At 36.6% G+C, this 43,890-nt stretch carries 35 protein-coding genes; 16 read left to right on the top strand and 19 right to left on the bottom strand.

Going from position 1 to position 43,890, the window contains the following annotated elements; all coding sequences use genetic code 11:
- Positions 1-180 precede the first annotated feature (180 nt).
- Positions 181-1,356, top strand: a complete 1,176-nt coding sequence (locus tag MUN53_RS12875) for an McrB family protein (protein WP_243325858.1) — start codon at positions 181-183, stop codon at positions 1,354-1,356.
- 2 nt (positions 1,357-1,358) lie between these two features.
- Positions 1,359-3,713, top strand: a complete 2,355-nt coding sequence (locus tag MUN53_RS12880; RefSeq protein WP_243325860.1) for a DUF2357 domain-containing protein — start codon at positions 1,359-1,361, stop codon at positions 3,711-3,713.
- Between the two features lie 876 nt (positions 3,714-4,589).
- Here the strand turns inward: MUN53_RS12880 and MUN53_RS12885 are convergent.
- From MUN53_RS12885 to MUN53_RS12940, 13 genes are all read right to left on the bottom strand, one after another.
- Positions 4,590-4,844 carry a hypothetical protein gene (locus tag MUN53_RS12885; RefSeq protein ID WP_394803080.1) on the bottom strand — a complete coding sequence of 85 codons (255 nt, stop codon included), beginning with the start codon at positions 4,842-4,844 and terminating at the stop codon, positions 4,590-4,592.
- 373 nt (positions 4,845-5,217) lie between these two features.
- Positions 5,218-7,281 carry an AAA family ATPase gene (locus tag MUN53_RS12890; RefSeq protein WP_243325862.1) on the bottom strand — a complete coding sequence of 688 codons (2,064 nt, stop codon included), beginning with the start codon at positions 7,279-7,281 and terminating at the stop codon, positions 5,218-5,220.
- A gap of 3 nt (positions 7,282-7,284) precedes the next feature.
- A complete protein-coding gene (locus MUN53_RS12895) occupies positions 7,285-7,791 on the bottom strand; it encodes a hypothetical protein (RefSeq protein ID WP_154397853.1) in 507 nt (168 codons plus the stop codon).
- 61 nt (positions 7,792-7,852) lie between these two features.
- Positions 7,853-8,140 carry a hypothetical protein gene (locus MUN53_RS12900; RefSeq protein ID WP_243325864.1) on the bottom strand — a complete coding sequence of 96 codons (288 nt, stop codon included), beginning with the start codon at positions 8,138-8,140 and terminating at the stop codon, positions 7,853-7,855.
- 349 nt (positions 8,141-8,489) lie between these two features.
- Positions 8,490-8,903 (bottom strand): hypothetical protein, encoded by a 414-nt coding sequence (locus MUN53_RS12905; protein ID WP_243325867.1) that lies wholly within the window; start codon positions 8,901-8,903, stop codon positions 8,490-8,492.
- Between the two features lie 113 nt (positions 8,904-9,016).
- Entirely contained in the window at positions 9,017-9,142 is a 126-nt protein-coding gene (locus MUN53_RS18310; RefSeq protein ID WP_258885678.1) for a hypothetical protein, read from the bottom strand.
- Positions 9,143-9,252: 110 nt separating this feature from the next.
- Positions 9,253-10,398, bottom strand: a complete 1,146-nt coding sequence (locus MUN53_RS12910) for a helix-turn-helix transcriptional regulator (protein ID WP_243325869.1) — start codon at positions 10,396-10,398, stop codon at positions 9,253-9,255.
- 5 nt (positions 10,399-10,403) lie between these two features.
- Complete coding sequence (locus tag MUN53_RS12915) at positions 10,404-12,227, bottom strand: hypothetical protein (protein ID WP_243325871.1); 1,824 nt, start codon at positions 12,225-12,227, stop codon at positions 10,404-10,406.
- A gap of 11 nt (positions 12,228-12,238) precedes the next feature.
- Entirely contained in the window at positions 12,239-17,023 is a 4,785-nt protein-coding gene (locus tag MUN53_RS12920; protein ID WP_243325873.1) for a hypothetical protein, read from the bottom strand.
- A gap of 5 nt (positions 17,024-17,028) precedes the next feature.
- Positions 17,029-17,244 carry a helix-turn-helix transcriptional regulator gene (locus MUN53_RS12925; protein ID WP_243325874.1) on the bottom strand — a complete coding sequence of 72 codons (216 nt, stop codon included), beginning with the start codon at positions 17,242-17,244 and terminating at the stop codon, positions 17,029-17,031.
- Positions 17,245-17,368: 124 nt separating this feature from the next.
- Positions 17,369-18,130 carry a metallophosphoesterase gene (locus MUN53_RS12930; protein ID WP_243325876.1) on the bottom strand — a complete coding sequence of 254 codons (762 nt, stop codon included), beginning with the start codon at positions 18,128-18,130 and terminating at the stop codon, positions 17,369-17,371.
- Between the two features lie 8 nt (positions 18,131-18,138).
- Entirely contained in the window at positions 18,139-18,921 is a 783-nt protein-coding gene (locus MUN53_RS12935; protein ID WP_243325878.1) for a hypothetical protein, read from the bottom strand.
- On the bottom strand, positions 18,909-19,877 hold the full coding sequence (locus MUN53_RS12940; RefSeq protein ID WP_243325881.1) for a hypothetical protein: 969 nt from the start codon (positions 19,875-19,877) through the stop codon (positions 18,909-18,911). Before MUN53_RS12940 ends, MUN53_RS12935 begins: the two co-directional genes overlap by 13 nt.
- A 771-nt stretch (positions 19,878-20,648) precedes the next feature.
- On the opposite strand from MUN53_RS12940, the gene MUN53_RS12945 reads away from it, so the two are divergent.
- From MUN53_RS12945 to MUN53_RS12960, 4 genes are all read left to right on the top strand, one after another.
- Positions 20,649-20,969, top strand: coding sequence for a helix-turn-helix domain-containing protein (locus tag MUN53_RS12945; protein WP_243325883.1), 321 nt, complete (start codon positions 20,649-20,651; stop codon positions 20,967-20,969).
- Positions 20,970-20,972: 3 nt separating this feature from the next.
- Positions 20,973-22,247 carry a type II toxin-antitoxin system HipA family toxin gene (locus MUN53_RS12950; RefSeq protein ID WP_243325885.1) on the top strand — a complete coding sequence of 425 codons (1,275 nt, stop codon included), beginning with the start codon at positions 20,973-20,975 and terminating at the stop codon, positions 22,245-22,247.
- Positions 22,248-22,345: 98 nt separating this feature from the next.
- Positions 22,346-24,304 (top strand): DUF262 domain-containing protein, encoded by a 1,959-nt coding sequence (locus MUN53_RS12955; protein WP_243325908.1) that lies wholly within the window; start codon positions 22,346-22,348, stop codon positions 24,302-24,304.
- A gap of 8 nt (positions 24,305-24,312) precedes the next feature.
- Positions 24,313-26,736: a DUF262 domain-containing protein gene (locus tag MUN53_RS12960; RefSeq protein WP_243325888.1), complete on the top strand. Its 2,424-nt coding sequence runs from the start codon at positions 24,313-24,315 to the stop codon at positions 26,734-26,736.
- Positions 26,737-26,987: 251 nt separating this feature from the next.
- Here MUN53_RS12960 and MUN53_RS12965 read toward each other — a convergent pair whose 3' ends face one another.
- Positions 26,988-27,515 (bottom strand): type IV toxin-antitoxin system AbiEi family antitoxin domain-containing protein, encoded by a 528-nt coding sequence (locus MUN53_RS12965; RefSeq protein WP_243325909.1) that lies wholly within the window; start codon positions 27,513-27,515, stop codon positions 26,988-26,990.
- 534 nt (positions 27,516-28,049) lie between these two features.
- On the opposite strand from MUN53_RS12965, the gene MUN53_RS12970 reads away from it, so the two are divergent.
- Genes MUN53_RS12970 through MUN53_RS12990 form a run of 5 tightly spaced genes read left to right on the top strand, consistent with a single transcriptional unit; the run spans position 28,050 to position 34,852 of the window.
- Positions 28,050-28,259 (top strand): helix-turn-helix transcriptional regulator, encoded by a 210-nt coding sequence (locus MUN53_RS12970; RefSeq protein WP_195202987.1) that lies wholly within the window; start codon positions 28,050-28,052, stop codon positions 28,257-28,259.
- Between the two features lie 8 nt (positions 28,260-28,267).
- Entirely contained in the window at positions 28,268-29,452 is a 1,185-nt protein-coding gene (locus tag MUN53_RS12975; RefSeq protein WP_195202986.1) for a hypothetical protein, read from the top strand.
- 5 nt (positions 29,453-29,457) lie between these two features.
- Entirely contained in the window at positions 29,458-31,155 is a 1,698-nt protein-coding gene (locus MUN53_RS12980; protein ID WP_243325889.1) for an ATP-binding protein, read from the top strand.
- The gene (locus tag MUN53_RS12985) at positions 31,155-32,861 is read left to right on the top strand and encodes an ATP-binding protein (protein WP_243325891.1); all 1,707 of its coding nucleotides are present in this window, start codon (positions 31,155-31,157) and stop codon (positions 32,859-32,861) included. Before MUN53_RS12980 ends, MUN53_RS12985 begins: the two co-directional genes overlap by 1 nt.
- The gene (locus tag MUN53_RS12990; protein WP_243325893.1) at positions 32,861-34,852 is read left to right on the top strand and encodes a cobalamin B12-binding domain-containing protein; all 1,992 of its coding nucleotides are present in this window, start codon (positions 32,861-32,863) and stop codon (positions 34,850-34,852) included. Before MUN53_RS12985 ends, MUN53_RS12990 begins: the two co-directional genes overlap by 1 nt.
- Before the next feature lie 250 nt (positions 34,853-35,102).
- On the opposite strand, the gene MUN53_RS12995 is transcribed toward MUN53_RS12990, so the two are convergent.
- The 5 genes from MUN53_RS12995 to MUN53_RS13015 form a co-directional block, all read right to left on the bottom strand.
- Positions 35,103-35,678 carry a hypothetical protein gene (locus MUN53_RS12995; protein ID WP_243325896.1) on the bottom strand — a complete coding sequence of 192 codons (576 nt, stop codon included), beginning with the start codon at positions 35,676-35,678 and terminating at the stop codon, positions 35,103-35,105.
- Positions 35,675-36,676, bottom strand: a complete 1,002-nt coding sequence (locus tag MUN53_RS13000; protein WP_243325897.1) for a relaxase/mobilization nuclease domain-containing protein — start codon at positions 36,674-36,676, stop codon at positions 35,675-35,677. The genes MUN53_RS12995 and MUN53_RS13000 overlap by 4 nt, the downstream gene beginning before the upstream one ends.
- Positions 36,673-37,038 (bottom strand): plasmid mobilization protein, encoded by a 366-nt coding sequence (locus tag MUN53_RS13005; RefSeq protein WP_243325898.1) that lies wholly within the window; start codon positions 37,036-37,038, stop codon positions 36,673-36,675. The genes MUN53_RS13000 and MUN53_RS13005 overlap by 4 nt, the downstream gene beginning before the upstream one ends.
- Positions 37,039-37,204: 166 nt before the next feature.
- On the bottom strand, positions 37,205-38,260 hold the full coding sequence (locus MUN53_RS13010) for a DUF6371 domain-containing protein (RefSeq protein ID WP_243325899.1): 1,056 nt from the start codon (positions 38,258-38,260) through the stop codon (positions 37,205-37,207).
- 75 nt (positions 38,261-38,335) lie between these two features.
- Entirely contained in the window at positions 38,336-38,530 is a 195-nt protein-coding gene (locus tag MUN53_RS13015) for a hypothetical protein (protein WP_243325900.1), read from the bottom strand.
- A 585-nt stretch (positions 38,531-39,115) separates the two neighbouring features.
- On the opposite strand from MUN53_RS13015, the gene MUN53_RS13020 reads away from it, so the two are divergent.
- The 5 genes from MUN53_RS13020 (at position 39,116) to MUN53_RS13040 (ending at position 43,841) form a co-directional block, all read left to right on the top strand.
- Positions 39,116-40,324 carry an AAA family ATPase gene (locus MUN53_RS13020; RefSeq protein ID WP_243325901.1) on the top strand — a complete coding sequence of 403 codons (1,209 nt, stop codon included), beginning with the start codon at positions 39,116-39,118 and terminating at the stop codon, positions 40,322-40,324.
- A gap of 12 nt (positions 40,325-40,336) precedes the next feature.
- Positions 40,337-40,915 (top strand): RloB family protein, encoded by a 579-nt coding sequence (locus MUN53_RS13025; protein WP_117678346.1) that lies wholly within the window; start codon positions 40,337-40,339, stop codon positions 40,913-40,915.
- A gap of 13 nt (positions 40,916-40,928) precedes the next feature.
- On the top strand, positions 40,929-41,792 hold the full coding sequence (locus MUN53_RS13030; RefSeq protein WP_243325902.1) for a hypothetical protein: 864 nt from the start codon (positions 40,929-40,931) through the stop codon (positions 41,790-41,792).
- A 62-nt stretch (positions 41,793-41,854) separates the two neighbouring features.
- Positions 41,855-43,138, top strand: a complete 1,284-nt coding sequence (locus MUN53_RS13035; RefSeq protein WP_243325903.1) for an AbiH family protein — start codon at positions 41,855-41,857, stop codon at positions 43,136-43,138.
- A gap of 319 nt (positions 43,139-43,457) precedes the next feature.
- Positions 43,458-43,841: a hypothetical protein gene (locus MUN53_RS13040; protein WP_243325905.1), complete on the top strand. Its 384-nt coding sequence runs from the start codon at positions 43,458-43,460 to the stop codon at positions 43,839-43,841.
- The last annotated feature ends 49 nt before the right edge of the window (positions 43,842-43,890 follow it).

Consider the following 43,890-nt stretch of genomic DNA (forward strand, 5'->3'; position numbering starts at 1 on the left):
ATGGTGGCTACATATTGATGTTGTGCTGTTGCTTTTTACTGAAAGCTGCTACTAACGACTCATAAATCTACCCTTAATCGTGTATTGGATGATAGTTGCGGATTTTAGGTTCATGTTATAGACAATAAACTTGATGAATCTAGTTTAAATGTTGATGAGGTTTTTAAATCTTTGAATGATTTGTGTGAAGAGTATAAAAGGCTCTTTGAAAAGAAGATAGGAACAGTATTTGATACTAACCCACATGAAGTAGTTGAGCAGATTACATTTAATATGGATACTCTTATTAAAAGTATTAATGAAACAGGGCTCTTTTATGAATATAAATTTATTCAGCGTTATGTTTGTTCATTGATGACAAAGCCTTTTGTTATATTAAGTGGATTAGCAGGTTCTGGTAAAACACGGTTAGCATTGGCATTTGCTAGAGTTATGAGTGAGAATATTGATCAACAACTTTGTATTGTGCCAGTGGGTGCTGATTGGACAAATCGCGAACCACTTTTGGGCTATCCTAATGCTTTAAAACAGGGAGAATATATGTTACCGGAAAGTGGGGCTCTACAAATTATGATGCGAGCTTTAAGAAATCCACAAAAACCTTATTTCTTAGTGCTGGACGAGATGAATCTAAGTTATGTGGAACGATATTTTGCTGATTTCTTATCTGCATTGGAGAGCCATCAGGAGATTCCTCTTTGGGAGAAACCTGAAGAATGTGACTCAGAGGTGCCTGCAAAGATAGCTTTGCCCAAAAATCTCTTTATTATTGGAACAATTAATGTGGATGAAACAACTTACATGTTCTCTCCTAAGGTTCTTGACCGTGCAAATGTTATAGAATTTAAAATTTCGGATGATGAGATGAATAGATTCTTAAAGATGGATATGAATGTAAATATAGAAATAGCTAATGGATTGTGTGCAAATATGGGACAGGATTTTGTTGAGAAATCATCAGTTAAGAATCTAGAGAATAGTGAGTTAGCTCAGAAAACACTTATTAGTTTCTTTAAAGTACTAAAGAAAGTAAATGCTGAATTTGGTTATCGTTCGGCAATTGAGATTTATCGTTTTATAGCTAATGCTAAAGCATGTGCAGAAGGTATGACTGAAGATGAGATACTTGATGCGGCCATCGTTCAGAAACTGTTACCTAAGCTTCATGGTAGTCGCAAAAAATTGGAGCCTGTATTGAAAGCTCTATGGGGATTGTGTATGCAAAATGCACATACTGCAGAGGCTATTATACGTGAAAATGTGCAATATGCCAAGTTCCCAGAATCAGCTGATAAGATTCAGCGTATGATGCAGACTGCTCTTGAAAATGGATTTACAAGTTTTGCTGAAGCATAAAGATGCGAGTAGAAAAATTAGAAATACCAATATCAGGCAACTTTGGAGATATTAAGTTGTGTATTTATCCGGCTTCAAACAACGCTGTATTGTTTGAGGAGGAGGATGCTGTGGATTATGGAGAATCTAGATGGCAGTTACAAGAGGGATGCACGTATGAGTATGAGATTTTAGCAGATAATGGACATATGTATCAATTCACACAAGAGAATGATATTATACATTTTTCTCATTCTCCACGGCATTTGAATTCAGGCATGTTGAAGACGGGTATTTATGTAGGATCTCTTTCGCTTGTGATCAGAGATATAGAACTAGACTGTGAGGTTACTAATGTCAGTTTAGAAATCAAGTCTGTGAAAGCTGAATATCGTACTGACTATCGAAAAATGCTGGAGGATATCACAGCATATTATACGGACTTAGTATTAATGCAAGGAAGTCCAGTAACACAAAAATTGGAAATTGATAATAATACTTCACCGCAAACACTCTATCAGCGTTATGCTTTTGTTCGAAGTATTGTAGAAAGTTTGGCTTTTCAAGAAGCCATACATAAAATCATTACTAATCCTGTACGTAAATGGGAAGAAACAACGGTTGAACGTAACATTAGTAATGTAAAACGTTTGAGCCGAAGAAATATACATGAAATAATAACTTCTAGAGATCGTATACCTGTTCATAGCGGTTATGAATTAGGATTACCACTAGGGTTGAATTCTGTACCTCGTACTATGACAGTTACTTATAAACGTGATACTTTAGACAACCAAGAGAATAGGTTCGTGAAGTTTGTACTTCGTTCTTTTAGTTCTTTCTGTTCTGAGCTTCGTAGTAAGAAAAATGCTAATGACCGTTTGAAAACAGAAATTGACAAGACTATGGATGTGTTGAATGGACATTTGAACAACTTCTTTTTCAAGCAAATCTCTATGCCCTCTCAGTTAAATCTGAATAGTCCTGTGCTCCAACGCAAGGAAGGTTATAGAGAATTACTTCAAGCATGGCTGATGTTTGATCTTGCAGCTAAACTATCTTGGAAAGGCGGTGACAATGTTTATGAAGCAGGTAAGAGAAATGTGGCAGTTCTGTATGAATATTGGGTTTTCTTTAAACTATTGGAGGTTATAAGTCGTGTATTTGATATTAATCCAGTTAGTATAAATAAACTTGTTAAGACGGATGCAGACCAAATAAACCTAGAAATTCAGCAGGGAAAGATGATAATGATTGACGGATTGTATAATGCCGGAAATCGTAAATTTAATGTTAGGTTCTACTATAACCGTACATTTGCACATACATGTGAGAGTAAGGAAGTATATAAGTCTGGCTCGTGGACAATGAATATGAGACCAGATTATACTTTGTCTATATGGCCGGGAGAAATAAGTATGGATCAAGCTGAGCGTGAGGATTTAATAGTTCATATTCATTTTGGTGCAAAGTATAGAGTTAATAAGGTAGATCTTGGATTGGATGACTCAACAAATGAAGAACAAATGTCAAAGGCTCTTCTTAATGAAAAGAATGAACAGGAAGAAGGTATATACAAACGAGCAGACCTTTTGAAAATGCATGCCTATAAGGATGCCATTCGTCGTACGAGTGGAGCTTATATCTTATATCCTGGTACTGTTCAGTGTAGATTGAAAGGCTTCCATGAAATTATACCTGGATTAGGAGCATTCTGCTTAACTCCTTCTAATTGTGATGAAGAACTTATCACATTACAGGTGTTCTTATTGAAAATTGTGGAGCATATGCTTGATCGAACAAGTCAACGTGAGAGAATATCTTATTATATAAACAATGTATATAATACTCCTTCGAAATTTGTTAATGAACAGTTGCCCGAACCAATAGGAGAGAATCGTGATTTTCTTCCTGATGAAACTTGGGTGGTGTTAGGGTATGTGAAGAATGAGAAACATTTGGAATGGATTCGTAAGACAGGACTTTATAACTTTCGTACAGGAACACAAAATGGTTCTATACGATTGAACCGAAGTTTTGTTTCTAGTCGTTATATTCTCTTGCATTCTCAAGGTAAAAGTATAGAGTTCATAAGACTTGCAGATGAAGGACCACGAGTTTTCAAGCGTTCTGATTTACTTCGCATGGGATATCCACCTTCTACTAATGAAGAAAATAAAAAGGATGACATTTATATTGTATATCGATTAGAACCCAAACAAACAGAGCCAGAATGGGCACAATACAAGTGGAACATAAGTGAAGTATCTAATGCGAAAGGAAATCAAATTTCCTTACCTAAAGCTGTAAGGCTTTCTGAGTTGATATTGAATGCAAGAAGTGGGCAAGTAGTAAACTTGCATGAGTCACAAATTTAATAAATAAGCAAATGGTGTATTCTTAATTTCACCAGTATGTGTAGCGACCTACTTCGGTACCATCATATTTAAACTCATATAAATGACAAATATTGACAGTAGGCAACAAAAAAGGCGCTCGTAAGGAGCGCCATATACATTGTGTATTATTTCGATGCAGTTATTTAGAAAATCTCGACAAACATTGGTATTCAATAAGTTCAAAACTTGTTTGAAAAACTCAGATACACGTAAGATACAATATTACAGTGTTTAAAAATCTGATAATCAAAGTGTTAGAAATGCTTCGCAATTTCCGAAAGCCTTTGACTCTATACAAATGTATGAAAAAATGGTATATTTCCCAAACTTTTTCAATATTTTCTACAAGGTACAAAAAGTGGAGTATTCGTGTAGTTGTGTAGTACATTAATATATCAAGATATAATCTATATACTTTTATTTTATTGCGATATATTATCTCATATTTAATATGCTTTATAATATAGTTCACTGTTTTGTGATTATTTTTTTTGAATTCTTGTACTAAATTTAATATTTCCGTATATTTTACATGAAACAATAGTAGGGGAGTAGTGATAAATATACATATTGATAACATAATGAAAATTGGGATGATAAAATCTATTTATTTATTCAATATTGAATAATAATGATAAAAATAGGAATTCATGGATTATTTGGAATATAAATGTTACAATGGTTCTGTAAAATACAGCAAAAAAGATAATTGTCTTTGAGGTAAGGTGCAAAGAATGGATAAAAAGGTCTTAATTCTTATGAGGAACTCACAACCGGACATCATGGCTTCGATACGCACAGCCTCGTCGATAATACCTTCTGCTGTTAATTTGGAGGTTCCCATAGACGTGCGGATCAAAGGTTATAACCACTTTTTGCTTTGCGCTTCGCTCTATGTGATATCTCAGTGCCTGTTCCTGAAGTGATATTGCTTGCGTCCAGACTCAATCCTTTACAGAAATTCAACTTCGTTGAATAGGCTGGAATCAGTTCTTTACGCGCAAGCGTGTAAATAGTGGGTTTTGTCTTTCGTGTGATTTTACGGGCTTCGTCAATTTCAGCAAGGCGATGCTTGTCGGAAGAGGTCTGTGGTTGCAGTGTAGCCACCATTTGCTGGATTTATTGTCGCAGGTATTAACCCTCATGAGTTAAATCAAACTTCATATTGTATATCAGCAAATCATATTAAAGAAATGTTTATGATTGAAATAGAAAACATCCCTTTGGAGAATTGGCTTAAGCCTTTAAAACCATATCAAAGAATACTATAGAACAATTAGTCGCGAAATATGGCGAAGAAAAGATTGCTGAAGAGTACTACAGCAAAAATGGGAGTTAAGGCCTATTGTGCGACACGTACACATTTCCATCTTTTCCCTTGAATGCAGCTTTCACAATAGGGAACTTCATTTGCTCTATGTCTCTCAGTTTTGCAGTTCTTGTCTTCATCTTTTTCTGGTTTTGTTTGGAAGAACCACCTGCTTTATGCTGCAGGCTGCTCTTCGTTGAATTCTTGCTTTTTGATTCTGCGAATCAAGTAAGCGATAGCCTTTGGTGCCTTCTCTCGGCAGACCTTCAGCTGAGCAAGGAACTCCTCCTCGGTAGCGTCTGAGTTGAAGAGATCCACCAACTCGCAGTTGTTGTCCGACTGCTTGTCAAGCTTTAGGTTGTGGCATTGCATCAAAGTGCGAAGGGCAAGGATGCCAAGGTCGTACTTTGGACGTGCCTCTACCAGTTTGCGCATCAAGTCAAGTCCTGGATCGCCAATGTGCATCTCGTTAAGCATGGCAATCATGAAGAGCACCTTGGCGTCTGGTGTTGCCATCTCGAACACGTTCGCAAGCTGGCAGTTGGTCTCGTCAGCTTCTGTGTAGCGTTCGAGTTTTGCCAAGGCACGCGACTTGATGTACATGGCTTCTGCACATTGGTGTGTTGCCAGTACCTCGTTAGCGTACGCCAATGCTTCCTCGTACTTCTCTGCATAGAGGTAGAGCAACGAAGCAAGGAACTTCGGAGCCCAATGGCTTGCCTTTGTCAGACACTCTGGTACCGACTTTATCGAACCATAGAGATGCTCGTCGCACACGAGTATGTCAAGGAAGCGTTTTGCTTGCTGCATGGCTTCTTTGATGTCACAGTTCTCAGCCTTCTTCGTTACGAGGAGCAGGTATTGACGTGCCGCTTCGTCGTAGTCGTTGTGCTGGAGTGCGCCATAGACAGCTTTTCCGCTCTCTATCTCGTTTCCAATCTGTTGCTCGTTGTTGTACTCGCTTGCGTAAGTCAGCACCTCACGACTCGTATGAGCATACTGAGGTATGACGTTTTTTGAGAGGAATAAACCATCAAGTGTACGAACACGGCTCAAAGCTACGTAGAACTGTCCTGCTGCGAACATGCCACGGCTGAGGTCGAGCGAGAGTTTGTCGAAGGTCATGCCCTGACTCTTATGGACGGTGATTGCCCATGCAAGTTTCAGAGGGTACTGGGTGAATGTACCCATGAGTTCCTTCTTCATCTTGCGCTCCTCCTTGTTGTAGTCGTAGCAGTACGACTCCCATGAACAGCATGGCACAACGTATGTCTCGCTGTTGTTGAGCGTAACGCTGATTTCGTCCTTAGTGAGTTTACTCACCTTGCCGAGTGTGCCGTTTGCCCAGCGCTTTTGCTGGTCGTTGCGAGTGAACATCACCTGAGCACCAACCTTAAGGCGAAGTTTCATGTCCACCGGGAACTTCTTTTCCTCGAACTTGCCGTCAATGGTTCCTTCATAGACGAACTCCTCCGACTCAATCTCCTCCAGTCGCTGAAGGTTGATTTTGTCTGCCGTCTTGTTGATGGAAGCCAGCGTGATGACAGCACCATCTTCTGCGGTCGGAATTTGAACGCGACCGTTGAGGTGCATGATGTTCTCTGGTGTTACCTTGTTCAGGCGCACGTTCTCCAGGATATGCAAGAAGTGTTCGTCATCCTGACGGTACACCTTGCGGAACTCAATCTTCACGAGTCGCATGCGCTTGATGGCGTCTGACTTGTAGAAGAAGAAGTCGTCCGTTTGGTATAGATCCTTCAGCATATCCTTCTCAGGACCTTGCTTCACCACCGGTGGCAACTGGAACATGTCGCCTACGAAGATTATCTGCTTGCCGCCAAAAGGCATGTTGTTGCGCAGAGCCTTACGCATAGTGTAGTCGATAGCATCCATGATGTCGCATCTTACCATCGACACTTCATCGATGATGATCGTGTCTGCATGTAAAAGCGTCAGAATCTTTGCCTCGTTCATCTTGCCGCATGTTCCTGGCGTACACACCTCCATTGGCAAGCCAAAGAAGGAGTGTATTGTGTCGCCACCGGCGAGGATGGCTGCCACACCTGTTGGGGCAAGGGTGATGAACTGCTTTCCAACCAACTTCTGTACGTTGTGAAGAAAGGTTGTCTTACCTGTTCCAGCACGACCTGTGAGGAAGAAGCTGGAGTTTGTGTTGGCAACAAGCTCGTATGCAAGCTGCTGCTCGTGGTTGTGTGGGTCTATCTGTGTGTTCTGCATGTCCTACTTCTGTTCGATTTGTGGGAGGATTTGGGTGAGACGTGTGTTGTAGTCGTTGTCGAGGAAACTCTTGTAGCATCCATCGATGATCCCTTTCGCCTTCTCTTCGAGTTCTTCCTGTGGCATGCAGCTTCTCTGGGCTTTGAGTACTCCTTCAAAGAAGTTGCGCACCATGGTTTCTAATTCCTTTCGGATGAACTCCTCGTTGCGATGCACCTTGTCGTAGTCTCTCTTCTGAACAAGTTCAAGGCGTGTACCATTGAAGGCGTAAACCTCGATGCCGTCGATGTAGGTCCAGTTGTGGTAGAGTCCCACCTTCTCGACGACTACGATGCGGTCGCAGAATCTCACGCCCTTGTAGTAGCGGTTTCCGCTTGCACTCTCGTATTCCTCGCAGAGGAACATCTTCTGTCCTTCGTCCCATACAGGAATGTGAACTCGTTGGTTACCGAATGTCGGCAGGATGCTGTCGAACAGGTCTTTGTTGATTGCTTTTGTTAAGCTTGCCATGTCGTTTTGTTTTTCTTGGTTTGTGATTTTTGTTTGTTCTCTCTTTGATTGGGCATGATGGTTAGCCCAAGCACTTCTGATAAGTTGCCTCTATCATGTTTCGCGAGAAGTCAAGGAGCTGACTCTCTGCCACCATGCTGCCCATTGCCTTGGCTTGTCCCTTCAGGAAGTCCTTCAGCATGAGGATGCTCTCTTCCTTGGCACTTCGTTCGTTGAAACATCGCCAGTTGCATCCGCCCCAGAACTTCTGAGCAATGATGTTTGCCTTCTGTCCGTTCCATGCAAACAGTGTGATGCCGTTGAGGAAGGTGTGGGCGTAACCTTGTCCGATGTGGTAGTAAACTGCCAATCGGTCGGAGAGGCGGATTGCTCGGTAGTAGGTGTTGCCAGCTGCGCTGGTGTAACCGAGGGTGAGGTACACGTTCTTCTCTGCGTTGTAGGTGAGAGAACTACCCGAGAGGGCTGGGAGTGCCTTTGCGGCAATGAGTGCGAGTGATGTGTCCATCGTACGTCTTGTTTTTGTTTAGCGGAATAGGCCGCCACCTCTGTTGTTTGTAATAATAAAATAATGTATAAACGAAACCAACTCTCTCGGAATTGTGATGCAAAGTTACTATGTTGATATAGGGCATGCAAGCTTTCTTACAAGAGTATTGGTTCCTTCCGTTTTGGAACCAATCACACTCATTTTTGAAAGTTCATGCAGCGTATCTTTTCTTTCTGATATCCTTCATACACTTGCTTGTGCATGCAAGTGTGATGTGCATTGAGGTGAGATCTTCTGAACGACCATGCTTCTTGTGGCTTGCCTGTGCCTGACGTTTCTCTACGATGCGACGGAGAATTCTGTCCTGCACTTTTGAAGACTTCATCTTACTTTTGATGTTCAAGTTGAGAAGGATGCCGTCAAGTACCTCAATCTCAATCTTGTTTGTTGTCACATTGCAGAGTTCTTCGGTAGCTGCCTTGCGATAGCGATCAGATGTCTCAACACGTTCCCAACGCTTGTTGGTTCTTCTGTGAGCATCTGCCTCTGCCTTCCTCTGCTTCTTTGTCTGCTTTGCTGTTGCCTTGTTATTCATGGTTGCTTTGTTGTTTGGTGTCTGTTTCATAGTCGTTCGTTTTTGATTTCGAGTGCAAAATTACTACTTGATTTCGGATTTGAATAATGTTTCTGTCTGAACAATAGTTCCTCTCATTTTGGAACCATTGTCTCTCTGATCAACTACTTCTTTCCTGCGAAAAAAGCAGTAATGGCAGTACCGATTGCCGAGCAGATAGCTGCTGCGAGCAACCAACGATCTTTCTCTGTCATGGGCGTTTCTGTTTTTGGTGATTGCTGTGTTTCCATTTGCGATCAGTTTTAGGTTTCCACCAACGAATTGCAGCGTCAACTTCGTGGTGGTTTTCGAAGTTTGACGCTGCAAAGGTAATAACTATTCTTGTGATAAAATCAAGAACTTATGATTCTAATGGTTCCTCTGTATTTGGAACCATTCGTTGAAGTTTCTCTCCAGGTTCAATGTAGTGCAAAGCCATGTCTTTCACTCTTTTCGCAAAGATCTTACGAATCTGTGGTGGTGACATAACTTCAAGTCCTGCACCCATCTGGAGCACGCGACCGATGAACTCGTTATTCGATTCTACATCAACAGAGAACTCAGCATACTCTCCATCTTCGTATAATCCGTAAGGCTTCACAACCTCGTATGAATGATGCAGAGGCTTTGTGTCTATTAATTTAAATATATAATGTTCGTGTGCGCGTATAACGATGTGTTCTTTGTTTGGGAAATCTTTCATGTGACTCACGCCAACGATATCCTTGAAAAACTCATCATAAAAGTGATCTGGTGCAGAAACATACTCCACTTTACTTCTCTCACGAGGCTTCTCTTGTATGCGGTCAAGAGCAATGTTGTACCCGAATTCCGGTTCTCTACCTTCTGCATGACCGAATAAATGCCATCGTCCATTGTACTCTTTCAAGTAATGCGGATGAAATAGTAAGGTTATTTGTTCCTCGTCGTATGGCTTATATTCTATCTCCATCACCGTTTTGTTGGTAATAGCTTCATAGAGCTGAGGGAGATATTCTATATTGGTTAATATTCGGTCAAGGCTTGAACTTATCACCTGCTCACCTTTCTGGCGCTTAGCCTTCATGTCGAGCAAGTCCTGACAATCATGGAAGAAATACTCCAGCCACGATTTGGGGAAGAATCCAGCAGAGTCCTGGCAAAACTTCCAGTACTGACGAAGATTATTGATGACCTTGGCATTACGCATGTCTGCAAGTGGATCATCATCCTTACCAACATAGCGGAATCGCTTATTGCGGTTGTTGCCTTCTTCCTCAAAGCACTCGCTAACGTCCTTTTCAAGCTTATCGGCTATAGCTTTCTTTAGTGTGCCAACCACCTTCTTCAACTCGCCATACCCATTGCAATTTGACAAATTAGCCGGCAGTTCTTTTATTGTCACACCAATATAATCAGCCATGATATCTGCATAACTAACCCATCGGTGACTCATAAGCCACCGATAGGTTATCAAAGCAAATTGTGCCTTATAGCTATCTCCGTCAAAGAGGTTCTTGCGTTGCATAACTATTAATCATTTGCTGGTCTTACATTTATTGCAAAAGAGATAGGCTCTCCCGTTCTTGGATTCGTTGTTTCTGGCTTTAATTCAAACAAAACTTCCTCTCTTTCAGAATAGTCGTATTCTCGAGGAGAATTGTTTGGAGCAAATCCCATTTTATTGTCAATAATGTATGGTCGATGATTATCTACAAAAATTCTGTTTCTGTCACCATTAATTTTTCCTCTTAAAACAGAACTGCTGTCCGACTCAGTTGTAGAGGTTTTTGTATTAGTGCGAGAAGGAGAAGTTGAAGCTTGCATGCCACATAATTCATCTCGACATAATTGTAGAACCTTAACTTGCATCTTCGCGAACTCATAATCATAAATCGGACGACTACCATTATTGACAATCATCAACAAACGCTCCTCCGACATTGTCGAAGGAGCACATTCTCTATGATTATATAGATGCCTTAATGCACGAGTTAAATTTGCGAATTCGGACCATCTATCAGGAAGATTGTTTCCGTTATTACTTCCTTCATAGTATAATTTATACAACGATCCCGAAAATGCATCCATTGAAGCTTCATCATAGCATCGCTTTCTTAAGATTCCAAATTCGATTGGATCTTCATGTGAAGGAATAAATACCTCATGAACATTAATATACCGTTTATTTACGCCAACTCGCAATCTTTCTATTTGACCTACTAGCTCATTTAGTTCTTCTTGCTCTATGGAATCAACATTCACAATTTCCTTGTCATGGCTACATGCACGCAAATAATCTTCCAAATACCCAATCGGCAAATAAAAGGTCGATTCAGAAATGCTATTCACAAGACCCTTAGACCTTAAACTTGTTATTCCGTCTGGTATAGTTTCTTCAAAATTCTTAGGTCCTTTTGAAAGTAAGAACATTGTGGAACGTTCTACTTCAGATACAAACCTATTATTAATTATCTCACATAAATAATCTCGAATTACATCATATTCAGGCAGAGCAACCTTTCTATTGGTATACATATGAGAAGCTACAAACTTAGCATAATATGGAACACCTCCTGTCTTTTGAAACAAAGGAGACAATAAATCCAAATACTGTTGTCTTAAGAAAGTTTCTTCAATCAAAGAGCATTCATGTTGCCAAAGAGAGGTGAAGTCCTCCTTTGATATTGAAGTAATCGTCACATTCTCCAATCCGCAATTAAGTTCTGGAGAGCCTACACTCGTGCATATTGCACTCCATGTTGAGGTACCGGCAATCCAAAATTTCAGATTAGACTCTGGAGAAGTAGCAGCACCTCTTATTCTTGAAAAGTCAGACGGAGTATCAAATGCCTCTAAAAGTAGATAATCAATTTCATCAAGAAGCAACAACAAATATTTGTTGTTCTTTTCAAGGTTGTTTGCAAGTGTAAATAGCACTTGCTTTTGATATTCAGGATTCCATTCTTCCATTTGTACTCGCATGTCGAGTTCATCGCAAGAAATATCCAAAGAACATCTTCTAGATATTTTTAGCTTCCCTTCTGGCAATAAATTATCCAAACACATTTTTGATGCAAGAAGCGAAGCCATAGATCTATATACAGCAGGAGTGTTTTTCTTAACTCCACATTGAGTTTTTACATCAAAATACAAAGGGTAAGCCCCAATACTACCATTGTTAACCAAATATGTTTCCAAAGACTTCATTAAGCAAGTTTTACCAAAACGTCTGGCGCCAATTATTCCTGCGTTTCCTTTTCTTTTGGCACATGAAATCAATGTCTCGATTTCTCTATTTCTACCAAACAAATCTTTTATAGAGGTAATATCAATACCTACAATGAAAGGTTCCATATTATTGATTGTTAAAGTGAAAATTCTAAATCTAAATCTCTGTGGTGAACATACCACCAACGTCTAAACAAGTCAACACTCAAACGATACACCTCTCTACCTTCATCGGTAAATGAGTAAAGTATCTTCTTATCTTTCAAACTAGCTAACGCTCTTGTCATACTAAGTCGTCTTTCTTCATTTACAGAATACTTATCCCATAAGCGTTTAAGTTCATCCATACTTATGCCGCGTTCAATTTGAGTACTTTCTCTATTAAGATAGGAAATAGATGAAATCAATTGATGCTCGGCAATATTTTCCGGATCAATCTGATTATTATGGAAGTTTGTTTCATCCAAAGACTCCCAAGTATCTCTTTTACCAGGTTGTACTTCACCAGTTAATACTCTAACCACATCATTAACCTCATTGAATCCTAAATGTCTATGTTTGCTAGCGACAGCATACTTACCACATGCTAAACATATCCATTGAATCCAATATGGCACACAACCAGACAAAGCGCGGATATAAGCTTTTGCCCTTTCATCAAATATTATTTTAGGACATGCATCGATTAATTCATTTGCATATTGCTCCTCAATTTGGTTAATAGGCATTGGCAAAGTATTATTCATTTGACCTGCAATATACTCTTTTTCCTTTGGAAGTTCCTTTATATCGTAGGTACCAGAATAAACAAAGCAAGCTTTTCCTGCCAACGCCAAATTTCTTAATGTAGAAATAAATGTCGCATCTATTAAACCCTCCTTGAGCATAAGTCGAACAAATGAGAACTCGTCTATTGTAACAAGCGGAATAACGTTGTTCTCGTTAAGGACATCGACCACCTTACAAAAATCAATTTGCGAAAGACTTTCTGCAGGAGGAAGACCATCTTTACCATAGGCAGCTTCAACTTTATCGGCCAATTCATCTGTTAACTTGTCATATATATTCGTTTCCAAAGCCCAAGTCCAAAATTGTGCAGAGGTCGAATTCTTGTATGGGAATTCGTTTAAATACCATTTGAAAGCTAAAATGTGTTTAGAAGAGTCTTCTTTTAATATCTGACCATCAATTCGATTTCTCAGATAATCCAAAATTGAAGACTTACCTGTGCGAGTTAATCCATAAAGTATGTAGGTCAAAGAACGATCCTTTGATAGATAGTGGTCAATCAATGTTTTCAATTCTTTTTCACGTCCCTTGAATATATGTTCTTCCGGAGTTTTTGATATGTTCCACGGGATATCTATTTCGTCCGATAATACGTCTTCGCTTTCAATTTCATATGTTGCCTCATATACTATTGGATTTAAATCTTTTCCTTGATATTTTGCAATCAAAAGAAACTTTACGTTAGCGGATTCCAAAGAAGAAAAATCTGATGAAACAAAACTCTCACCACTACAGTCTCCTGAAGATAACTCTTCTTCATGTGAAACCTTATATTCTTTACCGTCAATTGTCGCAGTAACATAAAAAGACTCTGCTGTTGAATCTCCATTATTTGTTACAACAATACTGATTACGCCATTGCCATGTTCATCTTTAGTAATGAATGCAGGTTCACTTGATATGTTCAACATTGGCAATGTGCGAGCATCTCTCTCTTCTATTTGACGAGAGATTTCTTTTAACCAATTATTAATCAATATAGAGAAGAATGTGTTGCCGTAATAAGTAGTAGTGTCTGCAATCGATTTTTGTGTACCTAAAAGAGCTTGCTGAGCCCTAACTAATATACGAGTTCTTTCGTTTTCTTTACGTCCTGCGTATGGTTTTAAGATTTCAATTACCTCTATCAAGGAATTAACAAAAATAATATCAGTATTCGTCATCAAATCCTTATATTCAAGAACTTTTCTCCACTTGTTGTCAAAGGAGCTAAGATCGAAAGAATAAAACTTCCATGATAAGCATATCTGAATAGCTTCGCTCAAGATATTTTTGCGCTCATTTCGATAAACGAACAAACTATGCATAAAATTTTCCAAATCGCTATTTACATCGATTGTTGATTGATTTATCTGATTTAATGTATTGAAAGCTTGTTTTTTAAATCTTTCGCTATCTGAACATCTTCCACGAAATGGACCAATACCACTTTTGTCGTTAATCAAAGAAATCCATACATCTTCTGCCGCAGAACCTACAACCAAATAAGTTCTTAAGAGAAGATTGAGATTTTCTGAGCTATCTCCTTTAAGACATATTTCTTGAAGTTTTCCTAATGAAATAATTTCCCAATCTGATTCAGGAGTTTTGCTACCTTCAATCTGGGATGTAACAAATGATAATTGTAAGTATTTTAATAAAAGTTCTCTAAGATTATCTTTTTCTCCAAGAGTGTTGAAAATTTCCAGGGCTTCAACATAGTAGCTACACGCACTATCACGAAGAGCTTGCAACTCAACAAGTTCTGCAGAGTTATTCCCAATAAGATTCGCAAATCTAGCATACATACCATGACCCTTCAGTCGAGCGTAATTAGCGACTGATATTTTGTACATTATTGTTGATGTCTGCTTTGAATTATAATAAGCTCCTGCAGCCTCTAAAAAAAGTTGAGCCTTACCCTCAAATGATACCGACTGGTCATTACGTTTGTTTTGAGCTCTACCAAACAGTTGTTCGGCAGGAATTATTTCATTCGAAGGAAGCAATTCCTGCCGTTTAGCCTCTTGACAAACATCCTCAAGAAGCATTTTGCTGATACTATCATTTGTGTCAACAGATCCATTAATAGGTGTGGATGTATCGCTTGAAGAATCTGAATTATTGATATCATTGGAATCCATCCTTTGAATGGACTCTTTTAGCTTTGTGATAGCATTATTATTTGGTTTAACACTTTCTGCATATAATATTGCTTTTAATGCTTCTTCTCTATTATTACCTTTCTGATACAATCTTGCCATTGTTATATACAAATGGCCAATGCTATTTACATTAACGTTACTCTGTTGTTCAGTTAGAACAATAAGATATGCAAGAGACTGCAGAGCTTCATTTGTATGATCCAATGCAATCTCTGTATTAACAATTCTATCAAGATAACTTCTTAAATACTTAGGAGTTGGACGACTTGTATTAATAATTTGATATGATTGTCTCAAACACTCTTCTTTTTGACCATTACGAATCAAAGTATCTAACTCCTTTTCTAATTGTTTACATTTTGATTCGCTCAGGTTAGGCAATTTTTTATCAACGAAAGCCATTACTTCATCTGAAGATAATATTGAAGGCTTTGCTGTTATTTCAATATGCTCTGTTGATGAAACCGAAGAGTTGTTGAAAATATTCTTTTTCTTGCCAGGTATAGCATCTAAATCTATTTTACCTAATACTTTAAGTTGAGGCAATCCTGAGTCTTCCAACAATTGTTCAGTTTCTGTCTTGTATAACTGCTGTTTTGGTTGTTCCTTTTTTTGAAGTTCAACAGAAACGACCTGTTGTGTCCCTTCTTCGGATATCTCGTCAATTTCTGAGAAGTTATCACATTCAATATCTAACTGTCCTAAGAAATTTTTTACTTTTTTCTTGAAATTTTTAATCTCAATAAATGCCTCTGGATTAGTTGTCATTTCTTTTATAAAATATGTCAGAATAGACGATATCTGAGACTTTCTAGCTTGGGTGATATTACGACTATAAGAAACTGCCTTGCGGAAAAATCCTATTAATCCTCCATATGACATTTCTACAATTGAGTTATAACATTTACCATTAGTACTAATGTTCCCACAGTAAACTCGTCTGCCAATTGTCCAGTCTTTCTTTTTGTATCCAACGATGCCCGGTTTTACGCATATAGCGGTTTCTCCACTATCCGTAATAATAGTCAAACCGATTTTTTCAACTTTTGTTATTGTTGCATTTGTAGAAATCAAAGTTTCTTTATCAATACTTGATAATTCAAAGATATGTAAGAAAAAAGTTTCTGCTTGTTGCGCAAATAACTCTGTAGATATTTCATTAGTATCAATCAATTCGACACTATCAATAGCAGATGTGCGAACCTTAACCCATTTGTCATCTGATAGCCGCAATGTAATGAAACGATCATTTTGTGTTTCTAATTTACCTAAGCTAACAGTGCCAGAGTAAGAAATTTTTAAAGAATAGCCTTCCTTTATTCCATCTAACAACTCATTACAAGCACATAAATCATTGCCACATTGTGGACAGATTTTTGCATGAACTGATATTTCCTTACCGCAATCAGGGCAAGGAAACAAATTTGGATTTACAGCATTCAAGCAATTATTATTACCATTTGAGTTATTTGTTGTCTGAATATCCATATCATTACTCAATTTATCACTATCAATATTTAATTGTTTTGCGTATAAGAAAATATTCTGAGCAATTCTTTGAAGTCTAATACCTGTCCATTGAATACGATCATTCTTTGAAGCAATATTTTTGATTAATTTAGTTTCCTGTACTTGATGGAAACTAAATATCACACCATATACCTCAAAATACATGCATCTCTGTTTGTCATCATAATACACAGAGGTATCCGTATAAAAACTTGGATTTTGAAGAATTAAATCTGTGATTTTACTTACTCTTGTTTTTATAAAACCATAGAACAATTGAGATTTATGTTTCGCAGTTTTAATAGCAGCATTTAGCAAATTCATTGCTGCCAAAAAATAGAACAACGAATCTGCGTCACTTACACTTATTTTGTTAATCACTCCTATAGCGTCATCTACTACGGTTTCGTCTATAGGTTGGATTTCATCATCATCCAATTGGTTGTAAAGTCCAAATATATGTTCTGATATTGTACTCATGCCATTTACCAATTACTACGGTCTACTAAAAGTTCTCTAATATTCACTTTAAGCAGTTTCGAAATTTTGGCTAAGGTCTGCAAGTCTGGTTGTGAGGTATTCGTGCACCATTTGCTGACGGTAACAGGATCCTTGCCAAGTTGCTCAGCAAGCCACTTGTTTGTTTGACCTGCATCTGCGAGAACTGCTTTCAGTCGATTCAGTTTTTGGAAATTTTCCATATTTAATAAATTAGCGTTGAGCACAAATTTACTAAATTACATCTTAATTAAAGAATAATATGCGGTTTTCTTCAACTTGGAGTGACACATTTGACTATTGTATGACTCCTTAGTTTATGTACAATCATACTCCAATGAATTTTCCTGGATCAAACGAAAGATGTTCGTTCTGGAATACATATCCCAATTGATTGGTTACACATTTTGTATCTCCAATCCGTACATCAACATTATAATGTGAATGCCCATATATCCAGTATTCAATACCGCTATCTTTTATGTAGTTCTCCAATTCTACAGTGAAGGCTCCGTTTGCTTTGCTTCCTGCAAATTTAGGGTGTTGCATGCGGAAAGAAGGAACGTGATGCGTAACAACTATTTTATGTTTTGCCTTGCTGACAGCCACGGCTTTACGGATAAAGTCTATGCATTTTTCATTTTCTTTGTTGAACTCGCTAAAAGTCAAGACTTCTCCTTTGTATAGTATTCTTCTGAAATCAGATATCACACTTTCCGTAAAGTACGCTTCTTCTAAAGGAATATGCCCCCATAATGTAGAAATGAAGAAATCTATTTCGTCCAATTGTACAATTCCATTATAGTAACAATGTATATTTGGGCGTATCTCCAGACAGTATCCGTCTTCTAAAGTGGCGATGTCATAATTTTTGTAGAACTCATGGTTTCCCATACAAACAATCACTTGCCGATAGTTAACCGATGCCCAGTTCCAGAACGGATGGCGGCTGTAATTCTCATCCCCGAGATAGCCGATATCACCAGCCAGGACTAAGATGTCACCAGTAACGGGTAGGGGATTATGTTTGATATAGCTGCCATTTTCGGCAAATTCAAGATGTAGGTCTGATGCGTATTGAATTCTCATGTTACATATTATGGTTTGATTACAAAAAGTTCTGTAAGTTGATTCAGTAATTCTGACACAAATTCCTTATCTTGTCCTAAAGATGCAGCTAAAGAATCCGACAATTCATCCCAATTTCTATGTATTGAATCAACAAAGTCATTGATACATCTGACGATTGATTCTGGTGCTTCAATTTGAGAATCTTCCATGATTACGATATTCTTCAGAACGTCTGAGCGATGTTTGCGTATATCCTTGCTGTTTACATGCTTCCCATTCTGTTTATCAGCAACGAGATTAAGATATGCTTTAGCTTTAAGGGCTATTAATGCGGCTGGGTCTGCATGGCGTATTCCGTCAGTCTGCTTGCTGTGTTCTATGGTGAAATAATAAAAATCGTCATCCATTATAATGGCACTAAGGCTGGAAACATCATCACCGATAGGTAACGGTTCGACGACAACACCCTTGGGCTCTCCTAACACATCAGGATGTCGGGATAATAGTTCTATCATTTCGGGATAACCTGCCTTTCCGTCCATAAAACGATATAACTCATATTTCGGAGGTTCTCCTTCTTTATGTTTACGCTTTTCCGGCCTATAACCGGCTTCACGTATAAATTTCCAGAACTGTTCACCAAATGCCTCGGTTATATTCTCTGCTATGACAATCATATCTATGTCATGTGTGGCACGTGGTCTTACAGTAGTTCCTGTCATTGCTATGTCACACGCAGTTCCGCCGATTACTACATAGTTGTCTGAGAAGCCGGCAAATGCCTCTCGGAATTTTTCTAATCCTTCCATTCTATATCATTGATCATTCGTTCTACTTCTTTTTCGATGCGTGGGTCATTATCCTTTGCCAATGTAATGGCGAGGGATAAACGGTCAACCCATTGTAAATTTTCATTGGCTAATCCTATAGCAGGATATTTCCATACTTCTATTATAATACTACCATCATAAGTATTGGGGTTTTCTAGGACTGCAGAATCCTTTAATGTACGATATTCCTTGTTTGTCAACATAAACATCTTTTCCGGATCCGGATTAAGCCATGTGTAATGTGCCAGGGCATTTATTCCACAAATAGGAAATTCCTGTTCTGAATGAAGAGCATCGCAATAGATTCGTTGTTCCACAGGAGATATAAAGAATTCTTTTGCATTCTTCCATAATTCAATACCTCTTTTTTTGAAATGAATCTGCTTCGTTCTTTGACCGACAAGGACCTTTTCACATAGTCCCAGATCCTCCATGCAGGTTATGCCCAGTGTCGTGCTTTCATATGAATATGGAACTAACTTTGCTATTTCTTTGGCAGAAAGTCCTTCAAGACTTCTCTCTTGAAGATGATATAAGAGGATATATTGTGCAACCGGTGTGAGAGCAGAAGCTATTTTTCTGTCGCTGGTCTTTTCTAGGGCAATGAGCATCGGTAAATGTGCATATTTGTCAGACATGACAAAATACACTCCTTTGTCAGTCAATCTTTGCCTTTCGTATGTAGGTCCTGGTTTCAGAATAAATACAACTGGAACACCTAATAATGCCATAATCCTGTCGGAAGTAATTTCACATTCCTTTGGTGTTGGATTACCTTTCCTTGGCTCCAAAAATATCATGGATGTGTCCTGATAGATTCCTTCATAAAATGTGTATGACAATTTCTCACCGACTGATAAGCCTTTCAGTCGGTGCTTGTCACAGGTATTTATCCGTATTTTTCTATGTAATATGTTTATTTCTTCCAAAGCCATTATGCTCTATTTTAATGGTATATTAAAACGTAGCAAAAATAATAAGAATATTTTATATTACAACTATATATCATATTAAAAATGATATAATAAGTTTGAATTAACCGTATGTTTAAATGTTATATGTATCGGGAATGGAATACTCATATCTGATAACCTTTTTTAGAGATAGTTGTTTATGAAATTCTATCTTTCTTCTGCTTTCTTTTTTATTTGCTGAAACCTTTTATTCTACATCATCTGGTAGCGAACCAACCATAACTATACTATTATACTTTACTCCATCCTTTTGAGCTATTCCTATTAAATTCCTTCAGTAATATTGTTCCATTCCAATGACCATATTAGGTCTTATGATGGTAATAATTCTTTACTATACTTATTTTACACATGAAAAATGCTATGTTTTATCATCGTTTTTACGACTTCCTTAATGTGTAAGTCGCATTCTGCAAGTACTAGTAAACCTATTCCCTAGATTTTTTTAACTTTTCAGTCTGCCTCCCATACAAAAAACTTTTCAAGGCCTTAAGGCATATACAACATTGGTAAATCTAAACTTTAAACTTGCAATAAGCGAGAGTAGGACTGAAGTCTTCCTTTGACAGGTTGGCTATATCCTTTTTTCTCCTTGCTGAAAATATCACCGTAAGTATGTTTTTGGGTATTAGTATTTGAAGTAGAATTATTTTTTTTGATTAAAATATCTATCAATATATCATAAAATAAATATAAATACTTATATTTGTATATTATATGATAAGTTGATATATGGTAAAAACAACGATGGGTACAAAGCTGCCAAGAAAATTAGAGCAGAAGATGCAGATAGTTGGTGAGCAGATCAAGCTGGCCAGACTACGCAGGAATCTCAGTGTCGCTCAGGTAGCCGAACGTGCCACCTGTTCGCCTCTCACAGTTTCACGTATAGAAAAAGGTACACCTACTGTGGCAATTGGTATTTATCTAAGGGTGCTTTATGCACTTCAGCTGGATGATGATATTCTGCTGCTTGCAAAAGAAGATGTAATGGGAAAGGCCTTGCAGGATTTGAGTCTTAAGAAACGAGAAAGAGCATCCAAAAAAGAATAAGTGATGAAAAAACTTTATGTATTTGCCGATTTCGATTGGCTGAAAGAACCAAGGCTTGTTGGAGAGCTGAGTTACGAATCACTTCGTGGCTCAGACAGTTATGGATTCTGTTATAGTAATGAGTGGCTGAAGGACTATGGCAGTCTGTTCCTCGGTGATGATTTGAACAACTATCCTGATCAGCAGTACACGGCTCCTGATAAGGATATTTTCAGATGCTTTTCTGATGCTCTTCCAGACAGGTGGGGACGAACCTTGATAAACCGCAGGGAACAGATTATGGCAAAGGAAGAAAAGCGACCGGTGCGAAGGCTTTCTTCATTCGACTATCTTATCGGGATTGAGGACTTTTCTCGCATGGGGGCTTTTCGATTCAAGGAGTCTGTAAATGGAGATTATATCAATGCAAGCGAAATCATGCGCATACCACCACTGACAGATATTCGTGAGTTGATTGCAGCTAGTTCCGAAATAGAGAAAAGTGAAGATGAGAACAGGTTACCTGAAATGCGTTGGATTGCTCAACTGGTACAACCTGGTTCATCTCTTGGCGGAGCACGTCCAAAGGCAAGTGTAATTGACGAGAACAAGATTTTGTATATAGCAAAGTTCCCGTCCCGCAAAGATGATTATGATGTGGGACTTTGGGAACATTTCTCACATCTGTTGGCAAAGAAGGCTGGTGTCAATGCTGCAGATACAAGAGTAATCTCTACTAGCGACAAATACCATGCTTTGCTTTCTCGACGATTTGACAGAAGGGAAGACGGTAAGCGCATACATTTTGCTTCAGCCATGACTCTTTTGGGTTTGAATGATGGTGACAATGCTAATACCGGACATGGCTATCTGGATATTGTCGATTTCATACTTCAGAATTGTACTAATGTGGAGGATAATCTGCAAGAACTGTATCGCAGAGTTGCATTCAATATTTGCATTGGTAATACGGATGACCATTTCCGTAATCACGGTTTCCTTCTGACAGCTAAGGGATGGACTTTGGCTCCGGCTTACGATATTAATCCAACGCTGAATGAGTATCAGAGTCTGTTAATTAACAGCTATACCAATAAATCGGATTTGAATGAATTGCTGAATTCTTGTGAGGAATATATGTTACAGAAGCATATTGCTCGGCAAATCATTAGTGAAGTACTGAATACGGTTAAGTATTGGCAGTCATTGTCAAACCGATTAGGGATAATAAGAACTGAACAAAACGTGTTCTATACAATTTTTGAACGACAAATAGGATTATATAATCCTAAGTCTTAATATATAAATAAATTCGACATAAGATAAAATAAATAATCAACTATTAAAAACTATATTATATGTCTCTTGTACCAAAACCGTTTCATGAATTGCTAAAAATGCATTTCATTATACCGCCGTATCAACGTGGATATCGTTGGGAATCACGTCAGGTAGAGGAACTTCTCGATGATTTGCTGGATTTTGTAAAATCTATGAAGTCAAAAAGAAACCGTAATAATGAAGGCCGTGAACCGTACTATTGTCTTCAGCCCATTGCAGTGGTAAGTCATCCGAAAAATGTAGATACTTATTTTGTTGTCGACGGTCAACAACGTCTTACAACTATATATATCCTTATGCATTATCTGTCGAAGAACAGTGATTATGAATACCCCGTATATGAGTTCTCTCTCCCTAGTAGGGATATTCAGAATGAATATCTGGCCAAACTTGAATTCATGGAGGATGATAAGAAATATATTGACAACATAGACAATTTCTATGTGAAGAAAGCGTATTCTACAATTGTAGAGTGGTTTTCTAGGGACGGGCATGACAGATATAAGGGAAAAATCCGGGATATCTTTGCTATGACTCCGGATGAGGACGAGGAACAAAACGATGTCCGAGTAATATGGTACGAAATCGGCAGCAAGGAAGCTCACAGAGCTTTCCGTGAACTGAACTATGGCAAAATTCCACTGACTTCGACGGAACTTGTCAAAGCTTTGCTGCTACAGGAAAGGAATACAAATTCTTCCGGGCATTACAGCAGGGGTGCATCATATCGCAGAGCGCTTGAATGGGACGCAATGGAGCATGCTTTACAGAACCCTTATTTATGGTCGATGCTGGCAGAAGCAAATGACGGAACATTGTCTCACATGGAACTTGTTCTGGATTTTGTGGCAGACAGACTGAACAATGAAATGACTGACGAGAATGGCAACAGGCCTGTGGAACGCAAGGAATCCAAGAATTCCAGGGATGACTTCAATTATCAGGTAATCAATGAATATCTGAGGAGGAATGACAATAGCAGTGATACGGTAGAGGACGTATGGAAAAGAATACAGATAATTTTCAATCTTGTATCGAACTGGTACTCTAACAGGCATTGGTATCATCTGATAGGGCTTTGCCGTATACTGCAAGTCGGAAAGCAACGGAAACGCAGGGATTTCGTCGAGTATATCTATAAGATGTCTGTTGATGAAAACGGAACTCCTATAGACAGACCGCAGTTTACCGGCAGACTTGAAAAGGAGGTGGGCAGACTGGTCAGACTGGGTAAGGGTATTACTCTTGAAGGCCTCCGTTATGACGAAAACAACGATTCCATAATAAGAGTATTAAAACTGCTCAATGTACAGGAAGCAATTAATGACAATACGGAGGAGAAGAGGTTTGCTTTTCATCTGTTTGAGATATTCAATGTGACATCGCTTGAACATATTCATCCGCAGAACATTACATCCGACATCGGTTTCGAGGATTTCAGGATGTGGTTTGAAAGGAGAAGTGAGGATTTCAACAAACTTGATGATGCTGAATTGCGTGCCTTGCTCCAGAATGATATATCTAACAGTCCGGATTCTGATTCCATGGACATGGACTGGAGAATAGCAGAGAAGAAAAAGGAAGTAGAGAAGGCTATCAGTGTTTTGAAGTATCTTACATCTGACAAAAAAATCTTTTCGGATGATTACAACCAGAACGAACTGGAACGAAATTCCACAATCCTTGACGGATTTTTCGGAGACCTGGCCGGAATAAAACCGGAAGATATGCATAGTATCAGGAATCTGGCCCTAGTTGACAAAGAAACAAATTCGGCCATGCAGAATTATCTGCTGGACAGAAAACGCTCCATCCTTATGGGCCGTCATGACAGTTGTAACATTTCCAATCCGAAAAATCTAAAAGGAACTTATGCACTACCGGCAACACGTAAGGTGTTCTGTAAAGAGTATTCAAGATGCTCGCCTGGTGATATGCGCTTATGGCGTCCGGAAGACAGGAACAACTATTTTAGAGTCATTAATGACGTATATGATTATTACACCTCAAAATAAACAAGAATATGCTCAACAAGAATACTGAAAAATACAATAAGTTCGCCGGCAGGAACGGTGTGGCTATCCCTATCATTCAACGTGACTATGTACAGGGGGCGGATGTGAACTTCGAGAAACGTGACAAGTTCATCAAGAAACTGTTTGATGCCCTGCTGAACCGTGAAACATGTGAACTGCATTTCATATATGGCTCTACGGATGTGACAAAACCGTCTGAACCGTATTTTCAGCCGGTGGACGGCCAGCAGAGGCTTACTACGCTTGCTCTTATAGGCTGGCTGCTGAACCAGAAGTGCGGCCTTAAATATTCAGGTTGCCTGAAGCCGCTTACATATACTTCACGTCCGTCAACAGAACAGTTCTGCAAACTTATGCGTGAATTCAAACTGCCGGAAAATCCTGGAACCACGATATCCGATTACATCAAGAATGTTCCCGGATGGTTTTCTGAATTCTGGAAACTGGATTCTTCGATAAATTCCATGCTTGAATTTCTTGACAAGGCTGATTCCCTACTTGGCTCTGAGAGATATAAAGACCATATAGAGGATATGGCGGAAACGTTCTTCAATGATTCTCCGTTTGAGTTTGAGAGCCTTGACATGGAGAACCTGGACCTGAATGATGACTTGTATGTCAAGATGAATGCCAGAGGTAAACTGCTTACACCATTCGAAAACTGGAAAGCGGAATTCGAAGATTTTCTTGGTAAAAATTTCAAGGACGTAAAGTATCCGTTCAGGAATATTCCAGGGATACCGGATACGCCTACCTTGGAAGAATACTTTGAATATTCAATAGAACATGACTGGTGTGATATACTCTGGCCGAGAGCGTACAAATGCTGGAATGCAAAAAGCGAGGAGGAAAAGAAGAAAATCCTGTATCCGTCCATTGATGAATGGTTTATGAACCTGCTTGACTACGTGTCGCAGTTCCTTATGTTTGCCGCTATGCCGGATGCAGAGTCTGTTTACAAGAACAGCGGACTGAAAAACATGAGGGACCTTTATGCTCATGAAATAGACAGTTCAAGGATTGAAGTGTATAAGGAGGAGGAGAATGTGATAAAACTGTTCAGGATTCTTGATCTTCTTGTGGATATCTACAGGAGATGTGGGGATTTTGGTGCTTTCATGTCGCGTTATTTTATTGCAACTTCTTCTACCGCACGTCTGGATAAAGAGGTGGAGAGACATAAGGTCAACCTGTTTGACTGTAATATAGACCTTGTCTCAACCTGTTTGGAAACGGGGACTGATATGGATATTACATCCCAGATAGTTCTGTGGAGTTTCTTACAATGGATGCTTTCTCATCCGGAGGAACTGCTGCCGGATTCTGACATGGTCGCTTTTACAGATTACTTGCGTGTTATGACCGGTTGGGTAAGGGGTATGAGACAGCGTCTTACGAATGGATATCAGGTTGGAGCAAATGCCCGTTTGTCGGATTTCCATGAAGCAGACATTATTTCGAATAAACTTTCTGCTGCAGCCAATATGTTTGATGCTCTACTGGAAACAACGGAGAAATCGCTTGAAGATGAACGAGTTAAAGCCAGGTTGTATGGTACGCCAAATTTCGATATTATCAGGGAATTGTCTACATGCCGTCCTCTTTATTATTCATTTGGGCTTCTGATGCCTTCCATTATAAGCTGCAGTGATACGGAAAGTTACATTAAAAGGTTCTATGAATTCTGGACTATAAGTGACACGAAAAGGGTCCAGAAACTTGTAAGCTGCGGTTTCAAAGGTATCAGACCATATGTGGACTGTTGGTTCTACGGTATGACGGGAAGATGGGATTATATCTTCACTATAGGTAAAGATGACAGAGGGTTTGTCAATGTTATTGAAGCTTTTACGCATCTGATGAACGGTGATAGTCCTATATGTTATTCTTATGATACCATGGCTTATTATATGGTGAAATATAAGGACTTTGTAGAGGCAAATGGGGGTGGTGTGATGCGTCACTATTTCAGACATGATGCAGGTAATGAATTTACTGTATGGACCATTAAATCCCCAAAAACGAAACCACGGCAGGGTACTAATACTGACCCATATGCCTACACTGTGCGTAAGCTCTATGAAGGTGAAGGAAGTAATGAATACGAACTCAGTGATTGGAGTGAGAATTCGGAACATGGAGCATTGTACATAAGGACTGAAGGTTCGGATTCTGATGCCATGTATATGGAATGCTATCCCAAAGGTTGGGAGATTGGCATATGGGACAAAAGGCAGAAAGTTACGAGAAAGTTTGGAAATCGTTTTGAAACTATTTCAAACGCTGAAGGAAATGCTGTTGGCTTTAGGGATACTGAAAATATCTTCAGCTTTGACGGTCTGGTGCTGCTTGATCTTCCCGGTAAGGACCGTATACAGACTGCACTTTCTTTTTTAGAAGCTATATCATAAAAGATATGAGTTTTTAGAGAAAATGATACTGTTTCAAAAGGTGTATAAAGTAAGCAAACAGATGTTGACTTTTCAAATATATTTTTGGAACAGTATCTAATCTCGTTTTATTAGAGTAAATAAGATATATCACTAGAAAATAAAAGACTCACCCTGAGCGCGCTGTTCTTTGTTGAATGAATGCTAAAGCTTCTGAAAAAGATAGGTCTTTGTACGAATAGATTTACCGTAGTTTTTATTTTGTTCTTTACTCATAGTTTGACTTGCAGATAGTTTTCAAGGATTGTGCCCACACGGAGTTGTCTGGCATAATCCAGTAGTTTACTTATATTTCGTTCCGGTCGTGTAAGATAGTTATCTATGATTTCTGAGCAGACATCAATACCTATTTTATTTCTAAACTTAATGGCATCACTTACGCATCGCTCTATATCATAGATCCTGATATTGTAACCCTCCAAAACCATATTGCTTACCCCAATTTCTAGTATAGAAGCGGTATAGTGGTGAAGTTCTATTGGGGGAAATGAAGGTGTTACTACTTTTCTATCTCTTTTTATGGCCACATGATAGGCTTGTGGCATAGAAGTCGTAAGTTGGTGTATGCTCCATGCAGACCAGAGGCAAAGAATTCCACCTGGTATAATCGCTTCTATGTCAATCATGCTGTTTGAAAGTTGGTCAATGTTGGCATACAGCCCTCGTCGAACCTGTATCAGTTCACCTTGGCGTACACTTTCCAACATTTTGTAATAAGCAGCACGCCCTTTTTCCTTCATGTCTGATGATGATATGTATGAATTAAGTTTCTTCATTAATTACTATTTAAATCTGTACAAAGATACCACAAATATTTATAAGTGTGGTGTGTTTGTACAGAAAATATTTAGAGATCATAAATTTAACCTTATTATTTTGGTGATACATATATTCTCAGTTAAGAAAGGAATGAACATATTTTACTATGACTCTATGACTTATGGCCATAAATAAACTAATCATATATTAACCCCATTTTCGATTTATGTCTTTCTTGCTCTATTGCCTAAAATACTGTAAGTAATTTAGTGTAACGAGGTTGAAATGTAAAACGATTTAGTTCAACCAGCGAAATGTGTAAAGCCGAATAGTGAACTTGCATTTACTTTGTAAGACAGATTAGTTAATCACATTCAAATCTGACGACCATTTTTAAGAGAGCGTTATTTGCGTATAAAATGACATTCACAAAAATGGTGCTTAAATTTTGATTTGCGTTATATTATTTCTTATTTTGCCCCAAAAACAATATTTTTGCAATAAAAACAAATAATATGGCGATAGACAATAATTTAAATAGACTTAAAGTAGTGCTCTGTGAAAAAAAGAGAACTAGTAAATGGTTGGCACAACAACTTGGTGTTAATCCGACAACAGTGTCTAAATGGTGTACTAATACGACTCAACCAGACTTGTATACTATCGCAAAAATTGCCGACTTGTTGCAGGTTGATAAAAGGGAATTGCTGCAATCTTCAAATTAAGAGAATTTATGGGATTAGTAATAGACTATATCATTCAATCTTCCGATGGAGAAGTTAAAGCATATGATAGTCAAAAAAGATTCATTGATGAAACTGAAAATGATACTTTCGGTGAGTTTGATGATCATATTAATGAAGTGACTATTAAAGATAAATCGTTATTATATGCAGAGGATAAGCCTTTTAAGGAAAGTCAGAAGAAGATTGACCCCGATTTAATTAGAAAAAAACACAATAAGAGCCTATTTAAATATTTTTTGGATGGGACAAGACAAGTTTATAAAGTTGGAGATATAGCTATTGATGGGGTCGTTTACCCTTTAGCTGTTGGACAGATTATTGTCGGTTATTGTGGTAGAGAAGGTAGGGATATAAAAATAGGTAAGGCCATTCGTAAACTTGTCTTGGCTGTACCAGTTCAGTATGATACAAAGGAACAAGGTCAAAACTTCTTTCGAAAGAAGTGTGAAGAAATAAATAAGAAGGTTCAGGAATCGTTGTTTTACCAAAAGTTCCACATGAAATTTTCGGATGTTATATCTTATGGCAATATTACGGATAAGCAAGTCGAGATGGGGAGAAATAAATATCTTAGACTGGCCATCTCAAAAATCCAAAACGAAATGCTGGATCAAGAACGACTGCTTGTAGAAGAAATGGTTTTGAATGGGCTGGTGTCTAATGATGATGCTATGTTAATAAAGGATGGTTCAATTGAATATAAAGAGGATTTTACGAATCGCCCAGATAAGGAATTGGCAAGTGCCGTTTTCAATCAAAATTTTAGGGATGTAGTGGGTGTCTCAAAATTGTTTGATCCGGAATTATTGAGTAGAAACGAACCTCATATCGGAACGATTATAGCTGAATTGAAACCTATGCATAGAACTAAAGCTTATCGATATATTCATGAAGGAAAAAGTTATTGTGTTTGGTATATTCGTTTACGAAATACAATAAACCGTTCTAACAGTTATTCTGATATCATAAAGGTTGAAATGTTTATGGTAGGAAACAAAGTAAAACAATCTGCTTTAATTGACTCAATTTCAGCGCACCTTATAAATGAAGCATATCCTGTTTGTTACGGAAAAGATGCAAGATGGGCAAATCATTTATATCCAGTGTATGTAACTGAAGCCTTTTGCAAATCTAATTTCGTGGATGAAAAATTGATAATAAAAATTATATAATAAATATGAGCAACAATAGTAAAATTATAGGAAAAGTCTCTGCAACGGAGAAAAATCCGTCAACGATTGACTATTTTTACTTTTGGATGGACTCTAATAATGATGATTTAAGTCCATTCGATGTTATTATGGTTGAAAATCCCAACAACTCCGTGACCTACGCTATTGTTGAGGAAATCAATCATGTCACTGACTCATCTAGTCATTTCACTAGTTACATATCATCAGAATTTGGTTCTCTCGCAAATGTTGAGTCTGAACAAGCTGGCAATACAAATAGACTTTCTTTTAGTTATGTAAAAGCAAAAGTAGTACATAATACAAAAAATACTTATACTCCTGTACTTCATGATAGACCAGTTTGCCTGTGTACTCCAAAGGGAATAAGAGAAGCATTGGGCCTTGATGATGTAAAAAATCCATTAACCTGTGGTTACATGGAAATGTATGGTAATAAAGTCAAGGTTGATATAAATGACAAATTCTTAATTGGTCCTGATGGTGCTCATTTGAATGTGTCTGGCATTTCTGGACTCGCTTGTAAGACTTCTTATACTATGTTTCTGTTGAACGCCTTGCAGCAAAAGTATAGGAAAGCATGGGAGGAATCTGAAGATGAAGATAATAAGTCTCAGAAAATTACATATTTAGTGTTTAATGTTAAGGGACGTGATTTGTTGACACTTGATATCCCTAACGAAAAACTAGATGAAACTCAAAAGAGAATCTATCGTGAAGAGTTAGGTTTAGAACCGGAGCCATTTAAGCAAGTTTACTATTATTATCCTCACGGTAAAAATGCTTCTCGGAATTATACGCAATCAAATGCAGATAAGGATGATATGGACAGACAGTTTATTGAGAAAAATGCATGCCGGTATTTCTACAATTTTGAAAGTAGCAGAGACAAACTTCAATATTTGTTTGCAAATGAGCCTGATCCAACAGGAACTATAGATAGTATTATTAGCTACTTGATGGATTATGGTCATCCATTTGGTCCTTCTGTAACGACTTGGGAGGAATTCTTTAAGGCGTTAAATAGCGTAACTATTCCAGGAAGTACCACACTCCAAGGAACTAATATACAATTGGCTTCTTGGAAGAAATTTGCGCGAATAATGAGAAAATTTCAATCCGAAGATTTGTTCGTAGATAAAGGCCATGAGATTACAGATAGGAGTGACTTGGCTTCAGACTTGTTTGACAACATGAACCCAAACGATGTTAAAGTAATCGATATAGCCCAACTAGATCCATTTATGCAAGGTTTTGTGTTTGGAGATGTAATTCAGCAGGTGGTTGAACGTATGAGCGCAAAAGACAAGAATACACCTGACAAGATTGTTATTTTTGTAGACGAGTTGAATAAGTATGCTTCAACAGATGTTCCGAAATCTTCTCCTATTCTTAGACATCTATTAGATGTTGCTGAAAGAGGTAGGGCTTTAGGTATTATTTTGTTCTCAGTGGAGCAATTTAGAAGTGCTATCCATGAACGTGTAAAAGGTAATTGTGCTAACTCCGCTTATGGTAGAACAAACTTTGTTGAAGTCACTAAACCTGATTATCAATTCTTTGGCAATATTTATAAGAATATGATGACAAGATTAGCTCCTGGTGATTATATAATTAGTAACCCTGCATTACGTTCATTAGTTAGTATAAAATTTCCATACCCAACTTTTAAATCAAACAATTAATGGAAGGATATAAAAGCAGAATCGGTAAGTCCCAAATGCGTCAGTATATGGGCGAACTCTATGAGGATTGTATGGTCGTGTATCGAGAGTATATACAAAATGCTTGCGATGCAATTGAAGATGCTGTGGAAAAAGGACTTATTACAGATAGAAAGAAAACGACAATTGTTGTAACGATTGATACGTTTAATCACAATATTATTATAGAAGACAAAGGTATCGGCATTTCTGTAGAAAATATCGGGCCTTATCTTGTTGATGTGGCTTCTTCAAAAAAAGTTAATAGAGCTGGACAATATGGCATAGGTAGGCTTAACGGTGCTAATTATTGCGATCAAATTCGATATGAAACCTCAACCTTTGGGGAACCCATTAAATCCACTCTTATATGGGATGTAAAAAAGGCTCGTGAAATATGTAACAATCCAGAACTAGATCCTACTACTGAAGAAATAATAGATGATGTTACTACTCTCTGTCCACAAGAACAAGAAAAAGAGGAGGAACATTATTGTCGTGTAACCTTAGTTAATGTCAACAACACAGAGTTGATGGACGAAGATAAAGTTATTGAGTATATTCAGCAGATTGTTCCAGTGGATTATTGTACAGTGTTTAAAGACAACCTATTAAAGCCTGCATTAGAACGACCTGTAAATCATGGATTTATCGAAAAGTTTAAGAACTTATGGATATATAAGATTAGTGTAAACGATACACCAGTCGAGAAAAGATATTCATCCGAAGAGAAAGATTTTGAATTTGGAAGTATTAGATGTTTTTCTCTTAAGGATAATAAAACGCAAGAAGAATTTGCGTGGGGATGGTATGCAATGAATAAAGAAGCTAAGCAAATGAATGATTTGCCTATATCGTTTATTAGAGCTAGACATTGTAATTATCAGATAGGACCTAGTACTTTGTTGTCTGGTTTGTATCAAGCAGTTATAGACCAATCTTATTTCATTGGAGAAATGCACCTCGTTCATGAGCAGCTTAAGCCTACAGCATCTCGTGACGGAATCAATCAAAATGATACAAAGTTGATTTTCGAGAGGGAAGTCCGTAAATTCTTTAAGGAATTGAAGACTCTTTATAACAAAACAAGCAAGTTTAGAAGTGAAGTAGTTGATAAAATCGCAGATGCTAGTATCCAACTTGTTAATTTAAGTCAACAATTGAAAAAAGAAAATGAAGCCTCTGAAATTAAGAATATTAAAAATAAGATACAAAAAGCAAAAGAGGATAAAGCAAGGGCAATGTCTAAGATAAATGCATATGAAGATTTTTTCAATAGTAATGATTCTTGGAGTGTTGCAGAAGATGTTGTCAATAGTGTAAATTCTTCTACTATTAAAGCATTTAATAATAAAACTGAAATAATTAAGCAGAATTTACAGCTACCAGCCATAAAAATAGAGAATTTCAAAACAAAAGAAGAAACTTCAACACCAGATTCTGAAAAAAAGAATGGTAATAACAGTGAAGGAAATGGAGGTGATAGTATTTCAAATCCTCCATCTTCAAATCCGGATGATAAAATTACTCCACCTTCACCACCCTCAGAACTTGATATTTATAAAGGACTGAGCCTTGTAGAAAGAAGGTTAATTAAAAAGTTTTATGCAGTAATTGACAAAGCATCAGAAATACCACCCAAAATTAAAGATCAATTGAAGAATAATTTAAGAAAGAAAATTCTGTAATGAGAATTAAAAGGAACATTCTACTTGTAGAACCGAATTATAAGAATAAATTTCCTCCTATTGGTTTGATGAAGTTGTCTACTTACTTTAAATCTTTAGGTGACAATGTCGTTTTTTTTAAGGGCGACATTAAGGATTTTATTCTTGAACGAGCTGTAGAAAAGTGCATAGGAAAGTTAATTAGCATTGCTCCTAGAGATAATTGGAGAAGCAAACATGATGCAATTAAGAGCTATATTAAAACTCGTAAAGCTGTGTATCTTGAACGTTTGGAAATTGCCAATGATAGAGAAGATTATGTACTAATTTTAGATTGGCTCAATTATTTTAAAGATTATATTTGGAAAAAGTACTATCTTAATAATGATGAAAAAGAATGGGACTGGATAGGTGTTACAACTTTATTCACGTTTTATTTTGACATAACAGTAAAGACTATAAATCAGGTTAAAGAGTTGTTAAAACCTAATGGACAAATTATGGTTGGAGGAGTTTTGGCAACTTTGCAACCAGAAGAACTTGAAGATGCCACAAATATTAAACCATTCGTTGGTTTGCTTAATAAACCAGGTATCATTGATAATGACAATGAAATAATTATAGATACACTTCCATTAGATTATTCCATATTAGAAGAGATTGATTACCGATATGATATGTCAAATGCGTATTATGGATCAATGACTAAAGGTTGTGTTAGACATTGCGCGTTCTGTGCAGTGCCTAAGATAGAGCCTGAGTATATGGATTATATACCTATGTCTGATAGGGTTGAACGTGTGAAAAATAAATTTGGAGAGCAAAAAGACTTGTTACTGATGGATAACAATGTTCTTGCTTCTGAAAGATTTAATGATATTATTGACGATATTATTAAGTGTGGATTTCAGCGAGGTGCAACTTATCAAGCTCCAAATCAATTAGAATTAGCTATATCAAATCTGCAAAAAGGTATCAATGACAGAGCATACTTGCGCATGGCACAGCGAGAGTATTCAAACTTCCTTTCTTCTATTAAAGAAAAAGAGTTATCATATAAGATATATTCGATTTTGTACGATTTTGGTTTGCTTTCGTTGGGTACAAGTACAAAGGATAATGCAATAAAGGCTTACGAACTTATATCAAATGATTATGCCAAATTTTATAAGCGGTTAAGACCTAAGCAGCGTATTGTTGATTTTAATCAAGGGGTTGATGCTCGACTATTCACTGAAGAAAAGGCGGAGATGTTGTCTAAAATTGCTATTTCTCCATTACGAATTGCATTTGATTCTCTTTCAGTGAAGGATGATTATATACAGGCAATACGATGGAGTGCAAAATATGGAATCAAGAACTTTTCAAACTATCTTCTCTATAATTTCACTGACAAACCATCTGATTTGTATGAACGACTAAAGATAAATGTTGAATTGTGTGATGAATTGGGTATTAATGTATATTCTTTTCCTATGAAATATCATCCTTTATTGGGAGAGTATAGTCATGATCGAGACTACATAGGTAAACATTGGAATAGAAAATATATCCGTTCTATTCAAGCCATTCTTAATTCGACGAAAGGAAGCATTGGTAGAGGACAATCATACTTTCAAAAGGCATTTGGTAGAGATATTCATGAATATTATACGTTACTTGAAATGCCGGATACCTATATTATTTACCGTTTCTTTTTTGAATGGCTTGAAAAAAAATCTCATCCGCTAAGTATGAAGCGATGGGTTGATGCTATGAATTCTTTGTCAATACAAGAAAGAGACACTCTGTTGTCTATAATACACGATAAAAACTTTACTCAAACAAATAAGAGTGAAGATTATGGAGAACGTATCAATGATGTGTTGAAATTTTATGTAAATTTACGTGACGAGATTTCAGATCCAAAAGGCTGTTTGTGGAAACTTAAAAAAGAATTTGATTCGTTGCCCAAAGATGAATTAGATTATATAAAAGATTCATTTGTAGGTGTTTTAACAATATACAGATAGCCTATAAAGATTTTTATTTCAAAACAAGCTTTGACATTCGGTTTTATTCGTTTGTCAAAGCTTGTTTGCTATTTTATGTATTGTAAATCTTGGCCCATAGTAAGATGTGATTATGTAAAATATTACCGGTTAGTATTCATAGTTCTTTATAATTCTTTTAGAAGAATAAATACATTATTTTAGTCTGTAAGACCATATGTTTAATGTTTTTTATTAGATGGTATAGCAAACTGAATATACTTGGTTATTTTTATTTCTTTATTTTATCAGAACTTATATTCCTCATCACCATTTCATGCCTTTCCTTTAACTCATTATACCTTTGATTTAAATCCATGTAAAGAAAATTTCCAAATATCCAAAATATACAAGTAATAATAATCAACATTATATAGAAAAATCTGTTATTGTTGGTACTACCTATATTATCTTTAGGTATCTTCTGTATGTCATTTTCGATTCCGCTAATCCTTGCATTTATGGAATCTATCTTTTTATCGATTTGAATAATAGGGGAGAGTTTGGGCAATAACACATTATTAACCAGTTTTGTTTCCCTTTCAATTGCAAAATCAATAGTATTCTTACATCTTCTACTAACTTCATCGGCATAGTTTTCTCTACTGTTTATATGGGCATTTATAGTGTCGTTTACAGCATTTACAATCGTTTCCTTCAGCAATGAATTTAATTCTTGATTGTTCTCTGATTGCTGGGGCTGTTGAATATTCAAATTCTGAATATCTGTCCGTATGGCCTTTATTTCATCTTTAAGCTCATTATATATGGATAGGAGAGCGGCTCCTTCAATTTCTTTCTTGATCATCTTCTTCTGCTTCTAATATGTTCACGATTTTTCCTTTTTCTTTCATCATCATCCAACTGGTTACTGTTTCCTCCACCACCTCCTGAAGATATTACCGCATTAGGCTGAAGGAGTAAATCTGCAACAGCATTTATGATAGAATTGCCAGTATGAGAGGTAACCTCATTTTCATATATTTCCTCATGTTCTGTAGATTTGACTGTATCCTTTTCTTGCTCCAGGATTTTGTCTTGTTGGGTATTTCCAAAGCTGTTCGATGTATCCAGACTGTTCTCATATTTGTTTAGCATATTAGCTATTTTAAAATAACTCAGACTACGGTCTATTCTGGAACCGCTGAATGTATTTTCGCCACGTGAAAAGACTATACCACATGGCTTACTTTTGCTGTCTGTTCTTATGGTAAAATGAATTTTGTCTCTGCTCAGCTTCTTTTGAAACTCGCTCCAATTATTACTTTTTTCCAAAGCCTTGCGTATGGCAAACATCATTTCATACTTATGCTTGTCTTTGCCACGAAGCCTGTCATACTTGACATTCTCTTTACCCTTCGGCATATACAGGCCATATTTTATTGTCAGTTCCCTGCATACCCTGTTGTTTCTTATGCGGTCATTGCTGTCGCTTATGGTTTTCCCGTCATTGTCCACACGGTTTATCACAAGATGTATATGGGGATGTTCTCTGTCGTAATGTCTTACAACAATATATTGTGTTTTTTTGATATTCATCTTTTCCATATATTCCCTGGCAATCTTTACCATAAGGTCGTCAGTCAGTTTCTCCGAATCCTGCTTTGAAAAGCTCAATGATATATGATAGACCGGAGTTCTGATTCTTGTATTTAAACCTGCCTGACAACTGAAACTTTCAGCTATATGCTGTTTGCTGTCTGAACGTACACCTTCGGTAGCAAGCAGCTTGGATTTATTGTTGCCTTTCATCGTATAATTTACAATCTTACCGAAGTCATTCCTTTTCATAATCTTTCCCATCATGCTTTTATCAGTTTAATGATTTTGTCTATTTCATCAGCCAGTTCTGATACGGATTCTGACACTGCAGCATATCCGAAAGTATTTGCGTTTTTTGCAAGCTGGTTTAGGTTGTTTGCCATGCCTGAAAGACTCCTTATCAGTTTTACATCTTCAGGTGTAAGACGTGCTGTTATATTTCCATTTATGGCCATATTTCTTATATACTCACCTAATGTAACACCGGCTGTCATGGCCTTACCGTTTATGATATGCCTCTCCAATACGGTACATTTGAATGATAATATCTCTGTACGTTTTTCCATTTTGTCCAGAGGAGGTCTGCCACCGATAGCCTTATTTTTGTTGTTGCTTTTTTGTTCCATTTTGTTGATTATTTTTTTCGGTTTATAATTGATTCCTGTTGGGTACTTCTCGGATGGATTCAGAGGTTTTGGTATTACCAAAACATAAACTTGCCAACCGAAAAAACTACATTCCTTTTGTCATTCCGTTTTTTCCAGAATATTGTTGGATATGGGAAACGGACTTTTATTGAGTACCGAAACCTGACAGTTCCAGGTCGAAAGTCTCGATTAAAAGTTTTAGGGCAGGATTCTTTCTTGTCATGGATTGGAGAACGGCTTCACCTGATTTTACCTTTATAAGATAGTCGGCAATGTCGTATCCGTTCACCCTTTCCACATCATTTGCATTTACTTCAAGATACTCGGAAATCTCAGTACGGATGTTTCTTTTTCTCATCTGTATACACTTTTCTTTCCATTCCTGTGTCATTCCGATATCAGGGAACAGAACAATATTCCTGCCTTTTAGTACGTCAAAATTCTGCTCGTTAAAGCATCCGTTTTTACCTCCCGTTGCAAGCCAGATATATTCCGGTATATAGAATGAAGCAATGATAGCGGTCTTTTCGCTTTCTACTATGGCAACGGGTTTTCTGCTGTTGTATAAGAGATGTTCTCCAAAGTAGCATTGTTGTAAGTGGAATTCCGGTATATCAAGTTCTGTATGTACCCATGAAACATGTGCATATGGTTCTTTTATACGTTTTCCTGTCTCTGCGTTGTACTGCATGATTTTCCCGGTTCTTATTTTTCCGGATATGTCTGTTTGCCAGAATACCGTAGCATTTTTCCATTTTCTGGCGGTACCTACATGGTAAGTCTTCATCAGATGCAGTGCTGACTCATACCCCAGATGGTTGACAAGATACAGAAACAGGTTATTCTGTTCATAGCATTTCATTGTCTGCTGCATAATTTCATCTGGTATAAAAGATGTGTCGGTATGCCGGCGTACAGGAGGGAGTCTTGGATGACATACAACAGGTTTCTTATCTTTTACAATAGGGAATGATTTATTGTACTCTTTACATTCCGGATGTTCATCAAAATACATTGCTGGTGTATAGTGATAACCACAATTATTGATTCTGTTACATTTTCCTACATATTCGGGAAAAGAGATAGCCCCTTGGGTATCAATATAACGGGTGAACTCACGATGCTTTCCGCACGAGGGGCAGGTATACCTGTTTCTCTGGTGCCTGTTGTAAGGCTCCAATATAAATCTGAAGTTATCCATAATTTTCTGTTTTTAGTGATTGACAAAGTGACAAAGTGATAAAGTCAGCCGTTAGTTTGTCACTTTATCACTTTGTCATTGTGCTTTTTTATAATTCCCATATTCGTGATAAAGGTAAGTTCCCGTTGCCTTTTTCAGGAAGCGGTCATACGTGCTGGTACTCCAGTTCATGGAGACGGCTACCTCCAATCCTTCAGAACGTGTAAACTTATCCGGCAGCTTTTCCAACAGTTCTGTCTGCTTGGGAGTGAGCATCACACCTTCAATCATGGAGCATATCTGCAGGGCAGTATTTTTAAAATAGGATACCAGACGTATGGATTTCAGTACACTGTCAAGATCGATGCAGTAATTGCAAGTTTTTGATTATCAAGTATTTGGAGCTCTAAAAGGTACAGAAGTCTAATTTTTTGTCATTTTTATCCATTATAACTTATTGATTATCAACGAGTTATGTGCTGTTACATTCTTTTTGTAAGACAAAGATAATTGTATTTTGTTGAATTTCAAAGTTTTCCAGCAAATAAGTTACAAGAACGAGGTATTTTTTACCCCTTTTTTAGTGATGTAGCATATTCATCAATGGTGTTCAATATTATGCAAATAGCAATACGTATTTTTGAGTTGTCCTTTAATCTTTGGAAGTGAGATAATATGAAGACTGATGTTAATTTGTATCGATTTTTTATATTAATGGATGGACTGATGTTTTGATTTAATGATTATATTGACTACGGGTACAATAAATTCTATAAAAGAATATCAGTTTTTGATTTTTGCATAAATGATGTAAATATTGAAATCTAATTTGCAAATATAGATATTTAGTTATATATTTGTTGAAAAACAGATTATATGATAGCAGAAATTAGATTTAAGAATATGTTCTCATTCAGAGACGAGGCTATATTAAGTTTTGAAGCTGATAGAAGTAAGGATATGGAGTCATATCATGTTGTCGAATTGGGGGGTGATGTGAGACTATTGAAAGTGGCTGTCATTTATGGAGCAAATGCTTCGGGTAAGAGTAATATTATTAAAGTTTGTGATTTTATCAAATCATTCATTACTTATACCCCACTTAATAAGGCAGAACAAATTCAAATAGTCCCGTTTCTCCTGAATAAAACAAGTTCGAGGCAGTTATCTGAATATTCGATTTCGTTCTACTTGAAGAATGAGGAAAAAGCAGTTCGTTATGTCTATTCTGTAGCTTTAGACAGGTGGCACGTAGCAAAGGAAAGTCTGATCTATTATCCAAGTCAACAGCCTGCTACTATATTTGAAAGAAATACTGAGAATAACGTATCAGTTATTAAATTTGGACAGAAGATTAAAATGTCGCAATCTGTCAAAGAGGAAATAACATTGAAGTGTTTGCATAACATGTCAGTTTTTGCTGCTTATATGCAGGTAAATACACATATTGTAGAATTAGAGGCAGTTCTTCAGTATCTAACCAATCAGGTTATGCCGGCAATTGTGCCTGCATCATCTTTAAGTCGTTATGCCGAAGAATCAATCAAGAATGAGTCTGCAAAAGATTATATTTTGAGATATCTACAGGAAGCTGATTTCAATATTTCAAATATTACTTCCAAAGAACAGGAAACACATAAAGGTTCGATTAATTATACTATGTATCAGCATAAAGTATCATCTGATGATGGTAACAATGATTATTATGAGTTCCCGGAACTGTTTGAATCGGACGGTACTATCCGTACGTTTGGCTTGGCCGCTCAAGTGCAAAAGATTCTTGAAAAAGATGCTTTTCTTGCAGTTGACGAGATTGAATCCTCTCTTCATCCGAAATTGATAGAATACATCATTGAACGTTTTCTAAAAGAATCAGAGCAAGCCCAGTTGTTGCTCACTACACATTATGATGGACTATTAGGAGAAGAAGATTTGCTTAGGAAAGATAATGTTTGGTTTACTGAAAAGAATCCGGACGGATCAAGTGTGCTGTATCCTCTAACAGATTTCAAAGGATTGAATAGGATTAGTTCTCTCCAAAAGGCATATAAATTTGGTAAATTCGGTGCAGTTCCTAATCTATAATCATGTACTTTTATGAGAAAAGCAAGAAAAAATACAGCGACCAGACAGGTTATTCATATCGTTGGTGAGGGTTTGACTGAATTATTTTATTTCAGTCATTTGAAAAAAATACTTGGTTATAGATATTCTATTTCTCCTCGTTTATTTGAAAACAATAGTATTGAGAAAATAGATAAGAAGATAAAGGAACTTCTAGATGAAGATGTCTTTGTAATATGTGTTTTTGATGCAGATGTTAGCAGGCGTTCTGATGCGGAAAATAAAAAAATGGTGTCGCTCAAAAAGAAATATGAAAATAATCCCAATGTGATTCTCTGTGATAGCTTACAGTCAATAGAATATTGGTTTTTACTACATTTTGAAGATACGTGTCGACATTTTCAAGATTCAGCAGCTACAGAAAGAGCATTAAAGCAATATCTGCCAACATACGATAAAACTCGAAAATACCTTGAGAAGGATAAATGGGTTAAAGAAATGCTTGCTGATTCAAAAATGGATAGGGCATGTGAACTAGCCGAAAAATATAAAGGTAGAGATTCTTATAGTGAGATTTATAAGGCGATTAAAAAAGTTAGTGAATCGTTGTAATAAATATGGATTGATGAAAAAAAAAGATTTATATGCTGTTTGGGGAATCATAGTTAGTGGAATTACTATTGCATTTATTATTAATTTGTTGTTAACATATGGTAATATTATCAAAACAAATCTTTCAAATGACTCGTGGTTAAATTTTTGGGGAAGTTATAGTAGTGGAATTTTTGCTGTTGTAGTAGGTTATCTTGCTATTATTTATAGTAATAGAAATAATGAGAAAGCTATTCTGCAACAGGAAAAGCTGTTAATTCGTCAACAAAATATTAAAAAGTTGGATGAGTATAATAACTGTCTAAAAAATAATTTGGCTTTACTTAATGTAGTAGATGTTATGGGAATTACTGTTGGTATTGATCATCAGAATTTATCATTATCCAAATCGGCTATATGTCAAATGAAAGGTCGAATTTATACAACAGATTTACAGTATAGATATGTATTTGAAGTAGATGTACAACGCCAGAAAACAAATTTAGAAAAGGCTTATGAAGAATGCTGGATTAAAGCACGTATGGGACTATCTGATTTATTAGATCAAGAACTCTCTTTTATAGAACGTATTAATCAAAATAGATATGATATTCAAATAAAAGAGAATAATATGCATCGAAAAAATATCTTATTGGATTTAAGTAAACAAACGCCAGACGTAGAAAAAAGAAAGTCACTTCAGCAAGAGATTCAGGAAGTAAACATTGAACTGGAACGATTAGATAGAAAAATTATTTCATACTATGATGATGTTGATAAGATGACCACTTCGATTAAAGATTTTTCTCTTGAATTGAATAATACTATAAAGGTCTTGTTTGATATATCTTTATTGCTTATTAAAGAGAAAGAGGCCCAATTTAAATTAGAAAAATAATAGGGTGGTATATATTTGCCCATGTTTTTGGATGTCTTATAAAAGCTATTACAAGGAATATAATGAATAGGATTATACTTATAGGAAATGGTTTTGATTTAGCCCATGGGCTTTCTACCAAATACGAGGATTTTATAAATTGGTATTGGGAACAATGGGGACTTCGTTTACTTAGCAGTTCGAAAAAAGAAGAAGAGGATGGCCTTTGTTCTTTTAGACTTAAGGATGAAGTAGGACTTGCTGGTTGGTATTTAGTTTGGGCATGGCATTATCAAATTATTACGAAATCTCTCTCTCTGCGAGATATCGTAGATTTGGTTTGTAATGATGAACAGGTTTGTGAGTTTCATTGTCATAGTATTCTTTTTCAGCGTATATGTAAATCTATTGAGTCTAAGGGATGGGTAGATATTGAAGTTGAATATTATGAGATATTAAAATCATGTGCTTTATATCCAGAAAACAATGAATGTACTTGTTCTGAGTTGAATAGACAGATGAATTTCTTAAAAATAAAACTTATAGAATATCTTAGTAGTTTAAACATAGATGAGGCAATAATCAATTATAAAATAAAAGAAATAATATATGCACCTTTTAATCCTGATGATATTTCTATAAAAGAAATGATACATCTTGTTGATCATTTTAAATCGTGGATTAATAAGGGAGAGAAGGAGTGGGGATATCGTTTTTCACAATACAATCTCCTGAAAAATGATTTATTAATCAAGGATAATATTGAATTTTGCAATAAGTTCTCTGAAGATTCTTTTAATGGGGAAATCCAGGAATTTATTTTAAGAGGTCAATACCCTAAAGAAATATTATTACCAGACAATATAATGTTGTTGGACTTTAATTATACTCCAACATCTAAATTTTATTTAACTTCTAATATGGGTTTCTGTCACAATCAGATTCATGGTGCTCTTGATAGCACTGAAAGTGTCATATTTGGTTATGGTGATGAATTGGAAGATCATTATAATGAAATTGTAAAATTGAATGATAATAAGTGTTTACAAAATATTAAATCTATAAAGTACTTGGAATCTAATAAATATCGTAAAATGTTATCATTTATAGAATCTTCCCCATTTCAAATATTAGTTATGGGACATTCTTGTGGAAACTCAGATCGGACTTTACTTAACACTTTGTTTGAACATAAAAATTGTGTATCAATAAAACCTTATTATTACCAAAAAGAAGATGGTTCCGATAATTATTTGGACATTATTCAAAACGTGTCAAGGAGTTTTACTGATATGAAACTTATGAGGGATCGTGTCGTTAATAAAACATTTTGTGAACCGCTTCCGCAAAATAGGACTAACAATTAATATGTACTTAAATAAACAGTATTACGTATATTAAGCTTAATCGAATCTCGAAGTTGCTATGCAGTCTGACTATATCACGAGCATTATGGTGGCATTATAATGAATATATTTAAAAATGAGGTAGACTAATTTGGTATAGATAACTATCAGCTTTCATTATTTTTGTGCTTTGATTGATTTGTCTATGAAAGAAATGATATTAAAATATTGATTTTTTATGCAGTAAAATAAATATAAAATATTAGTCATGCAATATAAATTGAATCATTTAAAATATCTATGTCTTCGCCTATTAAAGGCACCGGAGAGAAGTTTGGGAATGAAAATGCAACGTAATCTTCATCCGGATGTTTATTATTATTTTTATGATGGGATAACTGTGCAAGAAAATTATATTGATTTCCATTCTAGAATTCCCCAACAATTATACAATTTGGATGAACAAATCTCTTCACTTGAAATAAATATCTGTGCTATTGTAGGTGAGAATGGTTCTGGTAAAAGTACAATTGTTGATTTTATATTGAGAATTTTAAACAATTTGTCCGTATGTATTTTAGGAGAATATTATCGCTCGCCTAGTGCTGAACATTTACATTTTATTGAAAATGTATATGCTGAACTTTATGTATTAGTCGAAGATTACCTAAAATCCGCAACTATCATCCAATACACGATTAAGGGTAGATTTATGAGTCGTTAGTAGCAGCTTTCAGTAAAAAGCAACAGCACAACATCAATATGTAGCCACC

Source organism: Parabacteroides faecalis (assembly GCF_022809355.1).
GTDB lineage: Bacteria > Bacteroidota > Bacteroidia > Bacteroidales > Tannerellaceae > Parabacteroides > Parabacteroides faecalis.

Excerpts from the sequence above, each read along its gene's own strand:
- MUN53_RS12880 (WP_243325860.1), top strand. The coding sequence starts at position 1,359 with ATGCGAGTAGAAAAATTAGAAATACCAATATCAGGCAACTTTGGAGAT.
- MUN53_RS12885 (WP_394803080.1), bottom strand. The coding sequence starts at position 4,844 with ATGGTGGCTACACTGCAACCACAGACCTCTTCCGACAAGCATCGCCTT.
- MUN53_RS12890 (WP_243325862.1), bottom strand. The coding sequence starts at position 7,281 with ATGCAGAACACACAGATAGACCCACACAACCACGAGCAGCAGCTTGCA.
- MUN53_RS12895 (WP_154397853.1), bottom strand. The coding sequence starts at position 7,791 with ATGGCAAGCTTAACAAAAGCAATCAACAAAGACCTGTTCGACAGCATC.
- MUN53_RS12905 (WP_243325867.1), bottom strand. The coding sequence starts at position 8,903 with ATGAAACAGACACCAAACAACAAAGCAACCATGAATAACAAGGCAACA.
- MUN53_RS18310 (WP_258885678.1), bottom strand. The coding sequence starts at position 9,142 with ATGGAAACACAGCAATCACCAAAAACAGAAACGCCCATGACAGAGAAA.
- MUN53_RS12910 (WP_243325869.1), bottom strand. The coding sequence starts at position 10,398 with ATGCAACGCAAGAACCTCTTTGACGGAGATAGCTATAAGGCACAATTT.
- MUN53_RS12915 (WP_243325871.1), bottom strand. The coding sequence starts at position 12,227 with ATGGAACCTTTCATTGTAGGTATTGATATTACCTCTATAAAAGATTTG.
- MUN53_RS12920 (WP_243325873.1), bottom strand. The coding sequence starts at position 17,023 with ATGAGTACAATATCAGAACATATATTTGGACTTTACAACCAATTGGAT.
- MUN53_RS12925 (WP_243325874.1), bottom strand. The coding sequence starts at position 17,244 with ATGGAAAATTTCCAAAAACTGAATCGACTGAAAGCAGTTCTCGCAGAT.
- MUN53_RS12930 (WP_243325876.1), bottom strand. The coding sequence starts at position 18,130 with ATGAGAATTCAATACGCATCAGACCTACATCTTGAATTTGCCGAAAAT.
- MUN53_RS12935 (WP_243325878.1), bottom strand. The coding sequence starts at position 18,921 with ATGGAAGGATTAGAAAAATTCCGAGAGGCATTTGCCGGCTTCTCAGAC.
- MUN53_RS12940 (WP_243325881.1), bottom strand. The coding sequence starts at position 19,877 with ATGGCTTTGGAAGAAATAAACATATTACATAGAAAAATACGGATAAAT.
- MUN53_RS12945 (WP_243325883.1), top strand. The coding sequence starts at position 20,649 with ATGGTAAAAACAACGATGGGTACAAAGCTGCCAAGAAAATTAGAGCAG.
- MUN53_RS12950 (WP_243325885.1), top strand. The coding sequence starts at position 20,973 with ATGAAAAAACTTTATGTATTTGCCGATTTCGATTGGCTGAAAGAACCA.
- MUN53_RS12955 (WP_243325908.1), top strand. The coding sequence starts at position 22,346 with ATGCATTTCATTATACCGCCGTATCAACGTGGATATCGTTGGGAATCA.
- MUN53_RS12960 (WP_243325888.1), top strand. The coding sequence starts at position 24,313 with ATGCTCAACAAGAATACTGAAAAATACAATAAGTTCGCCGGCAGGAAC.
- MUN53_RS12965 (WP_243325909.1), bottom strand. The coding sequence starts at position 27,515 with ATGAAGGAAAAAGGGCGTGCTGCTTATTACAAAATGTTGGAAAGTGTA.
- MUN53_RS12970 (WP_195202987.1), top strand. The coding sequence starts at position 28,050 with ATGGCGATAGACAATAATTTAAATAGACTTAAAGTAGTGCTCTGTGAA.
- MUN53_RS12975 (WP_195202986.1), top strand. The coding sequence starts at position 28,268 with ATGGGATTAGTAATAGACTATATCATTCAATCTTCCGATGGAGAAGTT.
- MUN53_RS12980 (WP_243325889.1), top strand. The coding sequence starts at position 29,458 with ATGAGCAACAATAGTAAAATTATAGGAAAAGTCTCTGCAACGGAGAAA.
- MUN53_RS12985 (WP_243325891.1), top strand. The coding sequence starts at position 31,155 with ATGGAAGGATATAAAAGCAGAATCGGTAAGTCCCAAATGCGTCAGTAT.
- MUN53_RS12990 (WP_243325893.1), top strand. The coding sequence starts at position 32,861 with ATGAGAATTAAAAGGAACATTCTACTTGTAGAACCGAATTATAAGAAT.
- MUN53_RS12995 (WP_243325896.1), bottom strand. The coding sequence starts at position 35,678 with ATGATCAAGAAAGAAATTGAAGGAGCCGCTCTCCTATCCATATATAAT.
- MUN53_RS13000 (WP_243325897.1), bottom strand. The coding sequence starts at position 36,676 with ATGATGGGAAAGATTATGAAAAGGAATGACTTCGGTAAGATTGTAAAT.
- MUN53_RS13005 (WP_243325898.1), bottom strand. The coding sequence starts at position 37,038 with ATGGAACAAAAAAGCAACAACAAAAATAAGGCTATCGGTGGCAGACCT.
- MUN53_RS13010 (WP_243325899.1), bottom strand. The coding sequence starts at position 38,260 with ATGGATAACTTCAGATTTATATTGGAGCCTTACAACAGGCACCAGAGA.
- MUN53_RS13015 (WP_243325900.1), bottom strand. The coding sequence starts at position 38,530 with ATGATTGAAGGTGTGATGCTCACTCCCAAGCAGACAGAACTGTTGGAA.
- MUN53_RS13020 (WP_243325901.1), top strand. The coding sequence starts at position 39,116 with ATGATAGCAGAAATTAGATTTAAGAATATGTTCTCATTCAGAGACGAG.
- MUN53_RS13025 (WP_117678346.1), top strand. The coding sequence starts at position 40,337 with ATGAGAAAAGCAAGAAAAAATACAGCGACCAGACAGGTTATTCATATC.
- MUN53_RS13030 (WP_243325902.1), top strand. The coding sequence starts at position 40,929 with ATGAAAAAAAAAGATTTATATGCTGTTTGGGGAATCATAGTTAGTGGA.
- MUN53_RS13035 (WP_243325903.1), top strand. The coding sequence starts at position 41,855 with ATGAATAGGATTATACTTATAGGAAATGGTTTTGATTTAGCCCATGGG.
- MUN53_RS13040 (WP_243325905.1), top strand. The coding sequence starts at position 43,458 with ATGAAAATGCAACGTAATCTTCATCCGGATGTTTATTATTATTTTTAT.